Below are 57,671 nucleotides of genomic sequence, written 5' to 3'. Positions count from 1 at the left end.
GGCGGCATTAATATTCCACGAGTTGTACTTACTCTCTTGACCGCTCTTTACGGCTTTTCCGTCAAGTTTTCCAAACAGTATCTTTCCGCCGAATTTTAAGATGCCCCCGCCTAATGGTGTCGCAGAAGAAAGAAGAAGTACGTGCTGATGTCGTTTATCTTCCTGAGTTCCGTACTGATAGCCGGCAAAAATTTTAGTGATGCCGAAGTTGTACGAACCGCCGGCGGTTACAACGTACGCAGGCTTTAGAGCTGCTGAAGATTTATTGTCAATAGCCTCAAAAATCACTTCTGCATTTAATTTGCCTTGGTCGAACATACCTCCGATGCCATAGTAATGATTGTTTTTCGACCATTTCTCTTCATCCGTCGTTGTTCCATTCGAGTACATTGCACTAAGTTTGAGACCACTTAGGGACGGACTGACATAGACAATAGCGTTGTTAAGACGGCTCTGATTGAATGTATAAGCTAAGAAAGAAGCGGTTCCATACCCAATGCCAAACACACTGAACTTCGAAAGGTTAAAGTCGCCCGTACCTCCGGAAAGGGAGACAAGTCTTCCGAAAGCGACTTTCCCGAATGGTCCCGTGATGTCTAGGTAACTTTGCCGGTTAAAAGCGCCGTTTTGTACAACCCCGTCTTTGCTCCAAGTATTGAATTGGGCACCGGTGTCTAGAAGAAATCCTTGCTCCAGATCAAATCCAATAGAGTAGCCGTTGCCTAAATCTTCTCTGCCTCTAATACCCACTCGGTTTCCCATGGAGAAGCCGGAGGTGGAGTCAAACATGGTATCTTGGCCCTTAGCTTTGTAAGAAGTAATTGCGGCATCGATAACACCATAGATCTGTACGTTGCTTGGTGTGGCAACTGCTATGGCCGGCAGCAAACATACTCCCCATAAAATCTTTCTCATAATCTTGCTCCGTGATAACAGGCGGAAGCAGTCATTAGATGCTTCCTCCGAATATTAATTAATCCCAGTACAGAGAATGACGGGTTGCAATGCCGCACATATTATTGGGCTGAAGCATGAAGTATCTGTTCCAGTTGGGTTGGACACTTACATAGTTTTTCCCGTTGGAATCCACACCTGTGTAAGTAATCATGTACCTGTCTGGCATGTTTTCGGCTTTGCTGGGATCTTCCCAGTAAATAGCCTGCCGTTTGCCGTTTGCTTCCTTAGCGAGTTTCTCGGCCTCAGCCTTAGTGACCATCTTCCCGCCGCCGTTGTACATTTTTTCAATTTTCTCTAAAGCTGAGGTAAGTGGTTTTGCACCTTGCTGAGGATGAGACTGTCCGAAAACCTGCTGATTTTTGTAAGAAACTAACTTGTTAATCAAATTGTCCGGGGAGGAAGCAGGATGCTTGGCATCTAAGAAAGGATATGCAGCTCGGCCTTGCTGGCTGACTGTGAATGCACAGTTTGTATCTCTTAAAGCTTTTTGATATCCGGGAGCTTCTTCAAGTTTAAATCCTGGCTTGGAAGAATCAATGCCGTAATCGCCATAGACAAATGCATTCTTTGGATTAACCATTAATGGTCGGTAGAAGTAGCCGATGATGATCATCTTCTTAGGATCTACAACATATACGTCCTCATAAGACATAAAATCTCTGATAGCTTGTTCTTTCGCTTTGGCAAGTTCTTTAGGGCTTAGTTTTGGATCAAATTGCCATAACAGGTTCCACTCCTTAATAGTTGTTAAGGACTTGCTCATGATGTTTTCTAAGCGTTTGAGAGCGGCGGCATCTTTCTCAGGATCTCCGGTGTTTATGGATTTTGAGGTAAGGACTTCAACAGGACCATCAAATTGGACACCATAGCTATCGTAGTAGTTGTAACCATGATCTTTGATCTCGCTTTCTCTGAGTTGTTTAACCCATGCAACTGAAACTCCGGTACCTGATTTGCTTGCGCGAAGGATTTTGCCACTGTCTTTTGCAGTTGTACCGTAGAAAATAAATTTACCGGTCTTTGGGTTGTAATCGGTAGTTAATTCAGCCGTAATGTTTTCAGGACGGTTGCCATACGATGTAGCAATGGCATACATATTTCTTCCGCCGCTGATCTTCTTTCCGTCAAAAGTGCTGGGTCCTGTATACAGAAAGTCCGCGGCCATATCTGCCAATAACTTCTTGCCTTCAGGAGTTTTTGTCAGAACGAATGCTCCGGAAGTGGCTTCACGTTTTTGAGTTGCGCCTGAGATTGCTTCAACCTGTTGAGAGGCAGAGACGACTGCCTCAGGAGAGGACGTCTTAGCATAGGAAAGGGAACAAAAGGCTAAAAAAACCGAAGCAGAAAGTAAAGATAAGGGCAAGGCTTTAATTGTCATAGTTGACTCCTAGAAAGGATGAGTGAGAGGTTTTATCTAATTGTATGAATAATTGTTACAATAGAAAATAGCAAACGTCACAAGACCAGAATTGCGTTTTTTGTTAAGTCGCTATGTCAAAAAGAGATGATCCTTTTAATTCCCGTCACGTATTGTTTCTTTTATCAATTTCTGAAACTGGCGCTATCGCAAAAAGCGGTGAAAAGTTTGATTTATCTCCATCAGCAGCTAGTCGGCTGTTGGAGAAATATCGGAAATACTTCGCGGATCCGCTTTTCGTGATATCTAAAGGAGTCCTTCTTCCAACTTCATATTTTTTGCGGATCAAACCTCGTCTGGAAGAATTCCTTCATTTATCAGAAAATATTAGGAATAAAGAATTTGATTTAGCAGGATGTCAAAAACATTTCAAGTTTTCTTGTTCTCCTGGATTTGCTCCCTCATTAATGGCTTATGTTCTTCCAAGGATGATGAAGGAAGCTCCTCTCTGTTCTATTGAGCATGTCAGCATTGCTGACAATCCTTTATCCGTTCTCATGGCAGGAGAAATTGACTTGTTAATTGGAAGAGCCATTGGCCTTCCTCCACAGGCTCACTTCTCGGATTTGGGAACTGGGAAAAGATGCATCCTCTTAAGAAAACAACACCCTTTGGTAAAGAAAAATCAATTGGAAGTACTAACTGTTGACGACTTAGCAGAGTTCCGGCGTGTTTCTCTTTCTTCCGGAAGAAAACAAGACTGGCTCTCTCCGGATGACGAAATATTTTCAGGAAGAAATAAAAACTCAAACATATTCTTTAAAACCGACCGGCCGGACATGGCTTGGAAAGCGATGACGGAAAGTGATTTGTTTCTCATTTGTACCACAGGAAGTGCGGATATTGCTTGTTCTTTGTATCCTGATTTGACAACACTGCCTCTGCCTAAAGGACTCAAACTTAACGGCCCCAAAATGGCCATTATTTGGTCCGATCTGAGACATAGAGATCCTGCTCATAAATGGTTTAGAGATCTGTTCTTAGAATGGACAAAAGGGCAGGAATTAAAAACAAAAGAACCTTGAGAAGGGTAGAGCTGGACCAGTATTTAAAGGGGTAAGAGTTCACGTCTCTATGAGAAAAGCACACTTTAAAACCAGCGAAAATTTTTAAATCATGTAAGGCACACTATTTACATCCTCAACTATCTCCATCTCACCAAACAGAACCATTGCGAAGTTTCTATTTTTACTGGGTCCGAAAATTTGTTGTTTATGGGGGATTTAAACTAGTCGCTTGACACAGATTAGATTTTCAAAAGATTGCATATCCTGCAAAAAGGCTTTTCCATATCAGCATACTCATTTAGCTTCCTTGGCTTCATAATGTCCATTATTTCTCTAATCCTGAGGAAGTGAACATGACCAAAGTTTTTCGATTTTCTGCTCTCGCAGCATCTTTTCTTCTTATTGCCTCTTCTGTTTGCGCTCTTGAGACAAGCGTTAAACCAGCGATAACCAGCATGGAGGCGCCTACTTCTTATATGACAGTGGGCAATTCCTATACTTACTACTCCAGTGGATTGAACGGTGCCATTAATGGATTAATCAAAGCCGCGGGCATTAAAGTTAAACGCAACCGTATGGTGACAATCGGAGCCGCCGATCTTGGATGGTTTAACGTTTGGGAGCTGGTAAGACCGTCCGGAATGGCTTCAACTTATGTAGACCATAGTGACGGCGGCAAAATTAAAAAATTTGACTTCACTAAGGAAAAAGTTTTTGACGCTGTTATTCTTCAGGACAACAGTACTGGTCCTATCCATCCGCAAAGAAAAGAAGTCTTCGAAAAATACGCCAAGCAGCATGCTTATGATTTGAGATGTTTCGGCATTCAGCCTCTCATCATGATGACTTGGGCGAGAAAGAATAAACCGGAAATGACCGCACAGCTTGCCGATGCGACGACGAAAGTAGCTAATGAAGCTAATGCCATGGTTATTCCTGTTGGTTTAGCGTTTGCCGAAGCTATCAAGGCAGATCCTTCGCTTGAACTTTATCGTGCGGATAAAACTCATCCTTCGCCGGAAGGTACTTATTTGGAGGCGTGCGTAACCTTTGCCACTATGTTCCATCGTTCCCCTGTAGGACTCAAATATTACGGCATAGAAAAAGTAGATCCGAAAACAGCTGAATTCCTTCAGACGGTAGCTTGGCAGACAGTGTGTGAATTTTTCGGATGGCAGAAGTAAACCGAAATTACTTAGAATTAGTCTTTCTTAATTGCACTTGGATAAAGAATTGAATACTGGTTGGCGGGAAGAGCGTTTTTGGGAGTTCTTCCCGCTTGCCTTTTGAAAAATGCAATTTCAATACCTTTTAAAAGATAGTTCGGCATCTTTTGAGGTCTTAACTCTATCCTGCTTTTTTCTAATTTGTTAGAAGCTAGTCGAACGAAATTGAGGTCCCGGTCTTCTAGTTTGTACGGTCGTGAAGAAAATTTTGAATTCTCCGCTGACGTTTTTCCAAGAGGAGCAGGCGGAGCTGTAGCAACCACCGCTACTATCGCCGTTGCTGCTTCAATTGCCGATGCTGTTCGTGAAGCTTTGGTTATTATTTTGGGAAAACAGACGCTTGTTGCTTTGAGCTTTATCCTGTGAATGAGCAGATTGATCGGAAAAGGAAAGAAGCCTCTTATACGATTGCGGAGCATTCATAAAAAGATTTCCGCCAATTATCTGAAGTGCCATCCAAATGCTCATTAGCTCTTTAAAACTAAGGAAGTTGACATGTTCAAGCTTTTTCAATTCTCTGTTCTTTCGGCCTCTTTTCTTTTAATTGCATCTTCCGTTTCAGCTCTTGAAACCAGTGTGAAACCTGCGGTAACAAGCATGGAAGCTCCTTCTTCATATATGCTGGTCGGCAACTCCTACACTTATTACTCCGGCGGATTAAATGGAGTCATTAACGGTCTAATCGAAGCGGCTGGCATTAAAGTTAAGCGCGATCGAATGGTGACAATAGGAGGAGCAGGTCTTGGATGGTTCAATGTTTGGGATCTGGTCAGGCCGTCAGGAATGGCATCAACTTATGTAGATCATAGTGACGGCGGAAAAATTAAGAACTTTGACTTTACGAAGGAAAAAGTATTTGACGCTGTTATTCTCCAGGACAATAGCCGGGGTTTTATTCAACCTCAAAGGCAACAAGTTCTTAAAATATACGTAAAGCAGCATGCCTATGATTTGAGATGTTTTGGAATTCATCCTCTCATTATGATGACTTGGGCCAGTAAGGACAAACCGGAAATGATGCCTCAGCTTGCCGATGCGACGACGAAAGTTGCAAATGAAGCTAATGCCATGGTCATTCCTGTTGGTTTAGCATTTGCTGAAGCAATCAAGGAAGATCCTGCACTGGAGCTTCATCGCACAGATAAAACTCATCCTTCACCGGAAGGTACTTATTTAGCAGCTTGCGTAACTTTTGCCACTATGTTTCATCGTTCTCCTGTAGGACTCAAATATTACGGAATCGAAAAAGTCGATCCAAAAACAGCAGAATTTCTCCAGAAGGTAGCTTGGCAAACGGTATGTGAATTTTTCGGATGGCAAAAGTAAACAAAAATTCTCTGGAAGCAGTCTTTCTGAATTGAACTTGGAGAAAGACATAAGCAGTGTCTGAGGGAAAGTTCTAGTGTCAATCTTTCTGTTTTTGAAATGATTCTTCATTTGCAATATTTCTTCTTCGGTAAAGCGAAATCATGTCAAATAAGGAAATGAAATCATGTCAAATAAGGAAACGAAAACGTGTCAAATAAGGAAATGAAAACATATAACTAACTGAAATTTAGGACTTTTGCTGTATTTTCGTTTTTGGTCAGAATTAAAAAAATTAAAGGTCCTTAGACCGACCTGCAGCGACAAAATTTTTGAGGTGTTTTTTCGCGTAACAGCTGAATTCGAAAGCTGACTTCGCCCGATAGTCTTGAGACCTGTAAAATTCATTTTTTCGCGAGTAACTGAAATGATTGATAGAAGAGCTTTTGTATTTGCGTTAGGTACTTGTGTTGCGTATCCGTCCGTGTTTGCTTCCTATCCTAAGGAATGGACCAATGAGGCAGAGTCAGCCCTCAAAGATTATGTGCATGGCCTTGTGAGCCAGCCTTATCTGAAGGAACTCTTTAACGGAACTTTATCAAAGGCGAGCTTCAATTACTATCTAGAGCAGAACGTGTTCTATTTGAAGGTTTACGCACGATCTTTGAGTCTGCTGGCCTCCAAATTTTCCACAGAAGAAGAGATCCGTTTCTTCTCTCATCATTCCTCAGTGACCATTGATTTGATTTCCTACAGCAGAGAGACTTATCAAAGAATCAATCAAAAAGAGATGCCGGTCTTAGCAAAACCAGAGAAAACAGTTCTCGATTACGTTAATTTTGAAGCGGCTCATTGCGCCTTCTCAGATCTGCCGGTGGCAGCCTCGGCAATGTATCCATGTTTTTGGGTGTATTGGCAAATAGGCATGGAGTATAGAAAAATGAAAAGGGCAACGGAAAACAATCCTTATTCCGATTGGCTGGCAGGTTACTCAGACACCGCTTATGACGAGCAGGTTAAAAAATTTGGAAGGATTTTGAACCGATTGGCCGCAAACTCTTCACCTGCGACACGAAAGGAGATGCTCGCAGCTTTTGTTTCCGGATGCGGCTATGAAAAATCTTTTTTCGAGGCGTGTTACAAGGTACGGTAGTTAGCGAACTTGGTCGCACTAAAGCGTCAAACCGTTCCGGGCAGTTTCTTCTTGGAGCCGTTCGCCATGATATTGATTAGAATTCATCTCCGGCAGCAGTGAAAAACAGGTGATAAGTGAACTACCGCCGACTGAAGTCTGCAGCTTCACCGGAGCATGCTCCGGCTTCTAACGATCTTCTCTCTCCATAAGGAGTTCGAAATACCGTGGGCGTGTTCACAAAAACACCCTCATCGAGTCCGAGCAACTTTTTTAGCCACTCATCCCCGAGTTCTTTGCGTCCAATGTTTATGGCAGAATTCGTATCAGCGTTAATCTGTTTCCCTTGTTTAGTCAGATATAAGCCTCGCTTGATACGTTTGCCACTGAAAGTTTTCTTTACCCCCTTCTCATAATCCGGTATATCGTCAAAGTCTAAAGCACTTGCTTTGGATGTGTAACTCTCAGAAACTACACTGACTTCTATTCCGTACTCCTGACTTTTATAGATAAGCTGTTCGATCAATTTGGAATGCGGAAGATTTACGAAGTTCTGATTATTTCTTCGACCCATATTACTCAACTGCTTCCAAAATTTGTTTTTCCCAATGATGATACGACCGATGTCTTGTAATACGCAAAAATCTATAATGGTTCGACTTATTTTGTGCAAGGCATCATCAATTCTCCTCTGTCGTTTGAAAGATACTGATGCCAGATGTTTCAAATGTCCCTTGGATCGTAGTTGAGCTGCACGCTTGTTGTAGCTTTGATTGAGCATTTTCAAAAAACCGCCTTTAACCAAAATCGGTCTTGTTCCAGGTTTGGTCGATACGATAGCTGCGAAGTTATTGACGCCTAAATCAATACAGACTGCTTCTTGACGATTCAACGAGACTGTTCTCTCATTCTCCTTAATTTGATAGGTCAGTTCTACAACGAAACTGTTTCCTTTGGGGATAATCCTCAAGTCTCCCGCTAAACTGCCTGTAGCTTTTGCGTTGAACGACTGATTCGAACAACTCCTGACTATTATAGGATTGAAGCCGACTGTATCGGCTCCCGTAATAATCAGGCGATGGTTCTCAATCTTATAGCCGTTTCTTCCCACGCAAAATGTACGATATTTGTTTCGGTAGCCGGGCAGTTTTGGTTTACCTAAGAATTTCTCCGGATGCTTTTTATACTCCGCAGACGCTTTGGCAAAGGACTTGAACTGCTTGGCAACAATCTGACCTTGCCTTTGAGCCGAAGCTGCCGAAGGCATTGCTCGGTAATCCTGAGGGTATTGTTCTCGCAATGCTCGATCAAGCTCTGCTCGGGTATACGGAGATTTCTTATCGAAAAGACGATGACGTAAGATATATGAAGCACAATTGACGAGCTTCCTGGCTAATGAGCATAAACGAGCACATGCCGCCCAGTTGGGATGGTTGCGGTTGATAATGATTCGCTCTACTCTTTGAGGCATTATGGATTTCTATTCTTGAAGCTCATTGCGTTTTCAATCTGAAATTTCATCTCGTCTTCATCGTTGCTTATAGAAGAAGGGTGATTTTGGAGTCCATTTTGACACAAATGGGAGAAATCTTCAAAGAGGTGTGCCAAGACTATAATGCTGAACTTCGAGAATTTTCGGGGGAATCGGATCACGTTCACTTATTGGTGGCAATTTCCCCTACGGTAAGAATTTCAGATTTAGTGAGGACTCTAAAATCAGTCTCCTCCAGAAAAATCCGACAAGAGTTCAGTCAACAAATTCGTTACTACCTATGGGGAAAGAAGTTTTGGACGAGAAGTTACTGCGTGATTTCTGTGGGCGATGGAGCCTCGACACAAGTCATTGAGAGTTAAAAATGTTTCTTGGCGTTCTTTTCGGTGTGCTCGGATGTGCGCTGTGGGGGCTAATTTATATTGTTCCGCTTTGGCTCCCGGATTACTCTCCGGCGACTATCGCCATGGGACGTTTTGCCGTCTACGGTGCATGCAGTCTCGTACTCTGTTGGCACTATAGACGAGAGTTATCTGCGCTGAAGGCGTCTGACTGGTTGAAGGCATTTTGCCTTGGTTTTTTCGGCAACGCCGTCTACTATATTTTTCTTACGCAAGGCATTCGCTGGGCTGGAGTTCCTACATCTGGAATGCTGATGGCGCTTATTCCGCTTAACGTGGCGCTTTTGACAAATCGGCCCGGCGCAAGGACAAGTGTCGTGGTTCCTTGGCGCCGTCTATGGCTTCCGCTTCTAATGATTCTCCTCGGTTTGTGGATTGGCAATATTGACGAGTTTTCTGAAATTTCTTCTCAAACTTCTTCTAAAGAGTATTGGCTTGGATTCTTTTGTAGTTTCACTGCGATGGCACTTTGGACATGGTTTCCGATCCGCAATAGTCAGTGGCTAATTGCCCATCCTAAGGTATCACCGGTGGTTTGGACTTGTGCTCAGGGAGGTTCAATTTTTCCAGCAGCAGTTCTTTGTTTTTCGGCCGTTAATTTTGACTCTTGGATGAATGGAGCTTCATTTTTTGGTCCCGACCCTGTTGTGTTCATCTGTGTAATGTTGATCGCGGGACTTGCCTGTGGCTGGGGAGGAATGGCACTGTGGAACATGATGAGCGCTAGGTTGCCGGTTGCCCTAAGCGGTCAGATGATTGTTTTCGAGACGATCTTCTCCGTTATTTACGCGTTAATTTATAAACAACAAGCACCGGGATGGACGCTCGTTGTCGGAATTGCTCTTTTATTAAGCGGAGTGTCTTTGTCTCTGAAAGTCTTTCAGGATGCCTCTCGTCCATACTAATCAAGTATTCTGATTTTAATAGCACAGGTTGTAGAAATACTTTTCCGAAAAAAAAGTAAGATGCGGGGCAGAGGACGCTTCAAGTTAATCGATTAGCCCAAGAAACCAGAAAGTGAATAATTTTCTTTGGTTGTTTCAACTAAAAGATAATAGCTAGAGTGCAACAGACCAGAGGCATATCCCAAGACAAATAAGAAGTCCTGTATTTTGAGTGTTTGGCTTCAGCCATAAAGGAAGTTCGCTTCTTCTGGCTTAGAGCTAGGAAGAAGTCATAATTTCTGCAGTATTGTCGGGGTGATGAGACAAGACAGCGAAAAGGTTATCAGTACTAAGCAAAACCTTGGCGGGACTACACTTTACTCATCTGTTTCTTCACTGGCTCGGCTACAAGAAGATAATGAATGCTGAAAGACTCTCAGTAAAACTCCGAAGGCCGCTGTAACGTTTTAAAGGCATTCTGAGTTTGAACGATATAATTAAAAAATCAAGAGAATTCACCTCTAATCTTGCGGCACATCACCAGAAAAAATTATTGGATTGCAGGCCTTCTTATCTTTTGTTTTATCTTTCTTTGTGGTGAAGGCCTTGCTGCAGTGTTGCCCGAAACAACTGTATCCGTCAACAAAGAGGCCGCTGTTGGCAAGATTAAAGACAGCACGGTTCGAGTTGGAATCTTGGATACTATTGATCCTTGGTTTTTTGTATGGTCATTTGGTGACACGATGGAGCATCTGCGTCGCCAAATTCCTAATAAAACAATCAAAAGTTCCGAGTTGTCGTACCAGCAGCTGGAAAAAGCTATCGAGAATAAATCTATTGATTTCTTTATTGCGCCAAGCGGCTTTTTTGCAAAGGTTGCTGAAGATTCCGGTGCACGCCATCTTGCAACGTTCCATAGAGAGTCGGCTCTGGATCCGGGAAAAGCCGTCGGCTCAGTTTTCGTAAAGAAAAAGGGCGACTCAAGGTTTCAGTCTCTTAAAGATTTAAAAAAAGCCGTACTCAGTATTTCAGCTCCAACCTCCTTTGAAGGATGGATTATTGCTGCCGGAGAGCTGCTGAAAGAAGGCCTCGAACCGGAATCTCTTTTATCCAAGGCAATCTTTACGGGCTACGGTCTTCCGGATGTTGCAACTCTTGTTTTAAACGGCAGCGCCGATGTCGGTATTCTTAAAGCTTGTGAGCTTGAACGCCTTATTCTAGAAGGAACGATAAACCGGGATGATTTAGAAGTGATTGAGGAGAAAAATCAGAATCTCCTTAAATGCAAAGTTAGCTCTGAACTTTATCCTGACGTCGTTTTCGCATCTTTGCCTCATGCGGGCTCAGATCTGGTGCGTGATTTCTCAGTTGCTCTTTTTACGATGCCTAAGGTTGGAGAGGGTCGGTGGGGATTCGCCAGCGACTTCGGTAATGTCAACTCCTTATATCGATCATTAAAGATGGGCCCGTACGAGTATTTAAAAGACTCTGCTCCATCGGCTCTTATTTACAAGTATCGTTTTTTCTTTTACGGACTTGCTGCTCTAATTATTCTTGGTTCGGCCTACATTATTTCAGTCCAAAGAATAGTGAACTCTAGGGCCAAAGCTCTCAGAGAAGCTTTAACTAAAGCGCATGAAGCTCAGGAAGAGGCGAGGGCATCCCAAGAAAAGCTTTATCAGTTGGAAAAAGCCGGCGTAGTTCAGGAGCTGTCGGCTATGTTTGCTCACGAAGCTCATCAGCCAATTGCTTCTTTAATGAATTATGCAGGTGGGTTGCGGATGTATCTCAAACAAGAACAAAAGGATCCTTTAGTAGAAGAGGCCTTGACCGAGATATCTTCCCAGGCGGATCGACTGTCTCAAATCATTATGAAAGTTCGATCTTATGCTAAGAGAGAAGAAAAACATTTTTCTAAGATTGACCTGTCTGCTGTTGTCAGCAATGTTATGCGGCACGTAGAGAAAACAAAAAATAGCCGGGTTTCTTTTAAGAAGAAAAATCTGAGTCTGTCGGCTTCTTCAAAAAGCGAGACATACGTTTTTGGAGATTCTCTTGAATTAGAGCTGGTGCTTGTTAACCTTATCAAGAACGCCTTAGCAGCAACGGAAAATCTTTCTTCTCCAAAGATTTCGTTAACTATTGAGGACGAAGGTAAATATTGGTTGCTGTGCGTCGAAGACAACGGAAGAAAATTGACGGAAGAAGAGTTTTCTCGTTTAACGCATCCTGTGAAAAGTCATAAGGCTGATGGTCTGGGACTCGGATTAGCTATCTGTAAAGTAATTGCTGAGTCTCATGGCGGCAAATTAGTATTTAAACAAAATTCGAGAGCAGGCTTAAAGGCGTGCCTTCTCGTCCCGAAGTTACTGGAAAAAGAGGATCAGGAAGTTCTATGAAAGAGCCATTTTCCCAAGAGTTATCTCCTTTAGTCAGAATCGTTGATGATGAGGAAACTGTCCGAAACTCCGAAAAATTCATTTTTAGGATCATTGGGCTGGAATCTGAAACTTACGGAAGTGCGGAAGAATTTATAGACAGAGTTGACGAGACCAGACCCGGATGCATTGTCGCTGATCTGCGCATGAAAGAAATTAATGGATTAGAGATGATGACCATTCTGCGTTCTCGTGGGATTAAGCTGCCTATCGTTTTCTTAACGGGTCATGGAACTGTCGATTCTGCTGTACTGGCCTTGAAAAACGGAGCATACGATTTTCTGCAAAAGCCTGTTCAGCCCGAAAGGCTGCAGGAGATAGTTCTTAAAATGATTGAGATTGATAAGGAAAGAAGGGCCAAGGAAAAAGCTGTCGAGGAAAAACAAAGATTGTTGGCAACTCTTACGGAAAGAGAGAGACAAGTGCTTGAACGGGTTGCTCTAGACCAAATGAACAAAGTCATTGCCTGCGATCTTTCGATTGCTGAGCACACAGTAAAAATTCATAGAGCTAATGCCTTACGCAAACTTGGAGTACGGACAGCAATGGAAGCGGCCAATTTTCTGAAAGAAGCGAGAAGCAATGAATAAAAATAATTCTTCTGTTCTGACTCAATCCCGAAGAAAATTTGTCAGAAGAAGTGCAATAGGGCTTGCTGCGTGTATGGCTCCTTTTAGTTGCTTTGGTTTTCCGAATCCCTTCGATTGGTCTAAAAAATTTCAGTTCGATGTAATCGTCATTGGTGCCGGTGCAGCTGGCCTTGCTGCCGCCGTGGAAGCGGCCGATGCAGGCGCCAGCGTTGTAGTTCTGGAAGCAGCCCCGAAAATTGGAGGAAACACTCTAATTTCGGGCGGTTTTTACAGCGCAGTGGATTCCAAAAGACAGACTCAGCAAGGAGTGGAGGATTCGAAAGAACTTTTCTTTGAGCAGACTTTTACTTTTGGAGGAGAACATGCCGATCAAGAATTGGTACGCCATTTAGTGGAACATGCTACTGAAGGATTGGAATGGCTGGAGAAATTGGGACAACACTTTAAACCAGAAGTATTTGAACTTTACGGAGCTCATTGGACCCGGAGCCACATTCCTGTTTTGCCTTTAGGATATGGGTACATAAGAACCTTATCGGGAGCAGCTCTGAGTCGAGGAGTTCAAATTAAGGTCGAGCACCTCGTAAAAGACTTCACTGTTAAAAATGGCAGAGTAACGGGAGTGCTCGTTGAGACCGAGGGTGGAAGGCATAAATTTAAAGCTGACAAAGGCGTAATAGTTGCATCCGGAAGTTTTGCGGCTAATAATGAGTTAGTAAAGCAATTTGCTCCCCGGCTTTCAGATCTCACCACCAATAACACGCCGTACAGTACCGGTGAAGTCATGATGGCAGCCCAAAAAATTGGAGCTCAATTAGTTGATATGGAATACATTCAGTGCCTGCCTGGTTGCCCTAAAGGTAAAAAGTACAGAGTCCGCTTCCACAATGATGTTTCTTCTTTTATTTTTCTGGATCATGACGGGAAACGCTTTATAAGAGAAGATGCTCCCAGGGATGAATTACGTGATTCGGTTATAGCTCTTCCTCAGGGCTACGCCTATACCTTGATAGACGGAGTAGGTTTTAAAAAAGCAGGAATCCTAGTGCAGAAAGAGGCAGTTCTTGCTTTGGAGGGCGGCGAAGCTTGGCGCGCGGATACCGTTGGCGAACTCGCCAAAAAGCTCGGCATGCAGCCGGAAATATTGGAAAAGACGGTTGAAGAATATAACGAAGGAGTAATAAGCTGCAACGATAGACTCGGTAAGAAAATTACGCCTCAAACTCTTGAAATTAAGAAACCTCCTTTTTGGGCAGCCTATGCAGGTATGACTCTGCATTACACGGAGGGCGGGTTAAAAATAAATAAAAAGGCCCAAGTTTTGGATAAAGAGAACAAACCAATTAAAGGACTGTACGCCGCAGGAACGGTAACGGGAGGGATTCACGGTAAAAATCGGCTTGGCGGGAACGGTTTAGCCGATGCTATTGTTTTTGGGCGTACAGCGGGTCAACAAGTTGTTTTAAATGACAACTCAAAAGAGTAGGATTTGCCGGTGATTTGAATCTTTCTTTTATACCTTTCCATTGAAAGGGCCCGCTAAGCGGGCCCGATTAAGTTAAAAATTAGAAATAAGTTGGTTTACTTGCCGGCCATTGTTTTAGCAGCAATATGGCCGAAGACCAATGCATCTGGAACAGCGTTGCATCCAACACGGTTTGTGCCATGCACTCCGCCTGTTACTTCACCGGCTGCATAGAGACCTGGGATGACATTTCCTGCGTCATTTAACACTTGAGCTTTGGTGTTAATCTTGACGCCGCCCATCGTATGGTGGACGGATGGAGTCATCAGTGTGGCGTAGTACGGGCCGCCTTCATTCAAGCGGTGGTCATCCATACAGGTCGGACGCCCCATTTCGTCTCCCGTGCCTTTTTCACAGAACTCATTCCACTTCTTGACTGTGGCAACCAAGTTTTTACCATTAATGCCGGCTTTCTTCGCCAATTCTTCAAGAGTATCAGCCTTGAAAGATTTTCCGGAATTCAAAATATCTTCAACTTTAACGCCGTAGGCATTTCTTCCGTCCTTGTCGACAAGTGCGCGCTTGGCAGAAGAAATGACGTAGAAGACACCGCCGGGCTGAGCGAGGTTGGCTTTTGCCAAGACGTCGCGGCGTTCCGATTCGTTCACGTAGCGTTTACCGTCTTTATTGACGTAAATGCATGAGTTTTCGCCGAGTTTGAAACTGGTTGCACCTGTAGTTGGATCGCCTGCCGGGAACAACTGGATCCATCCCATTTGAGTCAAACCTGCACCGGCCTTCTTAGCTAATGTGATACCGTCGCCTGTTGCCGAGGGAAGGTTGGTGGAGGGAGTCGATTGACCAAGTTTCTTATTCCATAACTCATCGTATTCGTTGCGCATCTTAACGTTAGCACTGAATCCGCCGGTAGCTAAAAGAACACTGTCTTTTGCGTTTAATACATACCGTGTGCCGTTCTTATTCTTAGCAAGCACGCCGGCAACTCTGCCGTCTTTGATGATCAGGTCGTTAGCTGCAGTTGCGGTAATAATTTGTACAGGAAGCTTTTTCGCCTTGATGTACTCTAAGAAAGTATCCACGTAACCGACACCGGACTTGAAGTTAGTGGCGCGTTGGGTACGAGGCCAAAGAGCTCCGACGAATTGATTAGCTTTACCGTTCCAGTTGACGCCCATGGCTGCCAGCTCTTCCATCATTGGACGAACATTCTGGGTCAGGGTGTATACAAGCTCTAAATTGGCTTTCTTATCACCTGATTTCCAAGTTTGCAATGCGTGCAGTTCCGGAGAGTCGAATAATTTGTCGGAGCCGGAGGCTTTATATTCTTCCCATTGTTTCTTAACTTTGTTGAGAAGCTCTTCGTGAAGAGGATTCAGAACCTTTTCAGCAAGGATTCCTTCGACGATCTTCTTCTGTCCTTCAGTCATTGTGATATTTTCTTGATGGACATTTGCAACATTGAAGCAGCCGCCGGAAACAGAGGTGTTTCCGCCGACAAATCCATTTTTCTCAACAAGAACCACTTTCTTACCGGCTTTGCCGGCAGTTACTGCAGCAGAGAGGCCCGCACCACCGCCGCCAACAATAACTACATCTACATTCTCAGTAATGGTTTCATTGTGCATTGCAGGTTTAGGAGCCGCTTTGCTGAAGTTCTTCACGTCTAAGCCGGCTTCTTTCAGGCATTTGTTTACCGCACCTTTGATAGCAAAGCTAGATAATGTTGCTCCGGAAATATTATTTACGTTGGTAGTTTGGTACTTAACAATTTCCGGGATTAATTCTGTCTTGGTTTGATCAGCTACCGGATGAGTTTCTGACCAATCTAAAACTTTAACTGAAGCAATTTTGCTGTCTTTAATAACGACCTGGACTTTGATTGATCCATTACGGCCAACTTCGCTCGCTACATAAGTACCGTCTTTAGCAATGGCAGAAGAATTTATTCCAAGAGACAACAAAACCGCTGAGGCAATGATTGTAAGTTTTTTCATCAGTTTCTCCTTAAAGGACAAAGACAGTATAGATTTCCGAGAATTTTCTGAAAATTGAATCTTGGTTCTAGTACTTTGGTTCTAAATGTAGTTGGACTTTTCTCTAGATTCCTAATTCCAGCTGAAAAGGCCGAAGGTTAATTGAAGACCGTGGTGTATGTGTACAGGGCTGAGATTAGGACAGGATAATTAATTACAACGCTGTAGCCGACGAAGAAGATGATGAGATGTAGTCTTGCCTAAGGAGTCGATCCCGTCTGATGTACATCCTCATAGAGGCAATCTTTCAGAAGAGTGTTTTACAGGCTCAACTGAGAAAAAACACCGAAGAGAGTTTGATTAAAAATTAACTCGTTAACTATTTTTTGTGAACGAAGTAGATAGTTACAGCGGTCATTGCCAGAACGACTCCTACGCCCACAGCTAATGTGGCCATCCAAAGCCAAAAGTTCATTTTAAATACCGCTTTTTAACAGATACCAAAAGAAATGCACAAGGAAAAATCCTAGCTCGACGGAAGCTCTCAACTATCTCTCCTGAAACTTCGGGGTGCGAACTGTCCCAAGAAAACTACAATTTTTACTAGAACTGTAATCAACTATACCGTAACTCTCTTTAAAGAGAAACTTGGTAAACAATCAAGAAGCTTAATTTTGAGCTTTCTCAGAATTTCAGTTGCACCACCCTGGGAGCTAGGATCTATATGACGTTGCTTCTCCGGTCTTCTGCTCTCATTGCGTCCAAATTGTAGAGTGGGTGTCAGAAGGTATATTTTAAAAGTAACTATCTGGAATTCTCTAATAGTTGAAATTCCTTCGAACTTGGCTAAATCAAATTGTATTTTGAATGATTATTTATTCATCGCACTTAACAGGATAGTAGGGCGAGGGTCGCCCGCATTTAAGTGTTCTTCCGTTCTTGTCTTGTATTGTGAATTCATATAACGGATCTTTCGCCAAGTTCTCCTCCCTTTGTCGGCGATGGAATGCCGCCCAGTCGGCATAAGCATCTTCTACACTGATGGAATTCTTTACCTGAGCTTTAGTGCGGTAACGACATTCGTAAGGAATATATCCTTTGTAGCAGTACTCAACTGAGTAAGGAGAAAAGGCGATTTCTTTAAAAGAATGCCCAAGATGATGCATATATTTGAAGGAAGAATAGACTTGACATTCCTCTGCTGCGGCATTTTTTGGCTTTTTGCACTGTTTGGCTTCTGGATGATCTTCTTTAAAGCTTCTGGATTGTTCGAGATAGCCCAACAAACTCCGAAGCTCGGAACAGTCTCCCAGTGCATCTTTATAAAAAAGAAAGCGAGTAGAGACGGGTGCCCGACTTTTCAGCTGAAAGGTATCCATGGTCTGTTCAATCCAAGATTTTTCTCCCAACTCCTCTTCACGGACAATGACTAAAGGACATTTTTTTGATGAAAGGTCGTAAACATAGGTGGTTTTCTTTTCTTCTTTGATGAGTTTTGAAGGCGTAACTTCAAATACTTTCATTATCTCGTGAAGGTAATCGGGTGAAAGAGAATAACATCTGATTATTTCTTTCGGCCGAAAATTATCTGCATGGCATGGTGGCACGGGCATTGAATGAGGGGCTCCCCAAGGAGGATTCACGTACAAGGCCTCCATCAAATCCTTACGAAAATATCTTGCTTTATCGTTAGGTGCTTCGGAAGAGAAAGCGTCAAACGGATCAGGCGCGGCGCAGGAAGTGCATAGCAAAAGACACGCGCTCATTAGAACGTATTTTTTTAACATATCAGTTAATTATTTCACTCATTCCTAAAAATTATAGACTGAGGTATGATTTGGCTCTACGGAGATAACATTGACTAAAAGATCCTCCTTCTCCTCTAGGAAGCGCCCAGTAGCTCAATGTTAGGCACGCCATCTTGCTCAGCTCAAAAACTGTTTCGATAAATTTGAATACGAAGAAAGTGGCTGTGTTTTAAGAGTCCGTGAAAATAGTTCCGTCGCCTGCTTCTATCAGAATACTCAACAAACTATGGGGCATTTTTATTGTCTTCAATAGTTATATCTTCAGAGACAGAAAAGAGCTTGCCTTTCATATTTTTCTGCTTTGACCAAAAACGAAATGCCTTAACACCAAAGATGGTTAAGGCATTTCCCAACTATCATTAATCATTTAGGAAGAAGGAGAGGAGACGAACTTGGGTCACAATTTCTTCTCTCTCAGATTATTCTCCTCATTGATGACCAGATAAGTATTTCTAGAAACCGGCTTATTTAAGAGTATTACTTCTCGCAATTCTGACGGCTCTATTGACTAGTTCTGATGCCTGTCCTAAATAATTAGTTGGTTCGAGGGCATACTCAATCTCTTTCTCATTCATATATTTTTTGATTTCTGGATCATTAACTAATACAGTCCGGAAGTCCGTATCTTTTGAAGTTTTCTTAATAGCTTGGACTACAAGACTATGAGCTTGTCCCAATCCTACTTTTGAAGCCAGAGACTGTTGGACAGCCTCAGCCATCACGAACTGTTTAGCGTCATTGAACCGAGCCTTCATAACTTCCGGTTTGACAATGATTTTGTCAAATAAACGATTTGCTCGATCCAGTGCTGTACTTGTAGTCATAAACATTTCCGGAATTGTTGACCATTCAGAAATCCAAGGAGCCCCCTGGCGTGTTTCTGATTGATTAAGCATTTCAAGTGCTCCGGAAGCACGAATCCGAGACATCGCAGCTAATCCTCCTAAGAACTCGCTTGCCCTCGGATTACGCTTCTGAGGCATAGTTGAGCTGGCGCCTCCCTCTCCTTCATTGACGCTGTTGTCTGCAGTGCGCGACCATAAATTGATATCTGTTGCAACTCTGCCTAATGTCCCGTTGATCAATGCTAAAACCTGAACTACCTCTGCATAATTATCTCGACTTGCGTTCCATGACATATCGGGAACCTTTAGTCCGAGATTTTTAAGAGCAGATTTTTGAATCTCCAAGGCCTTTGGTCCTAAAGAGCTTAAGGTTCCGACGGCTGATCCTAATTGGCCTACACGAGAGCGTTCTTTAGCTTCACGCATCCGGCTTAAATTTCTGTTCAATTCCGCCATGTAGGAAGCTGTAAGCATCCCAAACGTTGTGGGTATTGCATCTTGACCGTTGGTTCTAGAAACCATCGGAGTTGATTTATATTTTTCCGATAGGTCCGCCAACCTCAGAATAAGTTTAGTTAACTGTTTTTCTATTACGTCAATAGCATCCATCATCTGCAGAACGGTGGCGGTATCCATGACGTCCTGAGTCGTGCTGCCTAAATGAATATAGGCTTTAACTGTCGGATTCAAAGCTCTTAATTGTTTGACTAACCCGTCAACCGGGCGGCCAACTTTCCTTGTTGCCTCAGTTAATTTTTGAATATCTACGTTATCTAAAACACAGGCTTTAGAAATTTCTTGTGCCGCTTCTTCCGGAATCAATCCGTGTTTTGCTTGGGCGTTTGCTAATGCAGCCTCGAATTTCAACCAATAAGAAATAAGCCTCTGATCGTTATAAATTTCTCTCATTTCCTTTGTTCCGAACAGGCCTTCATAAATTTTTGAGTCAAACACACTCATGGTGTTTGAGGAAGAGCTTTGAGCCGTTGGCAAAGAAGGAGTTTCTGCGAAAGCCATGGAACTTAAAGCAATTGAAAACATAAGGGAAGAGATAAGTTTTAATTTCATGGTAAATCTCCAAATGATTGAGGATGATTTACTCTAAACTGACAAATAACATTCATAAAGTTCAATTCCTGAAGGATATGATTCCAAAATGGAACTAAAACCCAAACATCTTTCCGTCTTTTGTGCCGTCATTGAAACTGGGAGTATTGTTGCTGCGGCAGATAAAGTAGCTATGACTCCTTCCGCGGTCAGCCGAGTTATTGCCGACATCGAAGATAAAATAGGCAGTTCTCTTTTCAATAGAGTCAAAAAGCGTTTGGTTCCGAACTTTACGGGTTTGCACTTTTACAGAAAAGCAAGGGAGGGTTTAAGCCTTTGGAAAGAATTGGAGTCTTTTTCGCCGAACAATCAAGCAGAAGAACCAATAAGGGTGGCGATTTTAGCCAGACACGCAGCGCCTTTAATTCCACTATTAGTTGAAGAATTTAAAAAGTCCTATCCTGATTTTGAATCTTGTCGTTTGCATTTCGATGTTCACAATCACCGGGATTTTTATTTCTCAAAAATGAGCCATCCTTTTGACATAGGGTTTGGATGTTTGATTGGGCAACATTCGGACCTCGATATTTTACCGTTGGCTCATATTGGTCTTTATGCCTGGGGAACAAGAGAAATCTTTGAAGGGATAGATACTGAAGAAATAACCCCGGAGGAAGTCTATGACCGAAAGCCGATTCTTCTTCCATCCGACACAAAAATTGGATCTTTTTGCTTGAATGCTTTGCCGGATATCAAAGGCTCGTCCTCAACTTTAACGGTATCGAATACTGACCTGGCCTTATCAATGGCCGCAGAGGGTTTAGGTGTTCATGTCACAGATGCCTTGGCAGGAAATGAGGCTATTGGACTGGTCAGAAAGAAACTAAGAAGCTCATTGACAATTCCTTTTTCCTCTTTTACTCCCAAAGATTCAGATAAGAGCGAAATTGTCGAAGGGCTGCTTAATGCAATGAAAGCCGTCATACGTGTAAAGCTGGCGTGAATAGAGATTTTCTCCGAGAATCCGTTACAAGAATGAGATGAGTCGGTTGTTATTGCCGTTTTACAAGGTTTGCACTTTTCTAAATTGAATATCGTTGGCGTAGCTGTCGCGGTTTAGAGGTTTAATCAGATCGATAGTCCTCTGACACGTCCCTCTACTAATTAGTCATACAGATAGCTTTCCTTAAGTCGGATGCAAGATACTGTTAAATTCGGCAAACCTCCAAACCTTCCTTGCAAATAACTTCTTTGAAGGTCTCTCTCTGCTCCTAGACCTTTGAAATCAGTGACAGGATAAAGAGTCGTGGCGCCGTCAGATGCTCTGTCACAAATCCAAAACTCATCGCGTCTTAATAGATCTTCATCAATTAATTGGACATCGTGTGCTGTGAAGATTAATTGTTTTCGAGACAGTTCATCACATCCTTCTAAGAATTGAGCGATTAAGGACGATGTGAGTTTGGTGTGAAGACTTCTATCAATATCATCAATTACAAAGGTGATGGAATCGTCAGAAGGATTTGACTTGTCTAAGATATTGATTAAATTGAAGAGCCTTTTGGTGCCTGCAGACTCATCAGTAAACGAGAAAAGCTCTTCTTCTCCGCGGCAATTTTTATGAAGGACGAATAATTTCTCTACTTTGATCTCGGCACTCGCTGCGTGGCTTATCCTTATTGCCCCTTCTTTAGGATCCATGATGGTCAAGGAAGAATCCTTGCTTATACTCCCGGCGGGGCGTTCCATATCTTGAGAGAGATACTCAGAGAAGGGGACAGCTTTAATAGAACAAATCCCGGAGCCAAGCCCGTAAAGTCTTTCTCCTACTGAAGTTTCCTCTGTTTCCGATCTGGAAATGAATAGAGAGTCTGAGCCGATAATTTTCAGCGAATTTGAGAACCAATTGAAGACTGGTATTACTTTGTCAATATTAGCGGCGCCCAGAAGATTTAAAGACGGATAATTCTTTCGAAGAAAAGGAGTTAAGAACTTGATCGCATCTTCAGAGACGTCTTTCTTCAAAGGTTCTCCTACCGTCAGTCTTTCTGCTTTTCTCTCAAATAAGATCTTTTCCGTTCTTGTATTTTGAAAAGAAAGTTTTTCTTCCAAAATTTGCTTCTGGTTAAAAAGGATGGCATAGGAGTAGATACTGTTTTGCAGCATAAGGTCTACGGCAAATTTACTAAGTTCTGATTTAGTAGCTGGATCCAGTCGGAACCCATAAGGCTCAGATGACATAAAGTTTCTGCCTGGATCAACAATTAAGTTCTGAAGAAAAGAGAGAGCTTTTACGAAGTTAGATTTTCCGGAGGCGTTCGGACCAAAGATTCCTGTGACTGGTAAAAGATTTAGTCTAAATTTTTTAAATTTTGCGACGGTGCCGGAGTGGTTTCTTTCTTTATTGGCTTCCATGGTGAAGCTGACTTCATCTCTGAAAGACTTCCAATTTTTAATTGAAAAAGCGATAAGCATTCTTTTACCTCCGAACTTATTCCCTCATTGTGCCTTTAAGTAAAGAGTTTTCGAAAGAGGAGAATTAAGTATTGCTTTTTTCAATTTTAAGGGGGTTGAATCTGGAGCTTTCAGCTACAAAGTCTCTTCTGCACAACCTCTCCAACGAAAGGCCCTGGCTCTAGATTTTTTTCTCCTATCTCGGTTAATTTCTCTTCCTTCGGCATTGGATTTATCTTTGGTTACACAGGACGCCTACATCCTGCGGTTGAGACTTCACTCAATTTCTCTCTTAGGACTCAATTAAAAGTGAGAATTCTCAATTTTCTAATTAGGAAGCTTGTCTGATCTATAAAGTTTTAAAGAAAATTTTTATGGTGAGGGCCGTCCAGGACAACTCAGGTAAGGCTGCCGTTCGAATTTTCGCTGTCAATAAAACTTTTGAAGTCTATTCATTAAAAGTCTCAGTTATCTTTTTCAGGGAGAGCCGAAATGAGGGTACGGTGAAGATGCCGCCCAAACACAGCTTCTCTTCGACAAAAAAGTTCAAAAACATTGACTTTAAGAAAACTTGATTTAATAATTAACGTACTAACCAAGGAGTTTAAAATGACTGTTCTATCTCGCCGTAATTTTATGGTTGGTTCTTCAATAGCACTTTGTTCTTTACCTGCTATGGCTGCATCCGGAGAAGATAAATACGATGCTTCGGCTGACGTTGTTGTGGTTGGATTAGGAGGTGCTGGTGCTGCTGCGGCAATCACAGCTGCCGATAACAATGCTTCGGTAATCATACTTGAGAAGCAGCCTTTATCTTCTTTGCGTTCGAACACCAGAATGTCGGGTGGATGGGTTCACTGTCCCGATAAAGATGGAAATAAAGAAGAGCTAAGGAAATACTTCCGAGCTTTGTTTTCTGCAAAATACGATGATAAACCGTCAGTTGGTGAGGAGGACGATGTTTCTAACGGTATGGCGGAATATTGGGTTCAATATACGCCTGAGTTGGTAACTTGGCTTCAGTCTCTTGACCCAGAACTGAAAGGAAAGAAATTCAGCGGCCCGGCTCAGTATGTCAATTTCCCGGGCGCTAAAACTAGCTCCTATGCCTCTTTCCATTTAATGTATCCGGAAAGGATGGGCAAAACTTCATCGTATAACAAACCCAAGAGCGAAGCGACAGAGGGAGAAGCTCTTTGGCGCGCTTTGGAAAAAGGCATTGCTGATAGACAAGCAAAGATAAAAATCATGGACAGCGCGCCGGCTGTCGAGCTCATCACTGCTCCGGATGGAGAAGTGGTGGGAGTAATCGCCGAAAAAGATGGGAAACCTATTCGAGTTCAAGCGAAAAAAGGAGTTGTCCTTGCTTCAGGCGGATATGAGTATAGTGCTGAAATGAGAAAAGCTTTCTTACCGGGACCATCTGTGGAAGGATTTGCTTTCTACGGTACACCTTACAACGAAGGCGATGGTATACGCATGGGATTGAAAGCCGGCGCAGCGCTATCGAAGGTTTCTTCATGTGCGGCACGCATGATTTGGGCTCCTCCCGCTTATCACAAGGGCATGAGAATCGGTGTCACAACAGCCGGAGTGGGGTCGCCGGGTTCATTTGTTGTTAATGCTCTCGGGGATAGATTTATCGCTGAAAACAAGATCATGGGCGGTATTACCAATAACAGTGTCTACGAAAAAGCTTCCCAGCAGAATCTGGATACTATGACCTATGACAATATGCCCGCTTGGCAGATATTTGAAGAGAATATCTTCAAAACACGTCCTTTGGCAAACTTGACTCGTTCAACAGTCGGATACGGATTCGTTGATTACGGAGCGCCTGATAACAGCGATGCTCTGGAAAAAGGATGGATCTTGCAGGCTGATTCTATAGAGGGCCTGGCCAAAAAGATCGCCGATACTCCGGAAAATAAAGGCAGAATGAATCCGGAGAAACTAAGTAATGCCTTAAAGCGTTTCAACGAAATTAGCGCAGCGGGAAAGGACGAAGATTTTGGAAGAAATCCAAAGTCACTTAAACCGCTTGAAGGGCAAAAATTTTATGCCATCCCATTATTTGCCGGCGAATACCAAGGGAGGTCTCAAGACAAATGCTGAGCACCAAGTCATGGGTTGGGACAATAAGCCGATTAAAGGTTTATACGCTGCCGGTGAAATTGCTTGCGGCCTCAATAGAGGCGGAGCAATGCTGACCGATGCTTTGGTTTTTGGTCAAGTTGTTGGAAAAGAAGTCGCTCAGCAATAACAAGTTCTGTTTAGTTTTGCAACTTGCCAGCAGTATCCCAAGGAGCTACTTAAACAGGATCACCTAGTCCTTTACGAGGAAAGGTCTGCAAGGTCAGCTTGGACCTTTCTTCTTAAAACATCATAAGAAGGAGTGGTAGATTCAGAAGAACTCTGCTGGACAACTCAACCTCGTTAAATTAGTTTATTTAATAGTTTTTTTAGTTGGAAAGAAATTCGTATCTCCTTTAGCACCTGAAAAAAGACCGTTATATGTGCCGTCCTCTATTTTCTGTTTTAATGAAAAATGCTTGTAGAAAAGCTTCGTGACATATGGTGTCAGAAGTTGCTTCTCAATGAATTCTTCTTTGAGGCAGCCTTCATACTTAACCAGAATGTCTCGGTAAAGCTCAGGACTCAGTTCAAAAGCCTTTACACATCTTTCAATCAGGTAATCCGATGATGGCGTCGCTTTCTTTTGAATTTCGTAATAATTGAGAAATCCCAACAGAGCGGGATTATGAATTTGGCCGTCTTTATTCAGGAACCAAATCAGCATAAATACAGCACCTTTGGAATCAATCTGAAAATACTCCCTCAGCCAGCAAAGTAAAAGAGTAGGGGCCGAGCTCAATGTTGCCAAGGGATGCGCCAGTCTTTTGACGAGTCCTTGTGCGGTTTCTTTTCCTACCGGTTCAAATCCTCCGGCATAGACGCCGGTGACGTCTTTTCTGTAGTGGCCTAATGCTAAAGAAACGCTTTCGTGCATTTCTTCAGCCGACAGTTTTTTGAAGCTGACGTCAGCCTCAGCAACGGCTCTAAGAAAAGTTTGAGCAAAAGAATGCCGAAAACTGTAAACAGAGCCGTTAAAGTCTGCATTACAGATGCCGCAGCTCCTTGCGTTGGTAATAAGCTTGCGTGTTGCCGTCTCAAGATTATCTTCATTGGACTTTAGAGTGCGGAGTTCATTGATGGAAGCAAATTGCTGAATAATCTGCGCACACATAACTTGTGTTTCTTCATGAAGCAGAATAGTTCTCGGCCGTCCTCCCTTAGAACCGGACTTTGCTTTTATTTCCACTTTCCCGAGTGCGTCAAGATCTCGATGAAGGTATTGCTTAAGATGAATGCAATGATGAGGATCAAGTCCGCAGACTTCCTTATCTCGTAATCCAAAAGCGGCCATCGCCAGGAGTTGAATGCCAAAGAGTAAGTCACGGGTGAAGGCTCTTTTCAGGACATCAAAAATTTGCTCCGAACTCATAACGGTATTACGGCTCATCGGAGGTTTTCCTCTTACGACATCCGGAGCAAGCAATGTTAAATAAGCTCCGGAAGATCTAACCATTCCTTTTTTGCCGATCCATAACTCAAAAAATTTCAGCATGGAGACGGCATTTTCAACGTAGCGCACGATGGAACCGTGAGGTTCTTCTGATTCTTTTCTGGCCTGGATTTTTTCGTTAAGAAACCAGTGGATGTGTTTAGGTTTGAGATTCCTTGGATCAGCACCGAACTGATCATTAATCGCCTGAAAGAACTCGCGATAAAAAGACTTTCTTTTCTTGCTCGTTAAAATGGAACAATTCTTAGATTTAACTGCATGAAAAGAGTTGTAATAGGAGCAAAGTTCTTCGATGATGGTTTCCCAACGGTCCTTGCCTCTGGTAATACCCGGAAGACAAGATTGGTTTGGCGGAAAAAATCCTTTCCACTTTCTCCTGTGGTACTGATGAGTTTGAGTTCTTCGGTTGTTTTGTCTCTGCTGTTCTAAAAAATTCGGGTTCGTCATAAAAGATGGTGAGAGGCTCCGCCTCCCACGAAGCATTAGTTTGCACCGTCTGTGCGGCAATAATTTAAGTGAGTTTTCTCCGCTGTCAGCTCAACTAAGTTATCTGAACAGCTTTATCCGTGTATTTCTACTATCGGGGAAGAAGTAAGTACCGAATAAAGTCCCGGTACCGCTCGGCCCTATACTCAGTTCATTGTCCGATGAGTGTATAGCGAAGCATGAATCGATCTCGTCAAGGCAGGCTTTGACAATCCGTCTGATCGAAGAAGAAGCGGCTTTCCCGCTTACAGACTAATAAGGGGTGGAATATAAACGAAAAATTTCAGTCAGCTTCGGAAAAATAGTTAAAGGAATTTGCTGCCTGCTAGTTTTTTGTTTCTCAATTGCTAGCGCTGTTTATTAGAGCCAGGGCATGCTGAAACGTGGGCTGCGATGAAAATATTGCGCAGACGAAGCGGGGATATACCACTGTATGCTCTGGCCGAGAAAGGATTTTAGATGCTGAGGATGCAGTAGCAACGAGGCTTCGAAGTGCCTAAAGCACCACCGTTTTCGTTCAAGACTCAACTTTATGAAAGCGAAGTGGGGAAGAACGACTTGTGATTTTTGCAAGGATCAAGTTTTTCAACTCTGCAAAAACGGTAAAACGGATGCTTATCTCTCTCAGCTGGCAGAAGACGGCTGAGCGCAGACCGTGAGGTCAATTCCTAAAGTATTGAGGACAGCGATAACTGTTTGAAGTGTGGGATTGCCTTTGTCACTTAAAGAGCGGTACAGGCTTTCTCGACTTAAAGAGGTCTGGCGAGCAATGTCGCTCATGCCTTTGGCTTTAGCCGCGATTCCGATTGCATCGGCAATATGCTGTGGATCGCGACTTGAAAAAGCTTCAGAGAGAAAAGCAAGAATTGCTTCGTCACTTTTTAAGTATTCAGCAGGATCAAAAGGAGCGAATGTAATGGTCATGGTAATTCCTTTATTAATTCTTTTGCTTTCTTGATGTCTTCTCGTTGACTGGATTTATCTCCACCGGCAAGAAGAAATACAATTGTTTCATTGCGAACTGTATAGTAAATTCTGTAGCCGGAACCGAATTTCAGACGCATCTCAGAAACACCTTCGCCGACAGACTTATGGTCTCCAAAGTTGCCTTGGATCACTCGGCTTAAGCGGTCAACAATGCGACCTTGGATTACAGGGTCTTTTATTTTTTCAAACCACGAATCAAACAAAGATGATTTAATAACTTGCATCATGGATAAAATTGTAGCATATAAGCTACACGAGGCATCATGTTGCTTACACCAAAGGGCAGCTTCTTACAGCAGATGAAAGTTATTTTTGTAAACAATTTCTTCATTCAGTGCAGGGCCATGCGTTGGTTTAAAAATTGATTGGACAAGCCTCGAACTGAGGATCTATCAAAAATTCTCAGGCCTTAAAGTCACCTTTGCTTCCTATACTGTTTTCTACAGTGGCTATCTAGGGAAAATCTTTTCAGTTGTTCTTTCAGAACAAAAGGCTTTCTGCTGCGTTATTTTCTTAGACCACTTTCCTAAAATTTTCTAGCCTTTAACAAGTATTCCAAAAACAACAAGAGGTCCCAAAGGACCTCTTGAGTAAAGCTACATTAAAAGATTAGAGCTTAGATACTTGAATACCGCAAAGTCTGCCGAATGTGAAGATGTCGCAGATAGCGTTTCCGCCAAGTCGGTTGGTTCCATGAATACCGCCGGTAACTTCACCTACAGCATATAAGCCGTCAATCGGTTTGCCGTATCTGTCAATAACTTGGCTGTGCGGATTAATGACAACGCCGCCCATGGTATGGTGAACGCTCATGCCTGAATAACCGGCCCAGAACGGAGCTTTTTCAATTTTGGTCAGGTTGCGCGGAGCTTTGCCTAACTTGTCTTTCTGAGCATCGACACCGGCATTAAATTCATCAATTGTTGCTCTCAAAGCCTTAGGATCTACGCCCATTTTCTGAGCCAACTCTTCAATAGTATTGGCTGTCCAAGCATCGCCCGTTTCCAGACCTTTCTTGGCCATGTCTTGGTGTCCTGGGTTCAAATCGCCGAAGCCTCTGGAGTCAACGATGGCATAGCCGGTTTGTTTCGGAAGGCCGAGAACGGCGTCACGAATATTGTCGCGTCTTTCGTCTTCACGAATAAATCTCTTGCCGTCCGGACCAACCATAATGAAGTTCTTTGCATACAAGTGAAGAATGATTCTCTGTTTTCTTCCCGGAGGGCAGCCTGGATTGCACTGGATGAAATCCATACCAACGGTGTCGGCACCGATATCTTGCATCAACGGAATCAAATCGCCGGTAGAGCATGGCAGGTTGGTTGTTGTGAGATTCAGCATGCGAGGATCATATTTGGCACGCATCTGAGGATTTGCACCGTAACCTCCGGTGGCAACGACAACAGCCGTGTTAGCTTTGACTGTCTTGTGATTTCCGTCTTTGTCAACATATTCTGCGCCGATGACTTTACCGGACAGTTGGTTTTCACGGAATAAGCGGACAACTCGGGAATTGGTAAGGATCTGAACACCTGCTTTGTCGCACTGAGGCTTGAGAACTTTGATGTAGTCACTGCCTAAAGAACCGAAAGGTGCGTGGCAGCGTGGATAAAGACCGCCGTAAATTTGGTAGACGTCATCTTTGAACTTCATACCCATGTCCTGAAGCCACTTAACGGCGTCATAGGAGTTTGCGGTCATGGTCTTAACGAGTTCAGGATTGGCGCGTCCGTCGCCGCCGGCTAAAGTTTGTTCGGCATGCAGTTCTGGGCTGTCCTGAATATTCTGTTTCTTCTGACGAACAGGGTCTACGGAGTTGAAACCGCCGCCGGAAATAGAAGTATTGCCTCCTACGAACGGCATTTTTTCAAGAATAAGAATGTTCTTGACGCCGTTTTGAGATGCGGATACAGCTGTGGCTAAGCCTGCACCGCCTGCACCGATAACTAAAAGGTCGGCGGTCTGATCCCATTTCTGAGGGGCTGCATCAGCTGCATGAACAGCAGAGGGCAAAGCAATTGAAGTAAGAAGACCGGCTGCGGTGCTTCCTAAAAAACTTCTGCGTGATAATTTTGACATTTGTTTTCTCCTTGGAAGGTTTGATACCTTAAGGAGAATGCTACAGAATAGCTTTTCTTCCGTTGACACCTCATGTGGTATTGATTTTTGAATTAGTTTGTGCTAATAGCTGATTCTGCTGCGATCATTCCATAAGTTAATGCATCACAAATGCCGTTGCCGCCGATTCGATTGTTTCCGTGAATTCCTCCGGTGCATTCTCCTGCCGCATAAAGACCAGAAATAACTTCTCCTTGCGCGTCAAGACATTGCGCCCTTGAATTGATTTTCAGGCCGCCCATGGTGTAATGAATTGACATGGAGGTTCGAGCCGCCCAGAAAGGCGGCTGGATAATCGGGTGATTGACGGTACCTTCAATAGCTTTATTGTAGGCGTTGACTGCGTTTTTTAGATTTTCCCCGGGAACACCCATTTTTAAAGCCAGCTCGTCAAGAGTTTCACCTTTAAAGGCGTCTCCTGTTTCAATTCCTCGAATGGCATCCCTTCTCATCAGAAGGTCATAGGATTCAAAACCATCGTTGTCGATGACGGAAAAACACATTTTTCCGGGTTGCGCGAGCACAGCTTCTTTAAGGAGATCTCGTCTGGCGCCTTCATCAGTAAATCGATTGCCTTCGGAATTGACTAAGATGAAGCGGGAGACATCATTATGAAATCTGACTCGTATTTTGCCTGTCGGATGGACGCCCGGCAGGCATTGGATATTTTCCATCTGGATGAGTTCGCATCCGACTTTCTCGGCTGCTAATAAAAGCTCCCCTGTTGAACCGGGTCCCGTGTTATGGGTTAGATGGGATAGGCGTGGGTCATATTTTGTGACAAGGTCTGGATTAGAGCCGAATCCTCCTCCGGAAAGAATAACGGCATTCTTGACCCGAAGAGTGACCTGTTTGTTGTTTGCGTCAAGATACTGCAGTCCCGAGAGTCTCCCGCTTTTGTCGCGAATGAGTGCGGTTACTTGACAGTTTTTTCTAATTTCCGCTCCTCGTTCCATAGCTTTTTCACTGAGCGTATTGATGTAGCCAAGTCCGTTGGGAAGGCTTGGGATATGACATCTTGGAAAGTGAGAGCCATAGATTTCAATGACGGAATTCTGAAATTGGACACCTTGGGACTCAATCCATTTCAACATTCTCGGAGCATTTCTAACCAGAGTTCGGATAAGTTCCGGATCTCCTCGACAATCTCCTTTAACGTAAATGTCTTGAAAGTGTTTTTCCTCACTGTCGATAATCTGAAGAGGTGTTTGTCTTTTCGGATCAACTACTCCCAAGTAGCCGCCGCTAATTAAGGTGTTGCCGCCGATTTTGCTCTGCTTTTCCAGAACAATGATTTTTCCCTTATAAAGTTCGGAGGCACGGGCGGCCGCTGCCAGTCCTGCTCCTCCGGCACCGACAATAACGATGCCTGCTTCTTCTGTTCTATTGAAGAAAGAGGCAAAGGAAGAAGCGGGAAGGAAGGGAGAGGCTGCGCCTAATGCGTAAAGGAACTTTCTTCTAATCATTTCACGGAGTCCTTTCCGATTTGACGTAAAAAATCGGTGAGTTCAACGATAGTCCGAACCTGAAGTTTTTCTAAGATGGAAGAACGGTATTTCTTAACGGAGTTCTCAGAAATATCTAAGTCAATGGCAATGACTTTATTGGCTGTTCCGTTTGCAACCATCGGAGCTATATCTTTTTCCCGTTCTGTCAATTGTTCGTATAGTTCCAGCATATTGTCATGCTCGATATTCTTTTGTCGGGAAAGAATATTCTTCTCAACTGCATTCTTGACAGCTTCCTGAAGTCTTTCGTCATTAGCCGGCTTAACTAAAAAATCTACTGCTCCTTTCTTTAAGGCGGATACCGCCATATCAATATCGCCGTGGCCGGTTAAGAATATGATCGGCAGATCAATATTCTTTTCCATCATTAATGACTGAAGTTCCATTCCGTTGAGTCCGGGCATACGGATATCCAAAATGATGCATCCTGGTCTTTCCGAGTCATCTTTAGAGAGAAATTCTTCAGCAGAAAGATATTGTGCTGTTTGCCAGCCTTCCATTCTCAACAGAAAGCTTTCGCTTCCTAGGACCATCTCGTCATCATCGATAAGACGTATTAACGGTGTGAGCTTTTTATAGGTTTTCATTTTTGTTGCTTGGGAAAAGTTATAAAGATCTGAAGGCCTTGAGGTTCAAGCTGTTCAAAATCGATTCTGGCTCGGTATTTTTCAGCGATGGCCAGGATAATGCTGAGTCCTAGTCCAAGCCCGTCCGGTTTCACGGATTCTTGGAGAGCAGATTTCATTTTTTCTAATTGCTCGGAGGAAATTCGAGGACCGTTATCCTTTACCGATACGATTGCTTGAGTCTCCGAATTTTCGACGGCGCATATGATACTTCCGTTCTCACCTAATGATTCTGCTGCTTCGGCGGCATTCTTAAGCAGATTGAATATGAGTAATTCAATTTCTAAAGGATCGGCTTCGATCTGCGGATTTGAATTGAGATTAGAGGAAATCTTAAGCTGGCTCGGTGCAAAAGCCTTGATGGAATCAATTGCTTTTTGGGCGCAATCTTTGAGCGAAATAACAGAGAGCTGATCTTTTGAGGACTTGCTGTAGCTTCTGACTTTTTCGACGATATCCCCAGCGCGTCTGATCCCGCGGTCTATTTCTCTGACTGCCTCGTGAAGGATCTCATCCGAATTATTGGTCTTGCTTAGGTATTTTGAGAGACCTTTAGCGTAGTTGGCAACTGAAGAAATGGGCTGTTTAAGTTCATGAGCAAGAACTGAAGATATTTGAGAGACCATGCCTCTTTTCTCTAATTGCGTTAACCTTTTCAGCCGTTTCTTGGCAATTTCTGACATGGCATCACGCTGGGAAATAGCAGTGCGAAGTTCTTCCGTGCGTTTGAATACCAATTGGTTGACACGAATGATATGGAAAAGCAGTCCGCAGATAAGCAGAAATACCAGAAACAGCTCTTTTTGAAAGCGTTTCGCTAAGGCTAGCAGAGAGACTTCCTTGTCGGAGTAAGGACCCAGTTTTAAATTTTCAAACAGTTTTTGAACGCCAAGAAAATCACTGGCAATGCTCCAATCTGATTTGGTTAATTCTTTCGGCATTGTAAGGAGTGAGATCGTGAGAGCTCTTACTATCTCCGGCTCTGCCTTCGGGAAAGACGAAAAGACAACGTCCGGAAATAACTCTGTAGATGTTTTACATGCAAAATCCGTTGGTTTGAGTCCTATTAACTTGAAGTTGTCAGGATTAATGCGCCGATTCTTTGCCAATTGTTCAAATTCGCAGGTCGGAATAATAGCGACATCCGCCTTGTGGCTTAACAAGTAACTCAATGGTCCAGGGGAACTGTAATTGGTAAAAAGAATCTCTGAAAAGAACTTTTCTGTGTTGAAGCCATGGGAAGTAATTTCATGAAGGCCGCTGAGCCAACCGGCTAAAGCAGAACTCTCATAGGAAACCGCTTTTCTCCCCAAGAGAGAACCGACATCATTTCCTGGAAAGTTTTTGGTCGTCACAAAAAGAGAGCCGACGGAACGTGATGGATTCTTAGAAAACTCCGGTTTTCGAGTAACGATTTGTCTTAGTCCTGTTGGAAGCATATGAGCCGCAAAGAAACCGCTGGGAGATATAAGAAAATCAAATGGCTTTTTGTTTAAGTCTTCGGGTGAAATATTGAGATTAATTTCTTCAGTAGAGAATCGAATTTCCGGGTGTTTTTTGCGAAGGTATTCCATGGTTGGGCCGAAACAGTCCAAATAGAAGAAAGGATCCTCTAGTTGAACCACGCCTATTTTGACATGCTGTTTACTTACAGTGTCAGAAGGACGAGCTTCAGAACAGACCAAGACAGTGCTGCAGAGGATAGCAGCCGCAAAAAACATCAATTTTCTCAGAAAATCGTCTGGAAGCATCTTGTTGTCTACGGATTTTAGTCTTGGGAATTGTGGTTAAGTCCATGACTATAAGTGTAGTGGAGGTTCCATGAACAGATATAGCCCTATTGGAATAATTCCGTAGAGCCCGGTAGGTTTTACGGAAATCAATTGGTTAGAGTGATTTCCTTGTTTCTTCTTTTGTCAATCAAAGTTTTTACCTATGTTGTTAATACACAAATAAATAAAGTTTGCTTTTAAATGCGCCATTCAAAAAATGGCATTTTTGCCAACTTTTTGGAATGAGAGGTTTTACAGGGAAGCGCTAAAAAAATTTTGCGGGTTAATCTCGAAAATCTCTATCAAAAAGACAGGCGGTTATTTGATTTAGCTGGTGTGCTTTGGATTAAACCCAGCTCGTTTTTCCATTGATTAGGTTTCTATAGCGTCTCGAGAAGATGGAGTTTTCCTCTTTGAGAATGAATCTCCAGAAGCTCTGAAATTTCTTCTATAAAAGAATTTTCATCCAAAGTTAACTAATTTTTCTTTTATAAAAGAAAAATTAACTATGCTCCTCGTAACATTTCACCGCAACTTCGATTCCTTTTTCATTTCTGATTTTCTAGTGCCTTTTTGGGCTTCAGTCAGTAATGGAGCTCCTCTTCTTAGCAAGAAACCTTTCTCCAGACCAAACCTCTTCTCTAATGAAAAACTTTTCGAAGGGATCTGGTTCTTGAGGTTCAATTTTTTCTATAGAGTTTCTTTCAAGAGGACGGAGGTTCAATCTCCTTGTCTGTGCGTCATCTTAAAAATAAAGGATTCCTAGCAGCTATTTGTTTTTTGACAATCGAAGGACCGTTACAATAAGCTCAACACTCAAACCCAAATTCCTTAATCCAACCTTACGCGCTCATACTATCGGGATGCCAAGTAAAAATAGAACAACAGACAGAGCATGTCTTTGGAAGCAGCCTATTGTTTCCTTTCTTTTGTTGTTTTTTGTTTGTCCAGTAAACGCCGTTACTGTAGATGCCCAAGTGGTCGATGAGGATAAAAGTATCGTCGAGACGATTGCAACGACCTTAGACCATTTGCGGGAAGAAATTTCTCAAGAGTACTTTGAATTACGTTATCTTAGCCGAGAGGAGTTGATTGGGAGGAAGGATAATCCGGCTTTCTTTTTTATCACCGATGCTGCTACTTTTGCGTCCTTGATTGACTATGGAGCCTGGGCTGTAGGTGCAATGAAAAATCCTCTTGCTATTGATTCCTCGCATACAAGCGGCGCGGCTTTTGTTGCGCGAAAGGAGCGTTCAGATATAACTTCTTTAATGGACATCAAGGACAAAACGATTATAGGAATGTCCCAAGCAGCCTCTTTAAGCACTCTCATAGGCTTAAAAGAGCTTCAAAGATTGTTTGGATCCTCTTTTAGTCCAAATGATGTTAAATACACTGGCGCACCGGTTGAAAAAGTTATCCATCAAATAATTGCCGGAAAAGGGGATGTGGGGATAGTTGATGCCTGTCTTCTGGAAAGAATGGAGAAAGATGGTAACATTCCTCAAGGAGCCTTAAAGGTTATTAGTGCGAAAGACAGTAAAGATCTTAAGTGCAAACATTCAACTGAGTTGTATCCCGGATGGGTTTTAGCGGCTTCAAAGCCGTCTAATCTATTAACCGCAAAAGAAAGAGACTTAATTCTTCAAGTGACTTCTGCTCTCCAAACCGTCCCCAAGCTTCCGGGCTTAATGGAGTGGACGGAACCCGCAGATAATTCAGTTGTCATGACTCTGCTAAATGATGTTGAAGAACAAAATAAGGGCAAAGAGCACTGGGAAAATTTTTTGAGAAAGTATTTCCCTTGGTTTATAGGGTTCCTGGGTTTTTTGGTCCTTATACTTGCCCATAGTTTTTACGTTTCTTGGTTAGTAAGAAAAAGAACCTCCCAATTAACTGCTTCTATGAAAAAAGCTCATGATTTACAGCAGAAAGTTAATTCGGAGCAAGAAAAAATTTCATCTATGGAACGAGCTGGCATAGCGGCCCAGCTCTCAAGCCTTATTGCTCATGAACTGCAGCAGCCCTTGAATGCTATTACAAATTTTTCACGCGGTTTGCGTATCAGGGAGGAAAGAGGAAATCTCAGGGAAGATGTGCTCAGAGAGACTCTCATTAAAATCACCGAACAAAGCGAGACAGCGGCTAAAATTGTGGGTAAAGTAAGAAACTATGCTAAACAAAGACAAAGTGAACATAAGATTCTGGGAGTCCTTTCTCAGCTAAAAGCTTCCATAGAAAAATTCCAACAAATTAAAGGAAAAGAAATTCCGATTGTGCTTTCGGGTAAAGAAGAGTACCTGGTTGAAGCCGATGCTATGGAACTGGATTTGGTTTTTTATAACTTGCTAAAAAATGCCTGGGAAGCGTGTAAGGATCAGAATGAACCTCAAATCAATATTAATGTTTCAGCCTCAGGCCGGAATGTCTTTATTCGCTTTACTGATAACGGTCCTAGAGTAAATCAGGGGCTGGTAGAGTCCATGTTTGTTCCGGGAATTTCTACGAAATCAGATGGGTTGGGTTTGGGCTTGTCTATATGCAGAGGACTAGCGGAAGCCCATGGCGGAAACCTTAAAGCTTTTCTTGATGAAGAGAATCGTCTCGTGATGGAGTTAGAACTCCCTAAAATTTCGGAAATCAAAGAGAGAGGAGAATGACCTTGGGAGAATGTATATACATCGTCGATGATAATGAGATGACCTCACAATCCTTGGCTTTCTTTTGCGAATCTTTGGGATATGAAACCAAAGTTTGGAATGATCCTGAAGAATTCTTAGAGGCGTACCCGACTTTGGATAAGGTAGGCTGCATTGTTTTAGACGTACGCATGCCTAAAAAAAACGGGTTGGAAGTATTTGCGGAGTTAAAGGAACAAAAAAATAAATTGCCAGTGATTTTTCTTACCGGCCATGGAGAGGTTCGGATGGCGGTTCATGCATTGAAAGACGGAGCGTTTGATTTCTTATTAAAGTCGCCGGAAGAAAAAGAGTTGATTGACGTTATCGAAAGAGCTTTGCGCCTGTCTTCGGATTTAAAGTTCAAAGACGACCAAATGGCCTACGATCAAAAGCGGTTTGATTCGTTAACCGAAAGAGAAAAAGATGTCGTGGTACTCGTCGGTAAAGGAATGATGAATAAGAATATTGCCGATGTTCTTCAAATATCTGAAAAGACAGTTCAGCAGCACAGAGGGTCGGCTTGCCGAAAGTTAAACCTGATAAATGCTGTTGAGATAGCTGATTTTTTAAGGAAATTAAAAGGAAATCAACGATGATGTTTTCCAGAAAGGATTTTCTTAAGAGACTGCTTCTTTTGATCGCTTTTCCCTTGTTTAGCTCTGTGGCTAAGGCCGAAAATCAACCAAACCCTCGGGAAGAAGATTTTGACGTCATCGTTATTGGGTCGGGAGCTGCTGGTTTGACTGCGGCTATTTTTGCGGCAAAGAAAGGAGCCCGAGTCGCAGTTCTAGAAAAAATGGCCGTAATAGGAGGAAATACTTTAATCTCCAGCGGAATTTTGAATGCTCCTGATCCCCAGCGTCAAAAGAAGCAAGGGATATCGGATTCGGAAGAGCTGTTTTATGAACAGTCTCTCCAAGCGGGTCAAAATAAATCAGATCCCGAACTATTAAAGACTCTTGTTCAGAATGCCAAGCCGACGCTTGATTGGCTGGAAAGCATAGGCGTTAAATTTAAAAAGAGAGTTTTTCAGGTTTACGGCGGCCTTTGGCCAAGGAGTCACTATCCCTCTATTTCTCACGGAAGAGGATACGTTGCTGCTCTTTCTGAAGAATGTCGGAAACTAAACATTCCTATCATTACTAATGCACAAGTGACGGAGATAGTAAAGGACGGCGACAAAGTGGTAGGTGTAAAAACGCTCCACAAAGGAAAAGAAGAGACATTCTTTGCAAAGAAGGCCGTAATTATTGCAAGCGGAGGTTTTACTGCCAATCTTGAGATGTGTTCTGCATTAGATCCGAGATTGGCGGGCATGAAATACACAGGAAGTCCGAGTGCAACGGGAGAAATGCTGAAAATCGCTCAGCAAGCTGGGGCTAAGTTAGCCGGACTTGAGGATATCCAATGTAATTTAGGGCCCGACATCGGATACGTACATCGGTCTGGTTTTCATTTGGACGTTACCAGACATATTCTCGTCAACAACCAGGGTGAACGCTTCGTGGCGGAGGATGATACTCGAGATCACATAAGAGATGCGGTACTCAGTCAACCCGATAAGGTGGTCTTTTCCGTAGTGGATAAGGAAGGTTTTCAAAACTTAAGTTCTTTATTTCAACAGGCAGGTATCTTGGGCGAAAGAGAAGGTGAGCATTTTTCTGCTGGCACTCTTGAGGAATTAGCACAAAAAATGAAAGTGCCGGTTGATAATCTTTTGAAGTCAGTTCGCCTTTACAACGAAGCTGTTGATACTAAAAAGGATAGCTTTGGGAGAGAGAGCTGGATGCTGGTACAAAAGATTCAGAATCCTCCTTTTTATGCTGCTCGGGTGAGGATGGCAGTTCACTACACCATGGGAGGAATAGCTATCAATCCACAGGCCCAAGTGTTAGATACTTCTAATCATCCGATCCCAGGACTGTATGCGGCAGGAGAGGTAACCACCGGAGTGCATGGGACCAACAGAGTTGGAGGAAACGGGCTGCTCGATGCTTTCGTATTTGGAAGAATTGCCGGTGAAATGGCTGCACGATAATAACCATCCGATATTCATCTGATATGGAGGGAAACCCGCTCTAGTTATCATTTTCATAACAAGTCCGTTTTATGAACCTCAAAAGAGGAGATGTTATGAGTAAGTTAACTCTTTCAAGACGCGGTTTGCTTTCTGCTGGTGTAGTGCTTTCCGTTTCTCCGATTGTTTCCGATGCAAATGCGCAAGAAAAGAAAACAGGTCTGGTGCCTGAAAAGTGGGATTTGACAACCGAGGTTTTGGTTGTTGGTTCAGGTGGGGCCGGATTAGCTTCTGCAGTCTCTGCTGCTGAAGCTGGGGCCAAAGTAACAGTCATAGAAAAATTAGCTTTTGTTGGCGGTAATACTATGATTTCCAGCGGTTACTTTAATGCTGTTGACCCGGAACGCCAGAAGAAACAAGGCATTGAAGATAGCATTGAAAAGCATATTCAGCAGACTTTGGCTGGCGGCGATGGAAGGGCGGATCCCGAATTAGTGAGAATTCTCTGTACCAATGCACTTGGAACATTGCATTGGCTCGAAGGAATGGGACTTAAATTCCGTCCAGACGTGATGCAAGTTTATGGGGCACTTTGGCCGCGCTCACATTTGGCAACTGAACCTAAAGGAACTGGCTTTATTCGCGTTCTCTCTGATAAGTGCAAAGCTCTTGGCGTTGACATTCTCACCGGAACAAAATTAGAAAAGATCATCCGTGAAAACTTTGATGAAGGCAGAGCTCTGGGGGTTCTTGCAATAAGAAATGGTAAACCTTTCTACATCAGAGCAACTAAAGGCATTGTATTGGCAGCTGGCGGATTTGCAGCAAATCCAAAACTTCGTGCATTGCATGATCCACGCATGTTAACGTTGACTACAACTAATAATAGTGCCTGTTCAACCGGAGAAGTGATGCTGGCCGCTAACGAGGCTGGAGCCTATCTCCTTGGCTTGGACTACATCCAGTGCAACCCTGGCTGCCCTCCGGGACATACTTCCCGTCAGGCTCTCCATCTTGACGTGGCTCGCTATATTTTCGTGGATAAAAGAGGTAAGAGGTTTGTCTCCGAAGATGCCCGCAGAGATGTCCTTCGAGATGCCATTCTTAACCTTCCGGAAAAATTCGGCTATGCCATTGTCGATAATGACGGATTCAATAGCTACAACCAAATTGTTCGTGATGATGCAATGAAAGGCCTGAAGACCGGCGATGCTTTCACCGCTGATACTTTGGATGAACTGGCTAAGAAAATGGATGTTCCTGCAGATCAGCTCAAGAAGACAGTGGCTGAATACAATGCCATGGTAGATAAGCAGAAGGATCCTGACTTCGGAAAAGCTCCTAGAAATTTGACGCATAAGATTGAAAAGGCTCCTTATTGGGCAGCATTGTCCAGTATGGCGGTTCACCATACTATGGGCGGTGTGAGAATCGATCCGGAAACTAGAGTGCTTGATAGACAAGGCAACGTAATTCCTGGTCTTTATGCCGCCGGAGAAATTACAGGTGGTATTCACGGAACCAATCGTCTTGGCGGAAATGCTATCGCTGATATCTTTACTTTCGGAAGAATTGCGGGAAATTCCGCGGCAAAACAAAAGTAATTAATTTTTAAGTAGAAATATAGGGTTGCCCAGCAGTGGACAGCCCTTCTTTTTTGAAGACCATAATCTTTTACAGTGTCAGCTTTATTTCTGCTGTCAGGTTGTAATCTATGTGTGGAGCAACGCTGATTGTTCCTCTCAATATTTCTTTGTACGCTTTACCCCGTACTTTTATAATAGGAGTGAAACGTAAGGAACCTCCATGAAAACTAACCTGATGAAACGCTTGCCTCTTGGCACATCCTCATTTGCGAAGTTAAGAGGGGTAGGACAGATCTATGTTGACAAAACCGATAAGGTTTATGATTTGGCAAGCCAGGTTGGAAATTTTTTCCTTGCTCGGCCGAGACGATTTGGCAAGTCCTTATTAATTTCTACGTTCGAATCCTTATTCAAGTACGGGCTGAGAGACTTCGAAGGTTTAAAAATTTCGAAGCTTTGGAAGGATGAAAAGAAATATCAGGTCGTCCGGTTGGATTTTTCAGAAATAAAAAACTTTTCCTCAATTCAAAAGTTTAATGCTGAGTTGGATTCTCTCTTAATAGGCAATTTCTCATCAGTTGGATTTTCTTACACGGAAAGTAAAACTATTCTTTGTTCTACTCAAATTTCGACTTGGTTGAAGACTCTACCGAGCTGTTCTCTTGTACTGTTAATAGATGAATATGATGCGCCATTGTCAGCGTGTTTGGATGAGCCTAAGCTGTTTGAGAAGGTGCGGCAAAAACTTTCTGAGTTCTATTCGGTTATCAAGGCTAACGATGCGGCTTTCAGGTTCTTATTTATAACCGGCTTAACCACTTTCAATAAGATGACTGTATTTTCCGATCTGAATAACTTATCGGACATTTCGCTGTCACCGGTGTTTGGTTCCTTGCTAGGTTATACACATGAAGAGGTGCAAGACTATTTTTCTGAGTATCTGTCATGTGCGTCTAAAAAGCTTGGAATTGAGAAAGAAAAGCTTTTTAAAGAATTGACGGAGCACTACGATGGCTTTTGTTTTGAGGAAACGGCAAAACAAAAAGTATTTGCTCCATGGTCATTACTGCATTTTTTCTTTGCTCCGGAACGAGGTTTGAAGGATTATTGGTTAGAAGGTCCCGGTAAACCAACCGTTATAGTTAAATTTCTAAACTCTCACGCACTTAGACGGGCCGAGGATTATGACGGTGGAAAATCTATTGCTTTAAGTACCTTGAGCGAACCTTCGGATATTGAGAATTTGTCGGATGTTGAGCTTCTAACACAAACAGGATATCTGACGCTGAAAAGAATACAAGGAACTACTGTCTATGTCGGCTATCCGAACCTTGAAGTAAGAGCAGCGGTGGCTCAGCTCTATCAAGAACAAACGTTAAAAGAAAAGCTGGTAGATGGCACAAGATAGTACACAGTTATCTTTTCCAGAAAAATTTTTTGCGCATCCAATCATTGGCCCTCTGATAAGGCTCGGTTTCCTCAAAGATCTTGTCCATCACGTACAAGACAATTATGAAGTGAAGATAGGCCTTACAAATTAGATCTCTTGGAGAAGGTGTTTCTGAAACAAAAATTGATTTTGGGTACGGTTACCGTATTTATTACACTATACGCATGAATGTGGTTGTTATTCTTTTGTGCAGAGGCAACAAAAAAACTCAACAAAGAGATATTGATATGGCAAAGAACCTTGGAAAATCTTCCTGAGGAATTTGACTAAGGAGCAACAATAATGACAACTAAACTTGGTAAAGAGCTCGATATTCAAGATTACCTTATCAATCGAGAAACGGATCTAGGTGCCTTTTACATGGCTTGTATTCAAGAAGATCCCGGTGATGGCTCTCTGGTAGGAAGATGCCTTTATGAGCTGGCTAAAGCCAAAGGTATGACAGTTCTCGCCAAAGAAACAGGCTTGACTCGCCAATGTCTTTACAAGCCTTTGAGACCTGATGGTCGTCTCACATTTGAGACTATTTTTCGAATTAGCAGAGCATTGCAGGTTAAACCGCCAATTGCGACGAAATAAATTAATTTTTTCTCCTAAGAAAAAGAGAAGCTCTACGAGCCGGAGACGTGACAGGTCATCTTGCTTACCAAAGATAGGGAGAAGAAGCTAATAGAAGCGGAATTCCAAATGGTGGAACGAGGTTACGGCTCATCCGAAGACCGTCTTGAATTGAAACGAATGGCAGCAGTATTTTCTGTAGAAAAACGGGAATTCGTTAAATGGTCGGAAGTGCTGTAGACCTATGGAGTCTGCGAAAATAGTTTAAGAAATATCTTGATGCAGATCAAAGGAATAGGCTTCCCTAGGGACAGATAGTTCCCGATAAATGCTTGTCCATCTTCTCCTAGCTTCTCCTGCTTCATTGGCTTTGAACCATTTGATGAATGTTTGAAGTTCTGGCCACTCTGAATTGTCTTTGCGGGAGACCAAGTTTCGAATCCACGGTTTTCTTCTCCAACCTTTTAAAACGGGAACGAGTTCTCCTGAGAGAAGTTCCTTTTCAATGAAACTGAGAGGTAAATCCACTGCGATTCCGGTACCGGTTTTGGCGCCAATATATCCATTTTGATCTCCTACGTAGACTTTTTCTATCTTCCCGGGACTATTGACTTTGTTAAGGCTTAGAATTTTGCCGTTATTTAATTGTTCATACCAGTGACCCGAAAACAAGTCGTATGTTTGATTCTTGAAGTAGAGAGCTTCTGCCTCGGGATAAAACTCTTTTCTTTTTAGTAATAACGTATGCCCTTCTTCTTTTAAGTCCGTGACTTTTTTGGGCTCACCTCTTTTGGCAAGGTACTCTGGGGAAGCAACCAATAGGTTAAGGCAAGCTCCAATAGTGCGTACTTCAAGATTGTCCTCTTCCGGAATGTAGGGAACGATAGCTACATCAACTTCTCCGGTAAGGACAGCTTTATGGGCCCGATCAGGGATTACCTCGACTTTAATATCAGGGTAGAGAAGAGAGAATTCTTCTATTTGAGCAAGAATAGGATGACTGAGGGAGCTTGTGGTCAGGCTGAATCGAATAGTCCTGTTTTCCGTCTTTTGTGCTTGTTCCGCAGAGGCATATAACTCATCCGTAAGTCGAATAATCCTTCTAATCAGCGGTAGATGACTGACTGTAAAGTAAGAGAGCTGAACTGGTTTTTTATTTCTATTAAGTAGGTCCATCCCTAACTCTTTTTCTAAACCGGAAAGAAGTCTGGATACAGTAGTTGGCTCGCAGTCGTTTTCAATGCATGCATTGGTCAGAGAGCCGGTACGAGCAATACTTTCTAATATTTTGAGCAGGAAAAGATTGTGTTTGTAGGAAGTCTTTTGCTGGATTTTCATCTTTTCTAACCTGTAAATCTGCAGGATAAGCTGCATTCATCTTGTTGTTTCGTTAATCCTAGCAGACTATTCTGGAATTCAATTTACCAAAGGAGACAAAAGCTATGCAAAGAAGAACTTTCATACAACTCTGCTCTGGGCTTTCAATCGCAGCCTTTTCTTACTCTCCCTTATTAGCAATAGCTGGAGAAACTAAAACCGGAGTTTTAGTTTTGGGAGGCGGAATGGCTGGACTGTGCGCCGCCATTTCTGCAAAACAGAACGGAGCCAAAGAAGTCACGTTAGTTGAGAAGGGCGGTTTTCTGGGAGGTCACTCAATTCTCTCTGGCTCGGGCTATTGGATCGGCGGAACAAAAATTCAAGAAAAAGCCGGAATAGACGACTCTGTAGAAATCAACTGGGAGGATTCTCTGGAAAGAGGACTGAAACTGAATCGCTTCTTGAAACGGAATCCCGAAGTTGCTCGGCAAGTATATGAAAAAGGACCAAAAGATTTGGATTGGCTGGAGAGTTTGGGCGTTAAATTTACTAATCAGCCGGCTCAAGCTATCGGAAACAGAAAACGTGTTCATTATTTTGCTCCAGGTTATAGAGTAGGCTCTCCGCAAGCAATTAAGAGTCTTCAAAAGAAAGCTGAAGAATTGGGAGTAAATATTGTTGTTAATACTAAGTTAGTCTCTTTGATTACTGACAGTGATAAGAGGGATGCTGCGGTAGTAGGAGCGATTCTAGAAAAAAGAGGCGGTGAAAAATTTGCTCTTTATGCTAAGAACGGAGTAGTGTTGGCGACCGGAGGTTTTGCGAACGGCCCTGAAATGGTTGAGAAGTATCATCCTTACCTCAAAGGCGTTAAATCCCACGGTTCAAAACTTAATGTCGGAGAAGGCATTAAGGCTGCTGTAGCGATCGGTGCCAATGTTATCGTGGAACATTATGGATTCGGTATGAATATGCTTTTTGTTGGTACACATAGCAATGTTTCTATCGGTCAGCCGCTTGTTGAAGTTCCTTTGATCGTGGTTAATAAGGAAGGCGAAAGATTCCAGGATGAGACACGCGGATACTTGGCGGTCAACCATAAGATGGTAGAGAAGAAGTTCAAACTTGCTTATTGGATCTTGGATTCGAAGTCCGTTGATAAATATAAAGATACAAGTTTAAAAATCTGGTTTGAAAAGCAGAAAGTTAATAAATATTCAACGATAAAAGAATTGGCTGAAGCCGAGGGAATTTCCTACAAAAATTTGGAAAAAACCATAAAGCTTTATAACGAGGATGTCGCTAAAGGTAGAGATAGCGAGTATGGAAGAACCAAATTATTGCAGACTATAGACACAGCACCTTATTACGCTTTTGAGTGTGAACCTCAGATGTACACTTCTTATTCAGGTCTTGAAATTAATAAGAAGGCTCAAGTTCTTAATGAGGCAGGTATTCCGATTAAGGGGCTCTACGCTGCAGGAGACGTCACAGGCCACCTGACTTATCAGTCAGGTTTGGGGGGACGGCGGAATTTCAGGTCTGGTAATGGCAACTGTCTATGGCAAAATTGCCGGAGCAGAAGCGGCTAAAAATTAATTCAATGATTTAACTAAAGGTCAGAGTGCATCTTTGGACCGGCCTTTTTCCTTGAAGGTCTCAAAGAGAGGAAGGTTTTCCTTCAATCATAGTTTTGAGAATTTTGCGAGACTCCTCAACACTCTTTTTATTAAGGGCTGCTAGCAGTGAGTCGCAAAGTTCAGCCCGTTTTTCGTAGTACTCTTTGGGCAAATCTCTAATTAAGTGTTGAGTTGACTGGAAGTAGGTTCGTACTACGCCTGCGAAGACTTCCATGACACGGTTGCCGCAGCTTCTTAGCATTAACAGATGAAATTCCATTAGGTAGGCGTCAGCTTTTGTAGGTTCTGAAGCATGCGTTCTGATACTCTGGGCTAAAGATCTCATCTGTGCTTGTATTGCTGGCGTGAGTCTTTGAATAACAAAGGGAATTACCGAAAGTTCAATCATTAGCCGTGCTTCGTTGAATTCCAATTCATCAAAGCCGGCAAGTTTCAGTTGTTCCAGAATATTCTGCGTCATGTCATGGGTGGCTTGACGTTTGAAGAAAGTTCCTCGTTTTTTTTGACGATCCAATACTCCCATTTGAACCAGTAGATCGAGTGCCTGTCTTGTTTTATATCGCGTAAGGCCAAGCGCTTCTATAAGTTCGTCCTCTCCGGCAACTTTGTCTCCCGGTTCAGGATGATTCCGAAAAAGATAACTCTGGACTTTTAAGAATTCTTCTGATGTAGTTGTCAAGGGCATGGCTTTCTCCTTGTTCGTATTCTAAACACGAAAAAGGACCGACGCTTTAGGCTATCGGCCCTGTATTCGTTTTTCTTAGAAAACAAATTTTGCGATGACGTAGCCAATCACTAACTGACTTAAAGTTGTAACAATGCCTGGAAGCATGTAGCTGTGGTTGAATACGAATTTGCCGATTTGTGTGGTTCCGGTTCTATCAAAGGCTACACAGCCGATAATTGCGCCGCCGGCAGGAATGACAAAGTATCCGCTTACCGCCGGGAACATCCAGACCAAATCAGCAGGAGCAATTCCTAGACCGATACCCATAGGAACTAATGCCGTTACCGTGGCTCCCTGAGAGAAGAGAACACCGGAAAGAATGAAAAGAGCGACTGCGAAGAGGATCGGCGCAGAGGCAATCATGTTTCCGAACTCGGAGACAAACATCGGTTTGTAGAAATTAAAGAATGTCGCTGTCAGCCAAGACACACCATAAACTGCAACCATACCGATCAAACCGGATCTGAAAACGGAACCGTCAGCCAGTTTTTTAGGCTCAACGTTAGCAATGACCATGATGAGACCTGCACAGCAGAGCATCACGATTTGAACCATATTTGGAATGGAGAGTCTGGACACTTTTCCTGCGGTTTCCCAAGAAGGAAGCAAATTCGGGAAAGAGCCGAAGAAGACAACGGCCAAGATGCCCAATGCGAATACTACGACACCTCGTTTTGCGTTGGGAGAAAAACTCTTGCTGTCAGTGCTGATTTCTTTATCCTGGAACTCACCGCTCATTACTCGGCGTTGGAATTCAGGGTCATCGGCTAATTCTTTGCCTTTCTTGAACATGAATGCACAGCCGATTATTACTCCGATTAAGCAGGCCGGGATGGAAACGGCAAAAATTTGAAGCGGTGTAACTCCTTTAACAGCTAAGAGAGCAATCATGGCGCCGGTAGCGGCAGACATCGGAGATCCTGTGATGCCGGATTGTGCTCCGATGACTGACATGGTTAACGGCCGTTCCGGTCTTACTCTAGCGCCGATTGCAACTTCAGCGATTACCGGGTACACGGAGAAAGCAACATAGGCTGTTCCACAGAAAAGAGTGAATAAATAGCAGACCAAGGGGCCCATGAAGGTAATGTTCTTCGGATTACGCCTCAGAAGTTTTTCTGCAATACTGACCAGAAAATCCAGACCTCCGGAACCTTGCAGAATCGAAGCACAGGTAATGACAGCAGTGATGATTAACAATACGCTGACCGGTGGCGCACCTGGTTTCATTCCGAAGATGAAGACTAATACGGCAAGGCCGATGCCGCCGCCTGCACCCAGACCGGCTCCGCCCCATTTGGCACCAATGAAGATGGCGATAATGACGACGGCTAGTTCCATCCAAAACATCATGTCCATCATGCTTCTCCTATAAAGAGGTTTTGAGATTAAAAGTGTTGAAAAGTTCTTTCCTGTTCGGGATCACAATGCCCATGATTAGCAGAATCATTCCAACGATTCTGAAAGTTGGTATTTGCTCGCCAAGCAGCAAAGCGGCAAAACTAATTGTGAAAATGGGTTCAAAGGAGCAGAAGATTCCGGCCTGAGTAGCCCCCAGAAGCTGTACCGCTCTGGAAACAAAAATGGTCGAAAAGACTGTTGAAATGAGTCCGTATCCTCCGGTTACTGCGAGTTGGGTTCCGTTGAAATCCAAAATGTTGAGAGGATTGTGGAAGAAGGAAAGACCGATTGTTGCAAATAAAAGAGTTAGAAAAGTAATTTGATATGCGGAAACATTGACTGCCAGCTGCTGAAGAGACAGCAAGTAAACCGCATACATCACTGTCGATAGGAAGCCTATTGCTAACGCTGTAAGCGTGATGTTCAATTCAAAAGCATCTGAAAAAATACAAATACAAGCCAGTAGGATAAAGATGATGGAAATCAGTTGGCTGGCTTGAATTTGCTTGTGAAAAACCACGCTGTTTACGCCAAGAATGATCAGCGGATAAACGTAAGTTATCAAACTCATCATGGAGGCAGGAATGTCTTTCAGCGCGTAAACATAGAGAAGGTTTAGAGGCAGAAGAATGCCTAGTCCGATGAAGAGGGAGCTCTTAACTAACGATCTGCTGAAGCGGAAGAACCCTGGCTGAAGTAACGGACCTATCAACGCAAGAGCAATGACTGCAAAGATAAAACGGCCATGCAGTATTTCTATGCCTTGAAGGTGAGAAGCATATCCAAGTTTTGCAAACACAGGATTAAGGCCGTAAGTTATTGCACTAAGCAATGAAAAAAGAATGCCTGCTCCAATGGTGTTGGATGTAATGTTCCTAACGTTGAATTGCTTTCTCATGGTCTACACCAAAACTAAGACAAGAGTTCTTCCACTAGATAATTAGATTGTTTATCCGAGTTTTTGATGGGCTTTATCCAAGAATTCTTCGGCATGTTCGAGCTGGACTTTGACAGCTTCCGGCGAAGTTCCTCCGTAGGATTTGCGGGCGCCGACGGAATGCTCTAAAGAAATTTCCTTAAAAATATCGTCAGTAAACAAATCGGATTGCTGCTGGAACTCTTCCAATGTTAAGTCATCGAAAGTTTTATCTTTTTCAACGCAATATCTAACAGTTTGACCGACTACTCGATGAGCATCTCTGAAAGGCATGCCTTTCTTAACCAAATAATCAGCCATATCCGTAGCGGTAGAGAATCCATGAGAAGCGGCTTGATAAGTGCGTTTGGCATTGATCTTCATCTTACGGATCATCGGAGCCATTACTTTCATGGTGTCCTGCCACAAATCGATGGTTTCGTAGGACAAGAATTTGTCTTCCTGCATATCTTTGTCATAGGCCAGCGGAATACCTTTCATCATGGTCAGCATTGCCTGAAGATAACCGTACATCCGGCCTGTTCTGCCTTTAATGAGCTCAGCGAAGTCACAATTCTTTTTCTGCGGCATGATGGAAGAGCCGGTTGTGAAATCATCAGAGAGTTCAATGAACTTATATTCTTGACTGGCAAAAATGATAATTTCTTCGCATAGGCGCGACATATGCATGTAACTCAAGGCAGCGATAGAGGCAAATTCAATGCAATAGTCTCTGTCGGCCACAGTATCGATGCTGTTTTCTGTTGGTTTTTCAAATCCTAATTGTTTCGCTGTCGACCAACGATCGATAGGAAAATCCGTTCCGGCCAAAGCGGCTGCGCCTAAAGGACATTCGACTAAGCGGTCTAAGAAGCTTTGAAGTCTGTCAAAGTCTCTCTTGAACATCCAAAAATATGCCATCAGCCAATGGCTGGTTAACACAGGTTGTGCAACTTGAAGATGAGTAAATCCAGGCTGAATAGTTCCGAAATTTTTCTCGGCTTGTTCATAAAGGCTTTTCTGAATTTCCAGCAAGAGTTTCTGGCATTCTTTTGCAGCATCACGGAAGTAGAGGTAGCTGTCCACACAGCATTGATCGTTTCTGCTTCTGCCGGTATGAAGCCTTCCTCCGGCTGGACCAATCAACTCAGTCAGTCTCTTTTCAATTGCCATATGAACATCTTCGTCTTCAGCATTGAATTGGAACTTTCCTTCTTTAATCTCTTGGCCGACTTGGAGGAGACCGGCTTTAATTTTCTCAACATCTTCTTGAGCAATAATGCCTGTTTCGCCAAGCATCGTTACGTGAGCAAGGCTTCCTTGGATATCATATGGACAGAGTCTGGTTTCAACTTTAATAACGGCACCAAACTCTTCGACAAATTTTGCTGGGACTTCGGAAAATCTTCCACCCCACATCTTGTTAGACATAACAGTCCTCCTGAGTAAATTAAAAAGTTTCCAATTCAAAGAAAACTAACGGCATAAGAAAAGTTTAAAAGGTTGAATTTATCGATAAATCTGTTATTTTCCTGTAGGGTATTTGAAGAGATCTTTTATTAGGTTTTGAGATAACCTTTTGAATATATTTATACCTATTTATTTATAAAGAGTGATAATTTATCGATAAATACGTAAAACAAACGGCACTATCAGACGGCGAGACAGCATTTCAACTCTTTAGGAAAATTTTTTCTTTTTTGAGGTCCCGTTTTATGGAGCCTCGATAGGCTCAAGCAATGAGGTAAGTGGGAACTGAATTAGATGACTAAGCGGTTAGTTTTTGCATTGTCATTGTTAGGATTCATGATTCTTTAAAGATTTACCAAAGGAAAAGGATTTTTCTTCTATGTATTTGACTGATCAGGAGGTTTGTAGGATAAATATGATTTGGATGAAAGCAGTCAGAGTCTTCACAGCGGATGCTTTCGGACAAGGAAAACTGCATGCGGAAAGGAACGTTAAATAAATGAGTCGGAACATACTAGTGACCGGAGGAGCTGGATTTATCGGCTCTTGCTTTGTTGTGCAACAGGTCGAAGCAGGAAATAACGTTCTGGTTCTGGATAAACTAACCTATGCCGGTCATCTGGTCAATTTGGAACCCTGTCTACATTCTTCAAAGTTTTCTTTTGCTCATGGCGATATTGGAGACGCAGAGTTGGTCGCTCGTTGTCTCAAAGAATTCCGTCCGGATGCAATCGTGAACTTTGCAGCGGAAAGCCATGTTGATCGTTCAATTCACAGTGCCGAAGATTTTGTTAGAACCAACGTCTTGGGAACGGAACAGCTTCTTAGAACTACAAAAGATTGGTGGCAGGAACTGGAACCGGAAGCTAAGAAAAAATTTCGATTCCTTCATATTTCTACCGATGAGGTCTACGGCTCGCTCGATAAAAATTCGGCTCCTTTCACCGAAAACTCTCCCTATGCTCCGAATAGTCCTTACTCCGCCTCCAAAGCTTCATCTGACTTCTTCGTGAGGTCTTATTTCAAAACATATGGACTTCCAACGTTAATTTCGAATTGTTCAAATAATTATGGGCCCAGACAGTATCCGGAAAAACTAATTCCGTTAATGGTCTTGAATGCTGTTTCAAATAAGCCGCTGCCAATTTATGGAACCGGCTTAAATATTCGGGATTGGATTTACGTTGAAGATCATTGCGAGGCTTTAGACCTGATCTTATCTAAAGGAAGGATAGGCGAGTCTTATAACATTGGAGGTGAATGCGAAAAATCTAACCTCGAGATCGTCCATTCCATCTGCGAAATTCTCGATGAAGTGATGCCAAAGTCCGACGGAACTTCCTACAGCAGGCAGATAAAATTTGTCGCCGATAGACCCGGACATGATTTTAGATATGCCATTGATTCGACCAGGGTAAAAAAGGAACTCGGTTGGACGCCGAGACACTGTTTCCCGGAAGCTTTAAGAAAGACCGTTCTGTGGTATCTGGACAATTCGGAATGGACAAAGCAGGTCATGGATGAGGACTATCGCAAATGGCTTCATCAGCAATACCAAGGTTTAGATGCTGCAAAATCTCTCTAACAAAAGGACTTATAAATGCGGGTTGAAGAACTTCCTATCAAAGGCGTACTGAAGATGACTCCAAAAGTCTACAAAGACAACCGCGGTCTTTTTTTGGAGACTTGGCAAAAGAAAAGATACGAAGAATATGGAGTTCCAACAGAGTTTGTTCAGGATAATCTTTCTATTTCTTCCAAGAATGTACTAAGAGGTTTGCATTTCCAGAAAGAACATCCGCAAGGCAAACTAATCACTTTGCTCAAAGGAAAAATTTTCGACGTAGTCGTTGATCTCCGCAAAGGTTCGCCGACTTTCGGTCAGTGGGCCGGTACCTACCTTTCAGCAGACAATTTCGAACAGCTGTGGATTCCGCCTGGGCTTGCTCACGGATTTCTTGTTTGCTCTGACGAAGCGCTGTTTAACTACAAATGCACCGAATACTACTATCCGCAGGATGAAAAGACGATTCTCTGGAATGATCCTGCCTTAGGGATTGAGTGGCACTTGTCGTCTTCACCGATTTTAAGTGCTAAAGATGAGTGCGGAACATCCTTTGAGGCAGCCTCTAAGTAAAGAAAAAGGGAGGAGGCATAAGTCGGGGAAGGCGCCTCCTCCCGTAGTACAAATGAAATTCAGACTTTCTAGTAAAGATTCAATTAGTTAAACAGCCTCTGCCAACGTCTCTTCAGTCGTGGCAGCTTTAACAGACTTTCTTCTTTTCAACACAGAATGCATGACGGAATACAGAATCAAGCCGATCATGATGAGGCAGATTGGACTTGTCATGATGCCTGTTGTTAATCTGAAGACGTCGCCTTGAACAAGAGCCAAAGCTCTTGCCAGTTCGCTCTCAGCCATTGTGCCGAGAACAAGTCCCAGAACTAGCGGCTCACGGGGCAAATTGAAGTTCTTCATGAAGTTGCCCAAGGCACCGAACGCAATCATGACCCAAACTTCCACCATGGAACCGTTGACGGCATAAGAGCCGATAACCGACAAGCCGATGACCAAAGCGGCCATGATTTCTTTGGGCATTTGAAGCAGCTTCACGCAGTATTTGGCACAGAAAATGCCGATTGGTATGAAGGCAATGTTGGCAATGAATAAACTGAAAATAAAGCTGTAGACGATTTCTGAGTTATCCGCAAATAAGCTCGGTCCCGGCTGAATTCCATGAATCATCAGACCCGAGATTAATACGGCAGAAACAGCATTGCCGGGAATGCCTAAAGTGAAGGCGGGAACTAAAGAGCCACCGACAACGGCGTTATTAGAGACTTCGGAGGCAATCACGCCCTCAGGGCACCCAGTCCCGAATTCTTCCGGTTTTTTTGAGCTTTTTCGGGCATCGTCATAGGCGATAAACGATGCAATCGATTGACCTGCACCCGGAACAATTCCAATGATGATGCCGATAATAGAGGCTCTGAAAGTCAGCATTTTATAGTGCAGAAGCTCTTTCATCGAAGAACATATCCCCGATACTTCTACTTTGCCGCTTGAAGCGGCGGCTCCTTTTTCTTTGAGCATGCTGACGACTTCCGGGAGAGAATACAAACCGATAAGAGCCGTCACCAAAGACAGCCCGTTAAACAGTTCCGGTAAATCAAAAGTAAATCGAGCTTCTCCGGTAATCGGATGCATGCCGACAATAGAAAGGAGTAAACCGAAAATGCCTGCAATAACGCCTTTGATTAAATTCTTTTCAGAAAGAGTCGCAATAATGGCAACGCCGAAGAGCGCCATGACAAAGTATTCCTGCGGTCCGAACTCTAAAGCCAGAATGGCTAAAGGAGGCGCAAGAAAAAGAAGAGCAAATACGGAAATCAAACCGCCGACCGCTGATCCGATAGTCGAAAGAGCGATAGCTCTTGAGGCTTGACCCTTCTTGGTCATCGGATAGCCGTCAAGCAGCGTGCAGCAGTTCGATGGTGTTCCGGGAATGTTCAGCAAAATGGCGCTGATGGAGCCGGCATAGCTCGATGAAGCATAAATGGCGCCCAATAAGGCCAAGCCCATGGCAGGATTCATGCCGAACGTAAACGGAACTAGGAGCGCAACTCCCATCGTGCTGGTTAAGCCCGGCAAAGACCCAACAATGACCCCGAGAACTGTGCCGACAAGAACCATGACCAGCATGCCCGGCTCAAAGGCCTGTCCCAAAGAAGAAGCAATGACAGAGAAATCCATAACAGTCTCCTACAGACCGAAGAGCTCGCCCATCGGAAGACGAGTGCCGAGCACAACCGAGAAAAACAGATAGACGATGCCCAGGAAAACGGCTGCTGCCAGCAAGTATTGTTTTGCGCTTTTCTTCCAGTAGCCGAATGTCAGCATAAAGACCAGAAGAAATAGACAGGTGGCCGGATAGTAGCCGATCCAAGGAATCGATAAGGTGTAAAGACTCACGAAAGCAAGAACGAGAAGAGGAAGAAAGCCTTTCTTCTCGAACTTGTCGGAAATCAAAGAGAGCTTGCTGAATAACGGAACAACTCGAACAAAGTTAATCGCGGAGAAGACCATGAACAGCCAGCCGAGAAATACCGGAAATTGTCGGGACTCCTGCTCGTAGCTGTATGCCTGCCATAGAACTAAACCGCCGGTTGCTAAAAGCAGAGCCGCTAAAGTGCATTCTTTCTTGATTTCTTTTGCTTCCATGACTTCGTCTCACACCGGGTTAAAACAAGTCTTTGTTTTCAGCGACAAGCTTGGATGTTTGGTTCACGATAGCTTGTGTTTCTTTGGAACCCTTGAAGCCGATATCAAGTTTCATCTTCTTTGCTTCGGCTAAGAATTCAGGGTCTTCGCAGATCTTCTTGATGCCGTCTTCAAGTTTAGCTTTGGCATCAGCCGGCAAGCCTTTAGGTGCGCAGATGCCGCGGATGGCAGCTCCGACCGGGGCAATTGGTTTTCCGAAGGCTTCGGCTGCTGTCGGAAGATTGCCGACTTTCTGATCGGAGAATACAACCAGTATTCTTAAGCCGTTGGCAAGCTGCTTGTCAGCGGCAGAAAGAGTAGAAGCACATAGATCTACTTTGCCGCCCATTAAGGCAGTCAATGCTTTGCCGGAACCGTTAAACGGCACAAAGTTTGTCTTAAAACCGCCGTCTTTTTCTGCAAGAAGATGCTGGAGCTGGACATTGGACTGAGGACCGTCTCCAGCAACATTTAATACTTTTGTTTTAGCTGCTTTAACAACGTCTGCTGCTGATTTGAATGGACTGTCGTCCTTAACGACCCAAACAATCGGGTCGGTTTGCACGGCTGCAACAAAATCAAAATCATCCATCGCAAAAGGTACGTTTTTGCGCAGTTCTTTGATCATGATCATGGAGGGCAGGGAAGCTGCGCCGATGGTGTATCCGTCCGGTTTAGCTTTTGCCAGCAATGTCCAGCCGATTTGACCACCGGCACCGGGCTTGTTGTCAATTGTCAAAGTCTGTCCGAGATGCTTCTGAGCATATTTGCCCATGACGCGCAGAAGGATGTCGTTTCCGCCGCCGGCACTAAACGGCACGATGGTTAAGATTGGTTTGGCAGGATAAGCATCCGCAGCCACGGAAACTGTCCCGAAGCAAGTCAAAGAAAGAAGAGAAGCAGCCAAGAGGCTTGCGGTAATTGTTCTGCGTTTCATTTGTTAGTCCTTGAAGATTTAGGGTATGGGTGAAGATTTAGTTAAACCAGAGGTTTGTCTTTGTCGAAAATGACTTTGCCGTCAGCCACAATGGTCGGATGCCACATGATGAGGTCGTAATGGCACGGTGCTTTTGTGACGCCGCCCAACGTCAGGCTGGTACCGATGCCGATATGGCAGGTGCCGAGGACACCCTCGTCTTCGAGCATGATGCCGCACATCCTGCATTTGGGATTGAGGCCGATCCCGAGCTCTGCAATGTTGTAGCTGTTTTTATCGCCGTGGCTGGCGAGATCCTTTTTAAGAATTTCTGCAGCTCTTCCGCCTTTGATATCGGTAATAAAGCCTTTTTCTACTTTGCAGATTACCGGTTCGTCAACCAAGCCGATGCCAAGATAAGGAATGGACGCATCGCAAACGATAACGCCTTCAGCAGTTCCTTCAATAGGCGTTGTGTTGGCTTCAATAGTCGGAATAGTAGAGAATTGGCCTTTTTCTACGACGCAATATAAAGCGTTTCCGCGTCTTCCTCCGGTCTTGAACGTGAGGTCAGTACCTCCCGGAGAAGTCACGTGAATCTCGTTTGCATCTTCCAAGGCTTTTGCAACGGCAATGCAAGTCGGTTTAATTTGGTCAAAATTCGCCTCAATGCCGCCGTGCATCATGACTTCAGGAGTGAAATCGGTCATGACGATAATGCGTGCGCCGGCTGCTGCTGCGTCTTTAACGGCATGAGTATGTGTGATGGAATAGCTAACCGGAACAATAACTACGTCAGCTTTTTTCATGGCTGCTGCAACGGCTGCCGGAGGTTCTTCTCCTGCACGTTTTCTAGGCTTCATCGACATCACCATGACTTCGCCGCCTCGGTCGCAGGCAACGGATGCTACAGCTTTAGCAATATCGGTTTTTGCATAGTCTGTAACGATCAGAACCTGTTCACCTGGCTGAACTTTTGTGGCGACATCGACCAAGGTTTTTGCGCCTTTCAACATCAGAAGATCTTTCATTTCTTTTCCTTAAGATTGAACGAATTTGGTGCAAGGTGCACTAAAGAGGTGCAGAGAATTCACCAAATTGAATAATTTTTTGGTGCGTATTAGTAATTTTTGATTGAGAAGCTGGCCTGCAGTGTCCTTGTGGGACTGATAACGGTAAATATCAGGTTTGCTTCCTATAGAGGATTAAGCAATTTGTATGCCAAGTATTTGGGATAGTGGAAAATTCTAGTGGGAGATTTGATTAATTGTTTAAGTATTAGATGCTTTTTGATAGCAGGTGAATTTGAACCGGCTCCGAAAGTTTGCATTTTTCGTTTTCAGCGAACAAAACAGAAGGCCTGCTGTCAATAGCTCACGTCTCTTTGATAGAGGAGCAGTCTTTCTACTCGAAAAAGATCTTCGTTCACTGGAGGTTTACTGCCAAGAAAGGAAGGCCGTTGATCTGGTTCTGCTTTTTTGAAGCACCAAAAAAGGCTTCATGAAAACACTTCTCAAATCAGACCAGACATCTACACAGGCTCAAAAAGAAAAAGCCGCAAAATCTTAAATGGATCCTGCGGCGGTTTGGAATGAATCTTATGTGAGATTATTCTTGTTCGTATGTACCGGCTTCAACAGCTTCTACTGTTGCTTCTTTAAGTTCTTTGGCTTCTTCAACTTTCGGGTCTACCGGTTTTTCTTCAGGTTTCTTGTCTTTTTCTTTGTCTGTAGAGCAGCAGCAATTGCATCCCATGGTTGTCTCCTTTTATAGGTTATGGGTAAATCCCATTTGTTAACAAGCTAAGTGTATATCAGTATTAGTACTGAGAAGAAATTACCCTTCCCAAATTAGGAAGAATTGCTCCGTTCGCCTCTGAGACGCATGATTTTGAACTAAGCATCTAAGTATTATGTTTTTTAAGTAAAGCAAAAGACATCGATGAAGCTAAGACTGCAAGCCAGCTTAAAAAGCTTTCATTAAACTTGACCGCCTATTTGTTCAAGATAAAAAATAGTTTTTCATCAGTAAGGTCCACACCGGTAAAGTCAGCATAGAGAGCAACGTTTGAGAGCTTGTAAGATCGGCAACTGCAGCACCGTTTCCTTTCATTTTTGAGGTCATGACATAGCAGCTCTGAGCAGTTGGAAGAGCAGCAAATAAAATCAGTACACAAGCTTCAATTGGATTTGGCAGCAAGAAGAAGGCAAGAGAAATGGCCAAGCATGGAACCAAAACCAATCTCTCCAAAGTGCACCAGCCAATGAGGTTCCTATATTTTTTTACGTCTTCGAATGTTAATCCGGCACCGATGCACAACAGTCCTAACGCCAGAGCAGCACTGCCTAAATAACCTATGAAAATATTAATGACTTGAGGCAACGGAATACTTAAGAGGTTGAATAGCAATCCGGCAACAGTGGCAATAATGAGAGGATTTTTAGCAACTGCCTTTAACCGATTGAAAGCATTAAAAGTTGGTTCCGAGTTAGTTGCAAAGGAAAGGGTCATAACGGCGATCGTGTTGCTTATCGGAACCCAAATGGCAATGAGCAAGGAAAGGAGTGCAAAACCCTCGTTGCCTAGAAGCGGCTGGCAGATGGCAAATCCTATATAGGTATTGAACCGAAAACCGCAATGAAAAACTGACCATTTCGTCCAAGCAGATTCTTTATAGAATTGATTGACAAGCCAGGCGAGGAATACAGCGCCCAGCATGCAGGAGACTGCTACGCCCAGAAACCATGCTGAGGCCTCGAGATTGAACTTGCTTTTGTAGACGGAGTTGAAGAGAAGCGGAGGAAAGAGGACGTAAAATACCAGCGCTTCTAAACCGGACCAAAAAGAGGAGGAAAAAGGTTTGAACCTCCGCAAACTTGTTCCGAAAAGAATCAATAGAAATTGAGGCAAAATGATTGTGATCAAAGAGGCCATAGTTAAGTTTACTCATCAGCTTTTTTAGAAAATTTAAACTTTGTTTCTTTGAATCTCAAGAACCAAAAGCGTTGCTTATCAGACCGACCCGTAAAACACCGTCCTAAAGGACGGTGTTTTACGGATCGAATATAATAATTTTTTCAGTCAGGCGTATTCTGTTGTTCAATGTACTGTTTGATAATAGAAATAGGTGCACCCCCACAACTTGCAGCAAAATAAGAAGGAGCCCAGAGAGCATCCCCCCATAAC

General features: G+C 43.3%; 48 protein-coding genes and 1 pseudogene (1 of these 49 running past the window's edge). 23 read left to right on the top strand and 26 right to left on the bottom strand.

Going from position 1 to position 57,671, the window contains the following annotated elements; all coding sequences use genetic code 11:
* Together ACYQ4O_RS09095 and ACYQ4O_RS09090 are read right to left on the bottom strand one after the other, a co-directional pair.
* Positions 1 to 915: the 5' portion of a porin gene (locus ACYQ4O_RS09095; RefSeq protein WP_460175399.1), read on the bottom strand. The gene continues 168 nt to the left of window position 1, outside the view; 915 of the gene's 1,083 nt are visible here — the first part of the coding sequence; its start codon is at positions 913 to 915; its stop codon lies off the left edge, out of view.
* Between the two features lie 58 nt (positions 916 to 973).
* Positions 974 to 2,335, bottom strand: coding sequence for a hypothetical protein (locus ACYQ4O_RS09090; protein ID WP_460175398.1), 1,362 nt, complete (start codon positions 2,333 to 2,335; stop codon positions 974 to 976).
* A 113-nt stretch (positions 2,336 to 2,448) separates the two neighbouring features.
* On the opposite strand from ACYQ4O_RS09090, the gene ACYQ4O_RS09085 reads away from it, so the two are divergent.
* The 5 genes from ACYQ4O_RS09085 (at position 2,449) to ACYQ4O_RS09065 (ending at position 7,065) form a co-directional block, all read left to right on the top strand.
* Entirely contained in the window at positions 2,449 to 3,399 is a 951-nt protein-coding gene (locus ACYQ4O_RS09085) for a LysR substrate-binding domain-containing protein (RefSeq protein WP_460175397.1), read from the top strand.
* Between the two features lie 335 nt (positions 3,400 to 3,734).
* Positions 3,735 to 4,565: a DUF4886 domain-containing protein gene (locus tag ACYQ4O_RS09080; protein ID WP_460175396.1), complete on the top strand. Its 831-nt coding sequence runs from the start codon at positions 3,735 to 3,737 to the stop codon at positions 4,563 to 4,565.
* A 228-nt stretch (positions 4,566 to 4,793) separates the two neighbouring features.
* Positions 4,794 to 4,973 carry a hypothetical protein gene (locus ACYQ4O_RS09075; protein WP_282164119.1) on the top strand — a complete coding sequence of 60 codons (180 nt, stop codon included), beginning with the start codon at positions 4,794 to 4,796 and terminating at the stop codon, positions 4,971 to 4,973.
* A 129-nt stretch (positions 4,974 to 5,102) separates the two neighbouring features.
* A complete protein-coding gene (locus ACYQ4O_RS09070; RefSeq protein ID WP_460175395.1) occupies positions 5,103 to 5,933 on the top strand; it encodes a DUF4886 domain-containing protein in 831 nt (276 codons plus the stop codon).
* Positions 5,934 to 6,339: 406 nt separating this feature from the next.
* Positions 6,340 to 7,065, top strand: coding sequence for a TenA family protein (locus ACYQ4O_RS09065; RefSeq protein ID WP_460175394.1), 726 nt, complete (start codon positions 6,340 to 6,342; stop codon positions 7,063 to 7,065).
* A 121-nt stretch (positions 7,066 to 7,186) separates the two neighbouring features.
* Here ACYQ4O_RS09065 and ACYQ4O_RS09060 read toward each other — a convergent pair whose 3' ends face one another.
* The gene (locus tag ACYQ4O_RS09060; protein WP_460175393.1) at positions 7,187 to 8,515 is read right to left on the bottom strand and encodes an RNA-guided endonuclease InsQ/TnpB family protein; all 1,329 of its coding nucleotides are present in this window, start codon (positions 8,513 to 8,515) and stop codon (positions 7,187 to 7,189) included.
* A 5-nt stretch (positions 8,516 to 8,520) separates the two neighbouring features.
* On the opposite strand from ACYQ4O_RS09060, the gene tnpA reads away from it, so the two are divergent.
* From tnpA to ACYQ4O_RS09035, 5 genes are all read left to right on the top strand, one after another.
* The gene (gene tnpA, locus ACYQ4O_RS09055) at positions 8,521 to 8,898 is read left to right on the top strand and encodes an IS200/IS605 family transposase (protein ID WP_369524841.1); all 378 of its coding nucleotides are present in this window, start codon (positions 8,521 to 8,523) and stop codon (positions 8,896 to 8,898) included.
* Positions 8,899 to 8,900: 2 nt separating this feature from the next.
* A complete protein-coding gene (locus ACYQ4O_RS09050; protein ID WP_304703231.1) occupies positions 8,901 to 9,842 on the top strand; it encodes a DMT family transporter in 942 nt (313 codons plus the stop codon).
* Positions 9,843 to 10,435: 593 nt separating this feature from the next.
* Positions 10,436 to 12,220 carry a sensor histidine kinase gene (locus ACYQ4O_RS09045; protein WP_460175392.1) on the top strand — a complete coding sequence of 595 codons (1,785 nt, stop codon included), beginning with the start codon at positions 10,436 to 10,438 and terminating at the stop codon, positions 12,218 to 12,220.
* Complete coding sequence (locus ACYQ4O_RS09040; protein ID WP_277037441.1) at positions 12,217 to 12,849, top strand: response regulator transcription factor; 633 nt, start codon at positions 12,217 to 12,219, stop codon at positions 12,847 to 12,849. Before ACYQ4O_RS09045 ends, ACYQ4O_RS09040 begins: the two co-directional genes overlap by 4 nt.
* Positions 12,842 to 14,335: an FAD-dependent oxidoreductase gene (locus tag ACYQ4O_RS09035; protein WP_304703229.1), complete on the top strand. Its 1,494-nt coding sequence runs from the start codon at positions 12,842 to 12,844 to the stop codon at positions 14,333 to 14,335. The genes ACYQ4O_RS09040 and ACYQ4O_RS09035 overlap by 8 nt, the downstream gene beginning before the upstream one ends.
* Before the next feature lie 95 nt (positions 14,336 to 14,430).
* Here the strand turns inward: ACYQ4O_RS09035 and ACYQ4O_RS09030 are convergent, their stop codons facing one another.
* The 3 genes from ACYQ4O_RS09030 to ACYQ4O_RS09020 form a co-directional block, all read right to left on the bottom strand.
* Entirely contained in the window at positions 14,431 to 16,329 is a 1,899-nt protein-coding gene (locus ACYQ4O_RS09030; RefSeq protein ID WP_460175391.1) for a flavocytochrome c, read from the bottom strand.
* 854 nt (positions 16,330 to 17,183) lie between these two features.
* Positions 17,184 to 18,095 carry a hypothetical protein gene (locus ACYQ4O_RS09025; protein ID WP_460175390.1) on the bottom strand — a complete coding sequence of 304 codons (912 nt, stop codon included), beginning with the start codon at positions 18,093 to 18,095 and terminating at the stop codon, positions 17,184 to 17,186.
* 485 nt (positions 18,096 to 18,580) lie between these two features.
* Positions 18,581 to 20,029, bottom strand: coding sequence for a class-II fumarase/aspartase family protein (locus ACYQ4O_RS09020; RefSeq protein ID WP_304703226.1), 1,449 nt, complete (start codon positions 20,027 to 20,029; stop codon positions 18,581 to 18,583).
* A gap of 88 nt (positions 20,030 to 20,117) precedes the next feature.
* Here ACYQ4O_RS09020 and ACYQ4O_RS09015 point away from each other — a divergent pair, with 88 nt between their 5' ends.
* Entirely contained in the window at positions 20,118 to 21,011 is an 894-nt protein-coding gene (locus ACYQ4O_RS09015; RefSeq protein WP_304703225.1) for a LysR family transcriptional regulator, read from the top strand.
* Between the two features lie 161 nt (positions 21,012 to 21,172).
* Here ACYQ4O_RS09015 and ACYQ4O_RS09010 read toward each other — a convergent pair whose 3' ends face one another.
* On the bottom strand, positions 21,173 to 22,483 hold the full coding sequence (locus tag ACYQ4O_RS09010; RefSeq protein WP_304703224.1) for an AAA family ATPase: 1,311 nt from the start codon (positions 22,481 to 22,483) through the stop codon (positions 21,173 to 21,175).
* Positions 22,484 to 23,071: 588 nt separating this feature from the next.
* Between ACYQ4O_RS09010 and ACYQ4O_RS09005 the strand changes: the two are divergent.
* Both ACYQ4O_RS09005 and ACYQ4O_RS09000 read left to right on the top strand, forming a co-directional pair.
* Positions 23,072 to 24,581, top strand: a pseudogene (locus tag ACYQ4O_RS09005) (FAD-binding protein); the annotation flags it as partial.
* Between the two features lie 6 nt (positions 24,582 to 24,587).
* Positions 24,588 to 24,725: a hypothetical protein gene (locus ACYQ4O_RS09000; protein WP_460175401.1), complete on the top strand. Its 138-nt coding sequence runs from the start codon at positions 24,588 to 24,590 to the stop codon at positions 24,723 to 24,725.
* Between the two features lie 183 nt (positions 24,726 to 24,908).
* On the opposite strand, the gene ACYQ4O_RS08995 is transcribed toward ACYQ4O_RS09000, so the two are convergent.
* From ACYQ4O_RS08995 to ACYQ4O_RS08965, 7 genes are all read right to left on the bottom strand, one after another.
* Positions 24,909 to 26,495: a site-specific integrase gene (locus tag ACYQ4O_RS08995; RefSeq protein WP_304703254.1), complete on the bottom strand. Its 1,587-nt coding sequence runs from the start codon at positions 26,493 to 26,495 to the stop codon at positions 24,909 to 24,911.
* Between the two features lie 663 nt (positions 26,496 to 27,158).
* Positions 27,159 to 27,458, bottom strand: coding sequence for an addiction module antidote protein (locus ACYQ4O_RS08990; protein WP_066591333.1), 300 nt, complete (start codon positions 27,456 to 27,458; stop codon positions 27,159 to 27,161).
* Entirely contained in the window at positions 27,455 to 27,748 is a 294-nt protein-coding gene (locus tag ACYQ4O_RS08985) for a type II toxin-antitoxin system RelE/ParE family toxin (protein ID WP_281523534.1), read from the bottom strand. Before ACYQ4O_RS08985 ends, ACYQ4O_RS08990 begins: the two co-directional genes overlap by 4 nt.
* Positions 27,749 to 28,130: 382 nt before the next feature.
* Positions 28,131 to 29,600 carry an FAD-dependent oxidoreductase gene (locus tag ACYQ4O_RS08980; RefSeq protein WP_304703253.1) on the bottom strand — a complete coding sequence of 490 codons (1,470 nt, stop codon included), beginning with the start codon at positions 29,598 to 29,600 and terminating at the stop codon, positions 28,131 to 28,133.
* Positions 29,601 to 29,692: 92 nt separating this feature from the next.
* A complete protein-coding gene (locus tag ACYQ4O_RS08975; RefSeq protein WP_460175389.1) occupies positions 29,693 to 31,105 on the bottom strand; it encodes an FAD-dependent oxidoreductase in 1,413 nt (470 codons plus the stop codon).
* A complete protein-coding gene (locus ACYQ4O_RS08970) occupies positions 31,102 to 31,734 on the bottom strand; it encodes a response regulator transcription factor (RefSeq protein WP_066591345.1) in 633 nt (210 codons plus the stop codon). Before ACYQ4O_RS08970 ends, ACYQ4O_RS08975 begins: the two co-directional genes overlap by 4 nt.
* Positions 31,731 to 33,494 (bottom strand): ATP-binding protein, encoded by a 1,764-nt coding sequence (locus tag ACYQ4O_RS08965; protein WP_460175388.1) that lies wholly within the window; start codon positions 33,492 to 33,494, stop codon positions 31,731 to 31,733. Before ACYQ4O_RS08965 ends, ACYQ4O_RS08970 begins: the two co-directional genes overlap by 4 nt.
* Positions 33,495 to 34,408: 914 nt before the next feature.
* On the opposite strand from ACYQ4O_RS08965, the gene ACYQ4O_RS08960 reads away from it, so the two are divergent.
* From ACYQ4O_RS08960 to ACYQ4O_RS08930, 7 genes are all read left to right on the top strand, one after another.
* Positions 34,409 to 36,205, top strand: a complete 1,797-nt coding sequence (locus ACYQ4O_RS08960; protein WP_460175387.1) for an ATP-binding protein — start codon at positions 34,409 to 34,411, stop codon at positions 36,203 to 36,205.
* A complete protein-coding gene (locus tag ACYQ4O_RS08955) occupies positions 36,202 to 36,822 on the top strand; it encodes a response regulator transcription factor (protein WP_460175386.1) in 621 nt (206 codons plus the stop codon). Before ACYQ4O_RS08960 ends, ACYQ4O_RS08955 begins: the two co-directional genes overlap by 4 nt.
* Positions 36,819 to 38,264: an FAD-dependent oxidoreductase gene (locus tag ACYQ4O_RS08950; protein WP_460175385.1), complete on the top strand. Its 1,446-nt coding sequence runs from the start codon at positions 36,819 to 36,821 to the stop codon at positions 38,262 to 38,264. The genes ACYQ4O_RS08955 and ACYQ4O_RS08950 overlap by 4 nt, the downstream gene beginning before the upstream one ends.
* Positions 38,265 to 38,359: 95 nt before the next feature.
* Positions 38,360 to 39,847: an FAD-dependent oxidoreductase gene (locus ACYQ4O_RS08945; RefSeq protein ID WP_277041591.1), complete on the top strand. Its 1,488-nt coding sequence runs from the start codon at positions 38,360 to 38,362 to the stop codon at positions 39,845 to 39,847.
* Between the two features lie 202 nt (positions 39,848 to 40,049).
* Positions 40,050 to 41,237, top strand: coding sequence for an AAA family ATPase (locus tag ACYQ4O_RS08940; RefSeq protein ID WP_290374564.1), 1,188 nt, complete (start codon positions 40,050 to 40,052; stop codon positions 41,235 to 41,237).
* A gap of 128 nt (positions 41,238 to 41,365) precedes the next feature.
* Positions 41,366 to 41,536, top strand: a complete 171-nt coding sequence (locus ACYQ4O_RS08935; protein ID WP_423839294.1) for a type II toxin-antitoxin system RelE/ParE family toxin — start codon at positions 41,366 to 41,368, stop codon at positions 41,534 to 41,536.
* A 25-nt stretch (positions 41,537 to 41,561) separates the two neighbouring features.
* Entirely contained in the window at positions 41,562 to 41,858 is a 297-nt protein-coding gene (locus tag ACYQ4O_RS08930; protein ID WP_277041589.1) for an addiction module antidote protein, read from the top strand.
* A 243-nt stretch (positions 41,859 to 42,101) separates the two neighbouring features.
* Here the strand turns inward: ACYQ4O_RS08930 and ACYQ4O_RS08925 are convergent, their stop codons facing one another.
* The gene (locus ACYQ4O_RS08925) at positions 42,102 to 43,175 is read right to left on the bottom strand and encodes a LysR family transcriptional regulator (RefSeq protein ID WP_277041587.1); all 1,074 of its coding nucleotides are present in this window, start codon (positions 43,173 to 43,175) and stop codon (positions 42,102 to 42,104) included.
* A 104-nt stretch (positions 43,176 to 43,279) separates the two neighbouring features.
* On the opposite strand from ACYQ4O_RS08925, the gene ACYQ4O_RS08920 reads away from it, so the two are divergent.
* Positions 43,280 to 44,746 (top strand): FAD-dependent oxidoreductase, encoded by a 1,467-nt coding sequence (locus tag ACYQ4O_RS08920; protein WP_460175384.1) that lies wholly within the window; start codon positions 43,280 to 43,282, stop codon positions 44,744 to 44,746.
* Between the two features lie 67 nt (positions 44,747 to 44,813).
* Here the strand turns inward: ACYQ4O_RS08920 and ACYQ4O_RS08915 are convergent, their stop codons facing one another.
* The 4 genes from ACYQ4O_RS08915 to argH all read right to left on the bottom strand — a co-directional run bounded on the left by ACYQ4O_RS08915 (position 44,814) and on the right by argH (position 49,269).
* On the bottom strand, positions 44,814 to 45,479 hold the full coding sequence (locus ACYQ4O_RS08915) for a FadR/GntR family transcriptional regulator (protein WP_460175383.1): 666 nt from the start codon (positions 45,477 to 45,479) through the stop codon (positions 44,814 to 44,816).
* Between the two features lie 75 nt (positions 45,480 to 45,554).
* Positions 45,555 to 46,880, bottom strand: a complete 1,326-nt coding sequence (locus ACYQ4O_RS08910; protein ID WP_460175382.1) for an anaerobic C4-dicarboxylate transporter family protein — start codon at positions 46,878 to 46,880, stop codon at positions 45,555 to 45,557.
* A 10-nt stretch (positions 46,881 to 46,890) separates the two neighbouring features.
* A complete protein-coding gene (locus ACYQ4O_RS08905; RefSeq protein WP_460175381.1) occupies positions 46,891 to 47,820 on the bottom strand; it encodes a DMT family transporter in 930 nt (309 codons plus the stop codon).
* Between the two features lie 51 nt (positions 47,821 to 47,871).
* On the bottom strand, positions 47,872 to 49,269 hold the full coding sequence (gene argH, locus ACYQ4O_RS08900) for an argininosuccinate lyase (RefSeq protein WP_460175380.1): 1,398 nt from the start codon (positions 49,267 to 49,269) through the stop codon (positions 47,872 to 47,874).
* A 538-nt stretch (positions 49,270 to 49,807) separates the two neighbouring features.
* Between argH and rfbB the strand changes: the two genes are divergently transcribed.
* On the top strand, positions 49,808 to 50,893 hold the full coding sequence (gene rfbB, locus ACYQ4O_RS08895; protein WP_460175379.1) for a dTDP-glucose 4,6-dehydratase: 1,086 nt from the start codon (positions 49,808 to 49,810) through the stop codon (positions 50,891 to 50,893).
* A gap of 15 nt (positions 50,894 to 50,908) precedes the next feature.
* Positions 50,909 to 51,445, top strand: coding sequence for a dTDP-4-dehydrorhamnose 3,5-epimerase (gene rfbC, locus ACYQ4O_RS08890; RefSeq protein ID WP_460175378.1), 537 nt, complete (start codon positions 50,909 to 50,911; stop codon positions 51,443 to 51,445).
* An 87-nt stretch (positions 51,446 to 51,532) separates the two neighbouring features.
* Here the strand turns inward: rfbC and ACYQ4O_RS08885 are convergent, their stop codons facing one another.
* The 7 genes from ACYQ4O_RS08885 to ACYQ4O_RS08855 form a co-directional block, all read right to left on the bottom strand.
* Positions 51,533 to 53,062: a tripartite tricarboxylate transporter permease gene (locus ACYQ4O_RS08885; protein WP_460175377.1), complete on the bottom strand. Its 1,530-nt coding sequence runs from the start codon at positions 53,060 to 53,062 to the stop codon at positions 51,533 to 51,535.
* A 9-nt stretch (positions 53,063 to 53,071) separates the two neighbouring features.
* Positions 53,072 to 53,530: a tripartite tricarboxylate transporter TctB family protein gene (locus ACYQ4O_RS08880; RefSeq protein ID WP_460175376.1), complete on the bottom strand. Its 459-nt coding sequence runs from the start codon at positions 53,528 to 53,530 to the stop codon at positions 53,072 to 53,074.
* A gap of 19 nt (positions 53,531 to 53,549) precedes the next feature.
* Entirely contained in the window at positions 53,550 to 54,506 is a 957-nt protein-coding gene (locus tag ACYQ4O_RS08875; protein WP_460175375.1) for a tripartite tricarboxylate transporter substrate binding protein, read from the bottom strand.
* Between the two features lie 41 nt (positions 54,507 to 54,547).
* Positions 54,548 to 55,516, bottom strand: a complete 969-nt coding sequence (locus ACYQ4O_RS08870; RefSeq protein WP_460175374.1) for an aminopeptidase — start codon at positions 55,514 to 55,516, stop codon at positions 54,548 to 54,550.
* A gap of 577 nt (positions 55,517 to 56,093) precedes the next feature.
* Complete coding sequence (locus tag ACYQ4O_RS08865) at positions 56,094 to 56,240, bottom strand: hypothetical protein (protein ID WP_157108093.1); 147 nt, start codon at positions 56,238 to 56,240, stop codon at positions 56,094 to 56,096.
* 246 nt (positions 56,241 to 56,486) lie between these two features.
* Positions 56,487 to 57,419 carry an AEC family transporter gene (locus ACYQ4O_RS08860; protein ID WP_277037833.1) on the bottom strand — a complete coding sequence of 311 codons (933 nt, stop codon included), beginning with the start codon at positions 57,417 to 57,419 and terminating at the stop codon, positions 56,487 to 56,489.
* Between the two features lie 143 nt (positions 57,420 to 57,562).
* A partial coding sequence (locus ACYQ4O_RS08855; RefSeq protein WP_460175400.1) for a transposase occupies positions 57,563 to 57,671 on the bottom strand: 109 nt, incomplete at its 5' end.

The organism is Turicimonas sp. TL08 (genome assembly GCF_054660695.1).
The sequence above is the reverse complement of the archived record's forward strand: the minus strand, read 5'-3'. Positions and strand labels throughout refer to the sequence as shown.

Coding starts and splice junctions, on each gene's coding strand:
- ACYQ4O_RS08980 (WP_304703253.1), bottom strand. CDS start 29,600: ATGTCAAAATTATCACGCAGAAGTTTTTTAGGAAGCACCGCAGCCGGT.
- ACYQ4O_RS09060 (WP_460175393.1), bottom strand. CDS start 8,515: ATGCCTCAAAGAGTAGAGCGAATCATTATCAACCGCAACCATCCCAAC.
- ACYQ4O_RS08995 (WP_304703254.1), bottom strand. CDS start 26,495: ATGACGAACCCGAATTTTTTAGAACAGCAGAGACAAAACAACCGAAGA.
- ACYQ4O_RS08950 (WP_460175385.1), top strand. CDS start 36,819: ATGATGTTTTCCAGAAAGGATTTTCTTAAGAGACTGCTTCTTTTGATC.
- ACYQ4O_RS09015 (WP_304703225.1), top strand. CDS start 20,118: ATGGAACTAAAACCCAAACATCTTTCCGTCTTTTGTGCCGTCATTGAA.
- ACYQ4O_RS09035 (WP_304703229.1), top strand. CDS start 12,842: ATGAATAAAAATAATTCTTCTGTTCTGACTCAATCCCGAAGAAAATTT.
- ACYQ4O_RS08945 (WP_277041591.1), top strand. CDS start 38,360: ATGAGTAAGTTAACTCTTTCAAGACGCGGTTTGCTTTCTGCTGGTGTA.
- ACYQ4O_RS09090 (WP_460175398.1), bottom strand. CDS start 2,335: ATGACAATTAAAGCCTTGCCCTTATCTTTACTTTCTGCTTCGGTTTTT.
- ACYQ4O_RS09010 (WP_304703224.1), bottom strand. CDS start 22,483: ATGCTTATCGCTTTTTCAATTAAAAATTGGAAGTCTTTCAGAGATGAA.
- ACYQ4O_RS08990 (WP_066591333.1), bottom strand. CDS start 27,458: ATGACCATTACATTCGCTCCTTTTGATCCTGCTGAATACTTAAAAAGT.
- ACYQ4O_RS08960 (WP_460175387.1), top strand. CDS start 34,409: ATGCCAAGTAAAAATAGAACAACAGACAGAGCATGTCTTTGGAAGCAG.
- ACYQ4O_RS08915 (WP_460175383.1), bottom strand. CDS start 45,479: ATGCCCTTGACAACTACATCAGAAGAATTCTTAAAAGTCCAGAGTTAT.
- ACYQ4O_RS08870 (WP_460175374.1), bottom strand. CDS start 55,516: ATGAAAGATCTTCTGATGTTGAAAGGCGCAAAAACCTTGGTCGATGTC.
- ACYQ4O_RS08955 (WP_460175386.1), top strand. CDS start 36,202: ATGACCTTGGGAGAATGTATATACATCGTCGATGATAATGAGATGACC.
- ACYQ4O_RS09065 (WP_460175394.1), top strand. CDS start 6,340: ATGATTGATAGAAGAGCTTTTGTATTTGCGTTAGGTACTTGTGTTGCG.
- ACYQ4O_RS08905 (WP_460175381.1), bottom strand. CDS start 47,820: ATGAGAAAGCAATTCAACGTTAGGAACATTACATCCAACACCATTGGA.
- ACYQ4O_RS09040 (WP_277037441.1), top strand. CDS start 12,217: ATGAAAGAGCCATTTTCCCAAGAGTTATCTCCTTTAGTCAGAATCGTT.
- ACYQ4O_RS09050 (WP_304703231.1), top strand. CDS start 8,901: ATGTTTCTTGGCGTTCTTTTCGGTGTGCTCGGATGTGCGCTGTGGGGG.
- ACYQ4O_RS09030 (WP_460175391.1), bottom strand. CDS start 16,329: ATGAAAAAACTTACAATCATTGCCTCAGCGGTTTTGTTGTCTCTTGGA.
- ACYQ4O_RS09000 (WP_460175401.1), top strand. CDS start 24,588: ATGGGTTGGGACAATAAGCCGATTAAAGGTTTATACGCTGCCGGTGAA.
- ACYQ4O_RS08865 (WP_157108093.1), bottom strand. CDS start 56,240: ATGGGATGCAATTGCTGCTGCTCTACAGACAAAGAAAAAGACAAGAAA.
- ACYQ4O_RS09070 (WP_460175395.1), top strand. CDS start 5,103: ATGTTCAAGCTTTTTCAATTCTCTGTTCTTTCGGCCTCTTTTCTTTTA.
- ACYQ4O_RS08885 (WP_460175377.1), bottom strand. CDS start 53,062: ATGGATTTCTCTGTCATTGCTTCTTCTTTGGGACAGGCCTTTGAGCCG.
- rfbB (WP_460175379.1), top strand. CDS start 49,808: ATGAGTCGGAACATACTAGTGACCGGAGGAGCTGGATTTATCGGCTCT.
- ACYQ4O_RS08985 (WP_281523534.1), bottom strand. CDS start 27,748: ATGATGCAAGTTATTAAATCATCTTTGTTTGATTCGTGGTTTGAAAAA.
- ACYQ4O_RS09085 (WP_460175397.1), top strand. CDS start 2,449: ATGTCAAAAAGAGATGATCCTTTTAATTCCCGTCACGTATTGTTTCTT.
- ACYQ4O_RS08910 (WP_460175382.1), bottom strand. CDS start 46,880: ATGGACATGATGTTTTGGATGGAACTAGCCGTCGTCATTATCGCCATC.
- ACYQ4O_RS08875 (WP_460175375.1), bottom strand. CDS start 54,506: ATGAAACGCAGAACAATTACCGCAAGCCTCTTGGCTGCTTCTCTTCTT.
- rfbC (WP_460175378.1), top strand. CDS start 50,909: ATGCGGGTTGAAGAACTTCCTATCAAAGGCGTACTGAAGATGACTCCA.
- ACYQ4O_RS09080 (WP_460175396.1), top strand. CDS start 3,735: ATGACCAAAGTTTTTCGATTTTCTGCTCTCGCAGCATCTTTTCTTCTT.
- ACYQ4O_RS08965 (WP_460175388.1), bottom strand. CDS start 33,494: ATGTTTTTTGCGGCTGCTATCCTCTGCAGCACTGTCTTGGTCTGTTCT.
- ACYQ4O_RS08940 (WP_290374564.1), top strand. CDS start 40,050: ATGAAAACTAACCTGATGAAACGCTTGCCTCTTGGCACATCCTCATTT.
- ACYQ4O_RS08970 (WP_066591345.1), bottom strand. CDS start 31,734: ATGAAAACCTATAAAAAGCTCACACCGTTAATACGTCTTATCGATGAT.
- argH (WP_460175380.1), bottom strand. CDS start 49,269: ATGTCTAACAAGATGTGGGGTGGAAGATTTTCCGAAGTCCCAGCAAAA.
- ACYQ4O_RS08930 (WP_277041589.1), top strand. CDS start 41,562: ATGACAACTAAACTTGGTAAAGAGCTCGATATTCAAGATTACCTTATC.
- ACYQ4O_RS08860 (WP_277037833.1), bottom strand. CDS start 57,419: ATGGCCTCTTTGATCACAATCATTTTGCCTCAATTTCTATTGATTCTT.
- ACYQ4O_RS09025 (WP_460175390.1), bottom strand. CDS start 18,095: ATGTTAAAAAAATACGTTCTAATGAGCGCGTGTCTTTTGCTATGCACT.
- ACYQ4O_RS08975 (WP_460175389.1), bottom strand. CDS start 31,105: ATGATTAGAAGAAAGTTCCTTTACGCATTAGGCGCAGCCTCTCCCTTC.
- ACYQ4O_RS08880 (WP_460175376.1), bottom strand. CDS start 53,530: ATGGAAGCAAAAGAAATCAAGAAAGAATGCACTTTAGCGGCTCTGCTT.
- ACYQ4O_RS08920 (WP_460175384.1), top strand. CDS start 43,280: ATGCAAAGAAGAACTTTCATACAACTCTGCTCTGGGCTTTCAATCGCA.
- ACYQ4O_RS09020 (WP_304703226.1), bottom strand. CDS start 20,029: ATGAAATTAAAACTTATCTCTTCCCTTATGTTTTCAATTGCTTTAAGT.
- ACYQ4O_RS08925 (WP_277041587.1), bottom strand. CDS start 43,175: ATGAAAATCCAGCAAAAGACTTCCTACAAACACAATCTTTTCCTGCTC.